Source organism: Stenotrophomonas sp. G4, assembly GCF_003428825.1.
Classification (GTDB): Bacteria; Pseudomonadota; Gammaproteobacteria; order Xanthomonadales; family Xanthomonadaceae; genus Stenotrophomonas; species Stenotrophomonas indicatrix.
Map to the genome: position 1 here is coordinate 3,481,229 of NZ_CP031741.1, position 56,541 is coordinate 3,537,769.

The 56,541-nt window shown below is 65.5% G+C and carries 49 protein-coding genes, 1 tRNA gene and 1 pseudogene (2 of these 51 only partly in view); 27 read left to right on the plus strand and 24 right to left on the minus strand.

Going from position 1 to position 56,541, the window contains the following annotated elements; genetic code table 11:
- Positions 1-660, plus strand: the 3' portion of a protein-coding gene (locus D0Y85_RS16020; protein ID WP_117311202.1) for an ATP-binding protein. It extends 630 nt beyond the left edge of the window; only the last 660 of its 1,290 coding nucleotides appear in the window; its start codon lies beyond the left edge, outside the window; it ends in the stop codon at positions 658-660.
- 141 nt (positions 661-801) lie between these two features.
- Positions 802-1,602: a MipA/OmpV family protein gene (locus D0Y85_RS16025; protein WP_117311204.1), complete on the plus strand. Its 801-nt coding sequence runs from the start codon at positions 802-804 to the stop codon at positions 1,600-1,602.
- Between the two features lie 71 nt (positions 1,603-1,673).
- Here D0Y85_RS16025 and clpB read toward each other — a convergent pair.
- Both clpB and D0Y85_RS16035 read right to left on the minus strand, forming a co-directional pair.
- A pseudogene (gene clpB, locus D0Y85_RS16030) lies at positions 1,674-4,258 on the minus strand (ATP-dependent chaperone ClpB).
- Between the two features lie 180 nt (positions 4,259-4,438).
- Complete coding sequence (locus D0Y85_RS16035) at positions 4,439-5,254, minus strand: DUF3014 domain-containing protein (protein ID WP_117311207.1); 816 nt, start codon at positions 5,252-5,254, stop codon at positions 4,439-4,441.
- A 149-nt stretch (positions 5,255-5,403) separates the two neighbouring features.
- Here D0Y85_RS16035 and D0Y85_RS16040 point away from each other — a divergent pair, with 149 nt between their 5' ends.
- The gene (locus tag D0Y85_RS16040; protein WP_117311209.1) at positions 5,404-6,114 is read left to right on the plus strand and encodes a glutathione S-transferase; all 711 of its coding nucleotides are present in this window, start codon (positions 5,404-5,406) and stop codon (positions 6,112-6,114) included.
- 76 nt (positions 6,115-6,190) lie between these two features.
- On the opposite strand, the gene D0Y85_RS16045 is transcribed toward D0Y85_RS16040, so the two are convergent.
- The 4 genes from D0Y85_RS16045 to D0Y85_RS16060 form a co-directional block, all read right to left on the minus strand.
- The gene (locus D0Y85_RS16045) at positions 6,191-7,795 is read right to left on the minus strand and encodes a hypothetical protein (protein ID WP_117311211.1); all 1,605 of its coding nucleotides are present in this window, start codon (positions 7,793-7,795) and stop codon (positions 6,191-6,193) included.
- A gap of 652 nt (positions 7,796-8,447) precedes the next feature.
- Positions 8,448-10,166: a thiamine pyrophosphate-dependent enzyme gene (locus tag D0Y85_RS16050; RefSeq protein ID WP_025874311.1), complete on the minus strand. Its 1,719-nt coding sequence runs from the start codon at positions 10,164-10,166 to the stop codon at positions 8,448-8,450.
- A 109-nt stretch (positions 10,167-10,275) separates the two neighbouring features.
- A complete protein-coding gene (locus D0Y85_RS16055; RefSeq protein ID WP_117311213.1) occupies positions 10,276-11,136 on the minus strand; it encodes an SH3 domain-containing protein in 861 nt (286 codons plus the stop codon).
- A 36-nt stretch (positions 11,137-11,172) separates the two neighbouring features.
- Positions 11,173-11,649, minus strand: a complete 477-nt coding sequence (locus D0Y85_RS16060; protein ID WP_162887688.1) for a DUF3574 domain-containing protein — start codon at positions 11,647-11,649, stop codon at positions 11,173-11,175.
- Between the two features lie 240 nt (positions 11,650-11,889).
- On the opposite strand from D0Y85_RS16060, the gene D0Y85_RS16065 reads away from it, so the two are divergent.
- The 4 genes from D0Y85_RS16065 to otsA all read left to right on the plus strand — a co-directional run bounded on the left by D0Y85_RS16065 (position 11,890) and on the right by otsA (position 18,405).
- Entirely contained in the window at positions 11,890-14,322 is a 2,433-nt protein-coding gene (locus D0Y85_RS16065) for a TonB-dependent receptor (RefSeq protein WP_117311215.1), read from the plus strand.
- Positions 14,323-14,465: 143 nt separating this feature from the next.
- Positions 14,466-15,224, plus strand: a complete 759-nt coding sequence (gene otsB / locus D0Y85_RS16070) for a trehalose-phosphatase (protein ID WP_117311960.1) — start codon at positions 14,466-14,468, stop codon at positions 15,222-15,224.
- A 38-nt stretch (positions 15,225-15,262) separates the two neighbouring features.
- On the plus strand, positions 15,263-17,044 hold the full coding sequence (locus D0Y85_RS16075; RefSeq protein ID WP_117311961.1) for a glycoside hydrolase family 15 protein: 1,782 nt from the start codon (positions 15,263-15,265) through the stop codon (positions 17,042-17,044).
- Positions 17,041-18,405, plus strand: a complete 1,365-nt coding sequence (gene otsA / locus D0Y85_RS16080) for an alpha,alpha-trehalose-phosphate synthase (UDP-forming) (protein ID WP_117311218.1) — start codon at positions 17,041-17,043, stop codon at positions 18,403-18,405. Before D0Y85_RS16075 ends, otsA begins: the two co-directional genes overlap by 4 nt.
- A gap of 74 nt (positions 18,406-18,479) precedes the next feature.
- Here otsA and D0Y85_RS16085 read toward each other — a convergent pair whose 3' ends face one another.
- The 3 genes from D0Y85_RS16085 to rluD are packed head-to-tail and all read right to left on the minus strand — an operon-like array spanning position 18,480 to position 20,661.
- Complete coding sequence (locus tag D0Y85_RS16085) at positions 18,480-18,905, minus strand: thiol-disulfide oxidoreductase DCC family protein (protein ID WP_117311219.1); 426 nt, start codon at positions 18,903-18,905, stop codon at positions 18,480-18,482.
- Positions 18,905-19,672 (minus strand): peptidoglycan editing factor PgeF, encoded by a 768-nt coding sequence (gene pgeF / locus D0Y85_RS16090; RefSeq protein ID WP_117311221.1) that lies wholly within the window; start codon positions 19,670-19,672, stop codon positions 18,905-18,907. The genes D0Y85_RS16085 and pgeF overlap by 1 nt, the downstream gene beginning before the upstream one ends.
- Complete coding sequence (rluD, locus tag D0Y85_RS16095; protein ID WP_080278287.1) at positions 19,672-20,661, minus strand: 23S rRNA pseudouridine(1911/1915/1917) synthase RluD; 990 nt, start codon at positions 20,659-20,661, stop codon at positions 19,672-19,674. The genes pgeF and rluD overlap by 1 nt, the downstream gene beginning before the upstream one ends.
- Before the next feature lie 113 nt (positions 20,662-20,774).
- Between rluD and D0Y85_RS16100 the strand changes: the two genes are divergently transcribed.
- Positions 20,775-21,659 carry an outer membrane protein assembly factor BamD gene (locus D0Y85_RS16100; protein WP_089236594.1) on the plus strand — a complete coding sequence of 295 codons (885 nt, stop codon included), beginning with the start codon at positions 20,775-20,777 and terminating at the stop codon, positions 21,657-21,659.
- Positions 21,660-21,812: 153 nt separating this feature from the next.
- On the plus strand, positions 21,813-23,012 hold the full coding sequence (locus D0Y85_RS16105; protein ID WP_117311224.1) for a lipase family protein: 1,200 nt from the start codon (positions 21,813-21,815) through the stop codon (positions 23,010-23,012).
- A gap of 105 nt (positions 23,013-23,117) precedes the next feature.
- On the opposite strand, the gene D0Y85_RS16110 is transcribed toward D0Y85_RS16105, so the two are convergent.
- The gene (locus tag D0Y85_RS16110) at positions 23,118-24,752 is read right to left on the minus strand and encodes an NAD+ synthase (RefSeq protein WP_093818794.1); all 1,635 of its coding nucleotides are present in this window, start codon (positions 24,750-24,752) and stop codon (positions 23,118-23,120) included.
- A 346-nt stretch (positions 24,753-25,098) separates the two neighbouring features.
- On the opposite strand from D0Y85_RS16110, the gene D0Y85_RS20640 reads away from it, so the two are divergent.
- The 6 genes from D0Y85_RS20640 (at position 25,099) to D0Y85_RS16135 (ending at position 30,431) form a co-directional block, all read left to right on the plus strand.
- On the plus strand, positions 25,099-25,284 hold the full coding sequence (locus tag D0Y85_RS20640; protein ID WP_146268079.1) for a hypothetical protein: 186 nt from the start codon (positions 25,099-25,101) through the stop codon (positions 25,282-25,284).
- Between the two features lie 58 nt (positions 25,285-25,342).
- The gene (locus D0Y85_RS16115) at positions 25,343-26,017 is read left to right on the plus strand and encodes a hypothetical protein (RefSeq protein WP_117311226.1); all 675 of its coding nucleotides are present in this window, start codon (positions 25,343-25,345) and stop codon (positions 26,015-26,017) included.
- Complete coding sequence (locus D0Y85_RS16120; protein ID WP_117311229.1) at positions 26,011-27,024, plus strand: hypothetical protein; 1,014 nt, start codon at positions 26,011-26,013, stop codon at positions 27,022-27,024. The genes D0Y85_RS16115 and D0Y85_RS16120 overlap by 7 nt, the downstream gene beginning before the upstream one ends.
- Entirely contained in the window at positions 27,018-28,034 is a 1,017-nt protein-coding gene (locus D0Y85_RS16125; RefSeq protein WP_117311231.1) for a TraB/GumN family protein, read from the plus strand. Before D0Y85_RS16120 ends, D0Y85_RS16125 begins: the two co-directional genes overlap by 7 nt.
- 318 nt (positions 28,035-28,352) lie before the next feature.
- Positions 28,353-28,622 (plus strand): hypothetical protein, encoded by a 270-nt coding sequence (locus D0Y85_RS20645; RefSeq protein WP_049447475.1) that lies wholly within the window; start codon positions 28,353-28,355, stop codon positions 28,620-28,622.
- A gap of 51 nt (positions 28,623-28,673) precedes the next feature.
- On the plus strand, positions 28,674-30,431 hold the full coding sequence (locus D0Y85_RS16135) for an ABC transporter transmembrane domain-containing protein (RefSeq protein ID WP_117311235.1): 1,758 nt from the start codon (positions 28,674-28,676) through the stop codon (positions 30,429-30,431).
- Between the two features lie 101 nt (positions 30,432-30,532).
- Here D0Y85_RS16135 and sucD read toward each other — a convergent pair whose 3' ends face one another.
- Together sucD and sucC are read right to left on the minus strand one after the other, a co-directional pair.
- A complete protein-coding gene (sucD, locus tag D0Y85_RS16140; RefSeq protein WP_017356169.1) occupies positions 30,533-31,408 on the minus strand; it encodes a succinate--CoA ligase subunit alpha in 876 nt (291 codons plus the stop codon).
- Between the two features lie 21 nt (positions 31,409-31,429).
- Complete coding sequence (sucC, locus tag D0Y85_RS16145; RefSeq protein ID WP_025874298.1) at positions 31,430-32,599, minus strand: ADP-forming succinate--CoA ligase subunit beta; 1,170 nt, start codon at positions 32,597-32,599, stop codon at positions 31,430-31,432.
- Positions 32,600-32,975: 376 nt separating this feature from the next.
- On the opposite strand from sucC, the gene D0Y85_RS16150 reads away from it, so the two are divergent.
- Positions 32,976-34,589: an ATP-binding protein gene (locus D0Y85_RS16150; RefSeq protein WP_117311237.1), complete on the plus strand. Its 1,614-nt coding sequence runs from the start codon at positions 32,976-32,978 to the stop codon at positions 34,587-34,589.
- A gap of 54 nt (positions 34,590-34,643) precedes the next feature.
- The gene (locus tag D0Y85_RS16155) at positions 34,644-36,017 is read left to right on the plus strand and encodes a sigma-54 dependent transcriptional regulator (RefSeq protein ID WP_117311240.1); all 1,374 of its coding nucleotides are present in this window, start codon (positions 34,644-34,646) and stop codon (positions 36,015-36,017) included.
- A gap of 197 nt (positions 36,018-36,214) precedes the next feature.
- Here D0Y85_RS16155 and pilB read toward each other — a convergent pair whose 3' ends face one another.
- The 3 genes from pilB to D0Y85_RS16170 all read right to left on the minus strand — a co-directional run bounded on the left by pilB (position 36,215) and on the right by D0Y85_RS16170 (position 39,147).
- The gene (pilB, locus tag D0Y85_RS16160) at positions 36,215-37,942 is read right to left on the minus strand and encodes a type IV-A pilus assembly ATPase PilB (RefSeq protein WP_117311242.1); all 1,728 of its coding nucleotides are present in this window, start codon (positions 37,940-37,942) and stop codon (positions 36,215-36,217) included.
- A gap of 221 nt (positions 37,943-38,163) precedes the next feature.
- Positions 38,164-38,574 carry a pilin gene (locus D0Y85_RS16165; protein WP_117311244.1) on the minus strand — a complete coding sequence of 137 codons (411 nt, stop codon included), beginning with the start codon at positions 38,572-38,574 and terminating at the stop codon, positions 38,164-38,166.
- A gap of 129 nt (positions 38,575-38,703) precedes the next feature.
- Entirely contained in the window at positions 38,704-39,147 is a 444-nt protein-coding gene (locus D0Y85_RS16170) for a pilin (protein WP_117311246.1), read from the minus strand.
- Positions 39,148-39,495: 348 nt separating this feature from the next.
- On the opposite strand from D0Y85_RS16170, the gene D0Y85_RS16175 reads away from it, so the two are divergent.
- Genes D0Y85_RS16175 through coaE form a run of 3 tightly spaced genes read left to right on the plus strand, consistent with a single transcriptional unit; the run spans position 39,496 to position 42,250 of the window.
- A complete protein-coding gene (locus D0Y85_RS16175; RefSeq protein ID WP_117311249.1) occupies positions 39,496-40,755 on the plus strand; it encodes a type II secretion system F family protein in 1,260 nt (419 codons plus the stop codon).
- Between the two features lie 8 nt (positions 40,756-40,763).
- Positions 40,764-41,627, plus strand: a complete 864-nt coding sequence (locus tag D0Y85_RS16180; RefSeq protein ID WP_025874291.1) for an A24 family peptidase — start codon at positions 40,764-40,766, stop codon at positions 41,625-41,627.
- Positions 41,628-41,638: 11 nt separating this feature from the next.
- On the plus strand, positions 41,639-42,250 hold the full coding sequence (coaE, locus tag D0Y85_RS16185) for a dephospho-CoA kinase (RefSeq protein WP_117311250.1): 612 nt from the start codon (positions 41,639-41,641) through the stop codon (positions 42,248-42,250).
- Positions 42,251-42,302: 52 nt separating this feature from the next.
- Here coaE and D0Y85_RS16190 read toward each other — a convergent pair whose 3' ends face one another.
- From D0Y85_RS16190 to rimK, 6 genes are all read right to left on the minus strand, one after another.
- On the minus strand, positions 42,303-42,689 hold the full coding sequence (locus tag D0Y85_RS16190; RefSeq protein WP_117311251.1) for a hypothetical protein: 387 nt from the start codon (positions 42,687-42,689) through the stop codon (positions 42,303-42,305).
- A gap of 513 nt (positions 42,690-43,202) precedes the next feature.
- The gene (locus D0Y85_RS16195; RefSeq protein ID WP_032975180.1) at positions 43,203-44,573 is read right to left on the minus strand and encodes a HAMP domain-containing sensor histidine kinase; all 1,371 of its coding nucleotides are present in this window, start codon (positions 44,571-44,573) and stop codon (positions 43,203-43,205) included.
- Entirely contained in the window at positions 44,536-45,213 is a 678-nt protein-coding gene (locus D0Y85_RS16200) for a response regulator transcription factor (RefSeq protein ID WP_025874286.1), read from the minus strand. Before D0Y85_RS16200 ends, D0Y85_RS16195 begins: the two co-directional genes overlap by 38 nt.
- 8 nt (positions 45,214-45,221) lie before the next feature.
- Complete coding sequence (locus tag D0Y85_RS16205; RefSeq protein ID WP_117311252.1) at positions 45,222-45,695, minus strand: hypothetical protein; 474 nt, start codon at positions 45,693-45,695, stop codon at positions 45,222-45,224.
- Positions 45,696-45,784: 89 nt separating this feature from the next.
- Entirely contained in the window at positions 45,785-46,261 is a 477-nt protein-coding gene (locus D0Y85_RS16210) for a hypothetical protein (RefSeq protein ID WP_117311253.1), read from the minus strand.
- 254 nt (positions 46,262-46,515) lie between these two features.
- Positions 46,516-47,394, minus strand: a complete 879-nt coding sequence (gene rimK, locus D0Y85_RS16215) for a 30S ribosomal protein S6--L-glutamate ligase (protein WP_117311962.1) — start codon at positions 47,392-47,394, stop codon at positions 46,516-46,518.
- 250 nt (positions 47,395-47,644) lie between these two features.
- On the opposite strand from rimK, the gene D0Y85_RS16220 reads away from it, so the two are divergent.
- Positions 47,645-48,496: a PoNe immunity protein domain-containing protein gene (locus tag D0Y85_RS16220; RefSeq protein WP_240329264.1), complete on the plus strand. Its 852-nt coding sequence runs from the start codon at positions 47,645-47,647 to the stop codon at positions 48,494-48,496.
- Positions 48,497-48,555: 59 nt separating this feature from the next.
- On the opposite strand, the gene D0Y85_RS16225 is transcribed toward D0Y85_RS16220, so the two are convergent.
- Positions 48,556-48,629 (minus strand) — tRNA-Gly (locus D0Y85_RS16225).
- 106 nt (positions 48,630-48,735) lie between these two features.
- Complete coding sequence (locus tag D0Y85_RS16230; RefSeq protein ID WP_117311254.1) at positions 48,736-50,568, minus strand: autotransporter domain-containing protein; 1,833 nt, start codon at positions 50,566-50,568, stop codon at positions 48,736-48,738.
- 207 nt (positions 50,569-50,775) lie between these two features.
- On the opposite strand from D0Y85_RS16230, the gene thiS reads away from it, so the two are divergent.
- The 4 genes from thiS to D0Y85_RS16250 all read left to right on the plus strand — a co-directional run bounded on the left by thiS (position 50,776) and on the right by D0Y85_RS16250 (position 54,512).
- A complete protein-coding gene (gene thiS, locus D0Y85_RS16235) occupies positions 50,776-50,976 on the plus strand; it encodes a sulfur carrier protein ThiS (RefSeq protein WP_117311255.1) in 201 nt (66 codons plus the stop codon).
- A 132-nt stretch (positions 50,977-51,108) separates the two neighbouring features.
- Positions 51,109-51,903: a thiazole synthase gene (locus tag D0Y85_RS16240; RefSeq protein ID WP_093818770.1), complete on the plus strand. Its 795-nt coding sequence runs from the start codon at positions 51,109-51,111 to the stop codon at positions 51,901-51,903.
- Positions 51,903-52,637 (plus strand): tRNA (guanosine(46)-N7)-methyltransferase TrmB, encoded by a 735-nt coding sequence (gene trmB, locus D0Y85_RS16245; protein WP_117311256.1) that lies wholly within the window; start codon positions 51,903-51,905, stop codon positions 52,635-52,637. The genes D0Y85_RS16240 and trmB overlap by 1 nt, the downstream gene beginning before the upstream one ends.
- A 27-nt stretch (positions 52,638-52,664) precedes the next feature.
- Positions 52,665-54,512: an SLC13 family permease gene (locus tag D0Y85_RS16250; RefSeq protein WP_117311257.1), complete on the plus strand. Its 1,848-nt coding sequence runs from the start codon at positions 52,665-52,667 to the stop codon at positions 54,510-54,512.
- A gap of 470 nt (positions 54,513-54,982) precedes the next feature.
- Here the strand turns inward: D0Y85_RS16250 and D0Y85_RS16255 are convergent, their stop codons facing one another.
- Positions 54,983-55,318: a Rieske (2Fe-2S) protein gene (locus D0Y85_RS16255; protein ID WP_049469607.1), complete on the minus strand. Its 336-nt coding sequence runs from the start codon at positions 55,316-55,318 to the stop codon at positions 54,983-54,985.
- Positions 55,319-55,496: 178 nt separating this feature from the next.
- On the opposite strand from D0Y85_RS16255, the gene D0Y85_RS16260 reads away from it, so the two are divergent.
- Positions 55,497-55,778 (plus strand): hypothetical protein, encoded by a 282-nt coding sequence (locus D0Y85_RS16260; protein ID WP_117311258.1) that lies wholly within the window; start codon positions 55,497-55,499, stop codon positions 55,776-55,778.
- 70 nt (positions 55,779-55,848) lie between these two features.
- Positions 55,849-56,541, plus strand: the 5' portion of a protein-coding gene (locus D0Y85_RS16265; protein WP_117311259.1) for a fumarylacetoacetate hydrolase family protein. Its footprint extends 24 nt past the window's final position; only the first 693 of its 717 coding nucleotides appear in the window; it begins with the start codon at positions 55,849-55,851; its stop codon lies off the right edge, out of view.

Here is a 56,541-nt window from a genome sequence, read left to right on the forward strand (position 1 = left end):
GATCTTACCCATGCCATTTCCCACGAGCTGCGCACGCCGATCGCACGCCTGGCCTTCGGCCTGGACCTGATGCAGGACAGCAACGACCCGGCGCGGCGGGCACACCTCGCTGCCGGCCTGCATGGTGATCTGGCCGAGCTCAACCGGTTGGTCAGCGAACTGCTGGCCTATGAGCGGCTGGAGCATGCCAACGACGCCGAGCCCATGCAGCGGATCGAGGCGAACGACTGGCTGCAGGCCTGCATGGAAGACGCACGGCGCGATGCCGAGCGCGCGGGCCTGGTGCTGCAGGTCTGGCCCAGCGCGCTGCCACGCGTGGATGCCGAGCCACGCCTGCTGCAGCTGGCCCTGAGCAACCTGGTCGGCAACGCGATGCGCTATGCACGCACCCGTGTGGAGGTGTCACTGGTCAGCGTGGCCGGCAAGGCCTGCCTGCGCGTGGATGACGATGGCCCCGGCATTGCCGAAGGCGATCGCGAGAAGGTGTTGCGCCCGTTCACCCGTCTGGATGACAGCCGCAGCCGCGACACCGGCGGCTTTGGTCTTGGCCTGGCCATCGCCGGGCGCATCGCGGTTCGTCACCACGGCGAGCTGCGCGTGGGACGCGCGACCCTGGGCGGTGCACGCCTGGAAATGCACTGGCCACTGGCTGCCAGCTGAACGCCACGGGCCGCGCTTACAGTTGCTTACAACTCCCGCACAACTGCGGACGGATTGGTCGGTGGCATCCCGCCACGCTGTCGACCCAGCAGCACGCGCCGGATGCGCGCACTGCATTTCCTCCCACTGTAGAGAGTTGCCATGTCCCACCGTCGCCGTTTCCCCACCCTGCTCGGCCTGGCCCTGCTGCCCTTGTTCGCAACGTCCACAGCGCATGCCAAGGAGGATCAATGGACCTTCGAGCTGGCCGCCGGTGGCGGCGTTGCCCCGCGCTACAGCGGCAGCGAGGAATTCCAGGCCGCACCGACGCTGTCGTTCGACGTGACTTCGCCGGGCGGCTGGTTTCTGGGTACCAGCGGTGCGGGTTGGGGCACGGCGATCGGCGAACACACCCGCGTGCGTGCCTACGTCGGCGGCAGCGGCAGCCGACGCGAGAAGAACTCGATCCTCGGCGGCTCGGACTTCCTGCGTGGCATGGGCGATATCGATACCCGGCCCCTGGTCGGCCTGGCGGCTGGCTATACGCTGGGTGAGGCGGTGCTGAGTGGTTCCTGGCAGTACACGCTGAAAGACGATGACAAGGGTGACAACGGCCTTGCCACCCAGCAGATCCACCTGAACCTGGAGATGCCGCTGTTCGATCTGGCCGGTGGCGTAGTCAGCGGCAGCGTCTCCACCGACTACGGCAACCGCGGCTATATGCAGACCTGGTACGGCGTCAGCCCCGCCCAGGCCGCACGTACCGGTTTCGCCCAGCACACGCCCAAGGCCGGCTTGGTCAGCGCCGGGTTGGGCATGAAATGGAGCCATCGCGCTGGTCGCAATGGCAACTGGTACATCGCCGTGGAAGGCACCCGCCTGCTCGGCGACGCCGCCGACAGCCCGATCGTGCAGAAGGCCAACCAGTTCGGGTTGATGACCGGGTATACGCACCGGTTCTGAGAAGTCGCCGGGCATGGCCCGGCGCTACCGGAGAAAACGAGGCGCTGCGGTCAGGCAGCGCCCCGATGGACTCACGCCTTGGCGAACACCAGATGGCCGCCGTCGTTGCCCACTTCGATGGTATCGCCGTTGACGAACGCACCGGACAGGATCTTCTGCGCCAGCGGGTTTTCCAGCTGTGCCTGGATCGCACGCTTCAGCGGACGCGCACCGTAGACCGGATCGAAGCCGACGTTGCCGAGCAGGTCGAACGCTGCATCGGACACCACCAGCTTCAGGCCACGCTCGGCCAGGCGCTTTTCCAGGCCACGCATCTGGATGCGCGCGATCTGCTTGATCTGCTGCTTGTCCAGCGGATGGAACACCACGATGTCATCCAACCGGTTGATGAACTCCGGACGGAAGTGCGCCTGCACCACGCCCATCACCGCCGCCTTCATCTGCGTGTAGGCCTCCGGCGTGCCATCGCCACTCATGTCCTGGATCTGGTGCGAGCCCAGGTTGGAGGTCATCACGATGACGGTGTTGCGGAAGTCCACCGTGCGGCCCTGGCCATCGGTCAGGCGACCGTCGTCCAGTACCTGCAGCAGGATGTTGAACACATCCGGATGCGCCTTTTCCACCTCGTCCAGCAGGATCAGCGAATACGGGCGACGGCGCACAGCCTCGGTGAGGTAACCGCCTTCCTCATAGCCCACGTAGCCGGGGGCGCACCGATCAGGCGTGCGACGCTGTGCTTCTCCATGAACTCGCTCATGTCGATGCGGATCATCGCGTCGGCGCTGTCGAACAGGAACTCGGCCAGCGACTTGCACAGTTCGGTCTTGCCCACGCCGGTCGGGCCCAGGAACAGGAACGATCCCCCCGGTCGATTCGGATCGGACAAGCCAGCGCGCGAACGACGCACTGCGTCGGACACCACCTTGATCGCCTCTTCCTGTCCGACCACGCGGTTGTGCAGCACCTCTTCCATGCGCAGCAGCTTGTCACGCTCGCCTTCGAGCATCTTGTTGACCGGGATGCCGGTCCAGCGCGAGACGACCTCGGCGATCTCCTCGTCGGTGACACGGTCCTGCACCAGTTTGAAGTCGTGGTTCTCCACTTCCTGGGCGGCAGCCAGCTGCTTTTCCAGCTGCGGCAGCACGCCATACTGGATCTCGCTCATGCGCGCGAAATCCTGCCGGCGCTGGGCCGACTCCAGTTCAACCTTGGCCTGCTCGACCTGTTCCTTGATCTTGGTCGTGCCCTGCAGCGCGGCCTTCTCCGACTTCCAGACTTCGTTGAGATCGGAGAACTCGCGCTCCAGCGCATCGATATCGCTTTCCAGATCGGCCAGGCGCTGCCGCGAAGCGTCGTCCTTTTCCTTCTTCAGCATCTCGCGCTGGATCTTCAGCTGGATCAGGCGACGTTCCAGCCGGTCCAGTTCCTCTGGCTTGGAATCGATCTCCATGCGCAGCCGTGAAGCGGCCTCGTCCATCAGGTCGATGGCCTTGTCCGGCAGCTGGCGGTCGGTGATGTAGCGGTTGGACAGGGTGGCCGCAGCGACGATGGCCGGGTCGGTGATCTCCACCCCGTGGTGCACCGCGTACTTTTCCTTCAGGCCGCGCAGGATCGCGATGGTGTCCTCCACCGTCGGCTCGCCCACGAAGACCTTCTGGAAGCGGCGCTCCAGCGCGGCATCCTTCTCGATGTACTTGCGGTACTCGTCCAGCGTGGTCGCACCGACGCAATGCAGTTCACCGCGCGCCAGTGCCGGCTTGAGCATGTTGCCGGCATCCATCGCACCGTCGGCCTTGCCCGCGCCAACCATGGTGTGCAGCTCGTCGATGAACAGGATGATCTGCCCTTCGCTCTTGGCCAGGTCGTTGAGCACGCCTTTCAGGCGTTCTTCGAATTCACCGCGGAACTTCGCGCCAGCGATCAGCGCGCCCATGTCCAGCGACAGCACGCGCTTGCCGCGCAGGCCTTCAGGCACTTCGTCATTGATGATGCGCTGGGCCAGGCCTTCGACGATCGCGGTCTTGCCCACGCCGGGTTCGCCGATCAGCACCGGGTTGTTCTTGGTGCGGCGCTGCAGCACCTGGATGGTGCGGCGGATTTCTTCGTCGCGACCGATCACCGGGTCGAGCTTGCCGCTCTCGGCGCGTGCGGTCAGGTCGATGGTGTATTTCTCCAACGCCTGCCGCTGCTCTTCGGCGTTCTCCGACTGCACGTTCTCGCCGCCACGCAGCTTGTCGATGGCGGTCTGCAGGCGGGCCTTGTCGGCACCGGCAGCGCGCATGGCCATGCCCAGCGTGCCGCCGTCTTCCAGCGCGGCCAGCACGAACCACTCGCTGGCGATGAAGGCATCACCGTTCTGCTGGGCCAGCTTGTCGGTGTGGTTGAGCAGGCGGTTGAGGTCGTTGCCGATGGACAGGTTGCCGGCCTGGCCGGACACCTTCGGCAGCGCTTCAAGCGCCTCGTCCAGGCGTTCGCGCAGCACCGGCACGTTGACGCCGGCCTGGGCCAGCAACGGCCGGGTGCTGCCACCCTGCTGGTCCAGCAGGGCACTGAACACGTGCACCGGTTCGATGATGCTGTTGTCGCGGCCTACTGCCAGCGACTGCGCGTCTGCCAGCGCCTGCTGGAAACGCGAGGTGAGCTTGTCCATCCGCATTGCGAAACCTCATCGGTCATCTTGGCCGGCCCGCGCCGGCGATGCTGGAAAGATGCGGTTGCCCCACCCCGTTTCAAGGGTGGCTGCGACTGCATTCGAAGGCCAGTCAGCCTATGGCCAGCATGCCGGAAGCGGTGTTGTCGGCGCGTTGATCCGGATCAGATCCGCACGCTGGAGGGCTCAATGGGTGATCGCGGCCCGGATCGCCCGCAGCTGCTGCTTGACCGCCCGCGCCTGCGCCACGTCCATGCGCAGCAAGGCCTTCTGCCCGATCGAGCGCGACTGCAGGGTGGCATCGGCGAAACGGTAGCGGCCGCGCTCATCGCGCAGTAGCAGTGGCGCCTGGGCCAGCTCCGGGGTGTCCAGCAGGTGGTCGATCACCGTTACCAGGCGATCATTGAAATACCCGTCAGGACGGCCCAGATCGACATACGCCTGCTGGATCAATGGATAGAAGCGCTTGTACGCGTGGGCCGCCGCCGCGGGGTCGAGCGCAGTGAAGGCCTGCACATAGGGCGCATAGCGCGCCGCATTGGCCGCAGCGATGCGTTCGCCGCCCTCGCCCGGCTCAACCTGCAGGCTGCCCGGTAGCGGCCGGAAGGCCAGCGCGGTAGGCGGCACACTGGCCTTGTCCAGGTTGTCCACCTGGGTGACCAGGCGCTGGATCAGGTGATCACGCAGCAGCGCGGTCAACGCGCCCTCGCCCTTGAACAGTTCGCTCAATGCGCTCCAGGCGGCGGCATCGCTGTCGGCCAGTGACGGCAGTGCCGGGTCGGCGGCGGCCTCGGAATCCAGCGGATGCTTGATCGGAGAGGGCGCGGGTTCCTGCGTAGCAGCAGGCTTCGGTACGGCGACTGCCGAGGTCGGTGCGGATTGCTCCGGCACCGCTACGCTATCTGCCAGGTGCTGCAACTGGTCGCGGAACAACCACGTGCCCGCGCCACCCACCACCACCACGCCCAGAACCCAGGGCCAGACCGCTTTTCCACTCTGCATGATGCAGAACCTCGCTTTTCAGCTGCATGGACAAGGTGTGACTGCCCTGATTCGGCGGGGTTCCCCAGCCATTCCGCTGCCGTTGTGGTTCACGCCTGCTTTGCGCGGTACGCGCGACCCTGCTGTTCCTGTTGGGTGGAGAAGCCTTCATGCAGTACGCGCTGTACTACTGGACCGGCATCCAGGGCCGTGGCGAATTCGTGCGGCTGGCGCTGGAAGATGCCGGCGCCGACTACGTGGACATGGCGCGCGTGCACGGCGACGCCGTGATGCAGCCGTTCCTCGACGGCCACAGCGAAGGTGCGCAGCCTTTCGCGCCACCGTTCCTGAAGGCGGGGCGACAGGTCATCGCACAGGTCGCGGCCATTCTCGATTTCCTCGGCCCGACGCTGGACCTGGTTCCGCAGGCCGCCTCGCGGCGCATGCAGGCGCTGCAGTTGCAGCTGACCATCGCCGATCTGGTGGCCGAAGTGCACGACACCCACCATCCGATCGCCGCGTCGAAGTACTACGAAGACCAGAAGACCGAGGCCAGGGCGCGCGCGGCAGCGCTGCGCGATGAGCGCCTGCCGAAATTCCTCGGCTACTTCGAGCAGGTGCTGAAGGCCAATGGCGGTCGCCACCCGCTGCGCGAACACTCCTACGTGGACCTGTCGCTGTTCCAGTTGCTGAGCGGGCTGGACTATATGTTTCCACGCCGCATGCAGGCGCTGTGGCCGACGTTGCCACTGCTGCGCGCGCTGAAGGACCGGGTGCAACAACGGCCCGGCATCGCCGCCTATCTCGCTTCGGAGCGGCGGCTGCCCTTCAACACCAACGGCATCTTCCGGCATTACCCGGAACTGGATTCAGATCGGTAGTGCCGGCCGCTGCCCGGCAACTGCACGATCCAACCGGAGCCTCTGAGGGTGCCGGCCAGGCCGGCACCACCCGTGATCAGTCGTTCCCAGCCAGCGGCTTCACCGCCTGCTTCTGCAGCGACAGCAGCCCCAGCAGGATGGCCAACGCCACGTATGCGCCGGCGAACTGCCAGCTGATGACGCGGGCCAGGCCTTGCAGATCCCACGGCAGGTAGATGCCGCCGCGCGGATCCACCGAATGGATCAGGCCGAACAGGGTGAGCACCGCCGCCACCAGCAGGAAGCCGCAGGCGCGACGCAGACGGCCATCGACCATCGCCGCGACGGTGGCAATCCACAGCATCGAGGTGATGATGAAGCCGTTGCCCAGCGCGAAGATCACCGCCAGCTCCGGCAGGCCATGGCCATCGACGTGGGTCAGCAGCGCGCCCATCTGCTCGGCCGGAATCCAGCCCGGCGCCTTGATCGCCAGCAGGTAGGCCGCCGACGGCAGGAAGCCCAGCACCATCGCACCGGCATGCTGGCGCGGGGTGGCCTGGAACGCCTGGGTGGTGATGTCGATCGACACGTACACGATGATCGGCGCCAGTACCGCCAGCGGCAGCCACTGCACCAGCCCGGAAATGATGCCGAGCATGCCGCCGATGCCGACGAACAGGCCGGTCAGCAGCGTGTAGCCGCTGCGCGCGCCCATGTGCTTGTAGGCCGGCTGGCCGATGTACGGGGTGGTCTGCGCAACGCCACCGCAGACGCCGGCCACCAGCGTGGCCACCGCCTCCACCAGCAGGATGTCGCGGGTGCGGTAGTCATCGCCGGCCGCGCGCGCGCTCTCGGATACGTTGATGCCACCGACCACCATCAGCAGGCCGAACGGCAACAGCAGCGGCAGGTAGGTCATCGCGGTCGGCAGGCCCTCGATGAAGCCCAGCGTCGGCAGCGGCAATACCACCTGCGGCGGCACCCAGGCCGGAATCTGGAAGCCGGGCACACCCAGGCCGGCCAGGCCGAGCCCGTAATACAGCACGGTGCCGAACACGAACGCCAGCAGCACACCGGGGCCGCGCAGCGGCAGCTTGCCCTTGGCGATCAGCACGTACAGCAGCAGGCCGAGCGTGGTGAAGCCCACCAGCGGCGAGCGCAGGGTTTCCAGCAAGGGCAGCAGGCCCATCAGCACCAGTGCAATGCCCGCGATGGAACCCAGCAGCGCAGCGCGCGGCAGCGCGCGGGTCACCGCTTCACCGAAGAAGGACAGGATCAGCTTGAGCACGCCCATGATGACCAGCGAGGCCATGCCCAGCTGCCAGGTGGCGATGGCGGCGGCATGCGGGTCCAGGCCCTGCTGCTTGAAGGCCAGGAAGGCCGGGCCCAGCACCAGCAGTGCCATGCCGATGCTGGTCGGTGCATCCAGGCCCAGCGGCATGGCGGTGACGTCGTCGCGCCCGGTACGCGCGGCCAGGCGCCGTGCCATCAGGGTATACAGCAGGTTGCCGACCAGCACGCCCAGGGCAGTGCCGGGGAACATCCGGCCGAAGACCACGTCGGCGGGGAACTGGAACATCCCGACCAGGGCCATGGCGATGAAGCCGAGGATGGAGAGGTTGTCGACGACCAGGCCGAAGAAGCCATTGAAGTCGCCAGCGACGAACCAGCGGCGCGGCGCGGTGGAAGCGGGAGCGGACATGGAAGGGGCGGTGGGGGTGGGGACCGCCGATGGTAGGCCCAGCGGGGCCGGCGCGCCAATTCCCGAGTGGAATGATGGGTTCCAGCCAACGGCGGAGCCCCTCGTGGCTGGTCGCTGAAAGCGGCCTATCGGAGTGGGTCGTGCGGGGTGGGCTGCGCAGGACACGCCGTAAACCCGTCCATGGGGGCTCGATGGCGCCATCCATGGCGCCAACGGTCCTGCGCAGCCCACCCCGCCCGGCCACGGACAGTTTCCTGCGGGCGCCAACCACGGATGAGAATCAAAAGATCAAAAGCAGAAGCCGGTCGCTGCGCTCTCAAGCGCCGGGTCTCAGGCATCTGCGTGGTTGCCGGCCAGCGGCCGGCACTACCGACAGACATCCACGCATTGCGTGGATTTACCGTGTCGACCAAGGTCGACACCCACCAAGAGCAGGCCATGCCATTCCAACAGATCGCGGAAATCTGTCGAAGGCGGGGTGGGTCCGGTTGCGGGGGCGTGAGCCGCATGGATGCGGCGACCGAGCTTACAGGGACGTACTTGCAGCGTCCCCCGCAACCGGACCCACCCCGCCATCCCACCGATACCCCGCTTTTGTCGTTGACGTTGATTCGGCGGGTGCAGGGCGCAGCCCTGCATCAAAACCCAACCCTCACTTCTTCAGGAAGTTGTCCACCAGCAGATGCTTCACGTCGTCGATGCGACCACTCAGCACTGCCTTGGCCGCATACAACGCCGTGCCCGCCACCTGCTTGGCCTCGATCTGCGGCGGCATCACCAGCTCCGCGCGACTGGTGTGTACATCCAGCAGCGCCGGCCCACGCTGGGCCAGGAAATCCTGCACCGCTTCTTCCAGGTCCTCGCTGCGGGTGACCGTGCGGCCGTGGAAACCGATCACCTCGGCCAACCGGCCGAAATCCGGATTCTTCAGGTCGGTGTAGTTGTCCAGCAGCCCCTCCACCTTCTGCTCCAGCTCGACGAAATTCAGCGAGCCGTTGTTGAACACCACCACCTTGATCGGAAGATTCTCCTGCACCGCGGTCAGCAGGTCGCCCAGCAACATCGCTAACCCGCCATCGCCGGACAACGAAATCACCTGCCGCCCCGGGAAGGCCTTCTGCAGCCCCAGCGCCTGCGGCATCGCGTTGGCCATCGTCCCGTGCAGCAGGCTGGTGAGCGTGCGGCGACGGCCGTTCACCCGGATGTGCCGCAGCACCCACACCATCGGCGAGCCACCATCCGCGGTGAACAGCGCATCGTCGGTAGCGTACTTCGACAGCAGCGCGGTCAGGTGCTGCGGATGGATCAGCTCGCCCTCACCCGGCTGCTCCTCCTGCTCGCGCTTCTTCAGCGCCTTGTCGCGGTGCTCGATGCATTCGTCGAGGAAACTGCTGTCTTCGCGCGGAGGCAGCATCGGCAGCAGCGCGTCCAGCGTCGGTGCGATATCACCGACCACGCCCAGGTTCACCGGATGGCGTCGACCGAGGTGGCTTCCATCGCGGTCGACCTGGATGATCGTAGCCTTGTCCGGATAGAACTGGCCCCAGGCGAAATCCGCGCCGAGCAGCAGCAGCGTGTCGCACTCCATCAACGTGTGGAACCCGGATTCGATGCCGAAGACTCCGGTCATGCCCATGTTGTACGGGTTGTCTGGTTCGACGAAGTCCTTCGCACGCGATGTGTGCGCCACCGGTGCCTGCAGGCGCCGCGCCAGTTCCAGCAGCTGCGCATGTGCCCCTTGGCAGCCGGCGCCGGCATAGATGCCGATACGCTTGCCCTGCCCCAGCAGTTCGGCGATGTGCTGCAGCTCGGCCTCGGAGGGGCGCAGCACCGGCTGGGTGTAATGCACCGAGAACGGCACATCGTGCTTCACTTCCGCTTCGCTGATGTCGGCCGGCAGGATCACCACCGCCACACCGCGGCGGCTGATCGCCGCCTGGCAGGCCAGCGCCACCACGCGCCGTGCCTGGGCCGGGCTGTGCACCTGCTCGCAGAATACGGTGCAGCTGCCGTACACCGCCTTGAAATCCACTTCCTGCGGGAACTCCATGCCCAGTTCGCTGGTGACCACCTGGCTGGCGATAAGCACCATCGGCGCGCGGTTGCGGTTGCTCTCGAAGATGCCGTTAATGAAGTGCAGACCGCCAGGACCGCACGAACCCGCGCAGGCGGTCAGCTGGCCACTGATCAATGAATCGGCACCGGCCGCGAACGCCGCGACCTCTTCATGGCGGACATGCACCCACTCGATCTCACTGCGATGCAGTGCGTCGGTGACATGGTTCAGGGTGTCGCCGACGATGCCATAACAACGGCGGACGCCCGCCTGCTGCAGGGTATCGACGACGATCTCGGCAACGCGCTTGCTCATGGGACTACAGCCTTGCAAGGGGGAACCCCGAGGCTAGTCCCGATGAAGTGATGCTCCCGTGGGCAAGAGGCCGATCGCCTTGTCGTGCAAACTCCGGGCAGGGCTGCCGTCAATCGTTGACGTTGATCCACCCCGTCACCGCGCCGCGCTTCGGGTTGCGGTAGCGCACCTGCAGCCAACCATCCTGCTCATCGAGCATTTCCACCTGATCACCCTGCACCAGGTAGCGCTGCGTGCTGGACGCACCGGGATGATCGAACAGGAACAGGCGCGCAGGCAGCACGCTCGCCATCAGTCCCACCAGCGGCGCACCGCTTGCTGGTGCGCCGAGCCCGTCACCGATGGCGCTTTCCAGCACCTTGCCGGAGGGATCGTAGGTGCGCCACACCGCCAGTGGCCCCTGGTTCTCGGTCGCTTCCCACTGCAGCGCACGGTTCAGCGTATCGCCCAACATCAACACGCTCTCACCTCGGTACAGATAGAGCTGTGGTCCGTTGAAGCGATACACGTCGGTGTACCACATCGGCCCACTGCGGCAACTGGCGGTCAGCGTGCGCGTGGCGGCGTCGGCGGTAAGGCCCATCAGGTCACCGCACTGGTCGTGTCCATGGGTCACCGCCTTCAGTGCGCGGAACTCACCGCTGCCCACGTCGAAGCGATAGACCGCAACGGCCTCATTGACCATGCCCACCGCCGCGCGCGCAACCAGCTCGGGACGCCCGTCGAAATCGAGATCCTCTGCGCCCAGGCGCGAATGTCCCTCGGCGTCCGGCGCGCCAGGCAGGCGCTGCCGCTTCCCTGCCGGCTGCAGGAGCACGGCCAGCATGCCGTCCTCCTGTACCTCTACTGCCGCCTGCACGCCCGCTGCCGGCGAAAACCGCAGCGGGCCCCGGTCCTCGTCCTGCGCCTGTGCCGCCGGCGCCAACAGACCGGCCAGCATCACGGTCATCAGCACATCCCTGGGTGTCATCGTCATTCCCTGCAGCGCCACAGTGGCGCGTCCAGGTCAGAACGATACGTCAACTGCCTGCCGCGACCACAGTACCGACTGGTGCCTGGTCTGCTGCTTCCATGCCAGACGGATCGCTTCGATGTCGGCGCGGCGCTGCGGGCTGTCCTCGTGCAGCACCACCAGCACCTTGGTGCGCAGGCGGTTCGGGGCGGCATCGCCACGGAACAGCCACTGGCCGTAGGCATCGAACACGGTCAGGCCGTCCGGGAAGCGCGGCGTCACTTCCTTGTCCAGGAACGCGCGCCACTGCGCATCGCTGATGGTGTCGGCCTGCGGGCGGTCACCGGCGCCCTGCTCTTCGCCCACGCCGAAATAAAGCTCGCTGCGCACCCAGCCGTGGCCGCTGGACGGACGCGCGGCGTCGCCCTGCAGGTCGGCGGTGGTGGCATAGGCGCTGGGCGCCTTGGAGGACAGGCTGGCACAGCCACTGGTGGCCAGCAGCACGGCGAAGACAAGGCCAAGGTGTTTCATCGGGAACAGCACTCCGGGAAGGGGGAAAAGCACGACGAAGGGGCACGGAGGGTACACCTGCGCCTCGGTTGCGGCTGCAACCAATGCCCTCATGCCGGCAGGGCATGAAGTGATGCGATGGGAGCCGGGACTTGCATCGCACCGCCTCCTCACGCCAAGATAATATATCGCTTCATCCGGATGGATGTAAGTGAAACTATCTGCCTGCCCCTTCCCCACGTCGTTGCTGCTGGAGTCCGCATGTCCCCCCGCCTGTCCGCGTCGCCGCTCGGCCTCGCCATCGCGCTCGCCCTGTCCCCCGCCCTGGCTTCGGCCCAGGACGCCGCCACCAACCTGGACACGGTGATCGTCACCGGCACCCGCGCCGCCGACCGCACCGTGCTTGAATCCACCTCGCCGGTGGACGTGCTGACCGCCGAGGACATCCGCAAGGCCGGCGTGGTCAATGGCGAGCTGGGCAGCGCCCTGCAGGCCCTGCTGCCCTCGTTCAACTTCCCGCGCCAGTCCAACTCCGGCGGCGCCGACCACGTGCGCGCCGCGCAGCTGCGCGGGCTGTCGCCGGACCAGGTGCTGGTGCTGGTCAACGGCAAGCGCCGCCACCACACCGCGCTGGTCAACACCGACAGCAAGATCGGCAAGGGCACCACCCCGGTCGACTTCAACGCAATCCCGGTCAGCGCCATCAAGCGCATCGAAGTACTGCGCGATGGCGCCGGTGCGCTGTATGGCTCCGATGCCGTGGCCGGCGTGATCAACGTGATCCTCGACAACGGCGGCGACGGCGGCGAGATCGAAGCCAGCTACGGTGCCAACCACACCGACCTCAAGCCGATCGGCCGCACCCTCACCGATGGCCAGACGGGCAATCTCAGTGCCAAGGTCGGCACCTCGCTGGGCGAAGACGGCGGCTTCCTGCGCGTCGGCCTGGAATACAAGAAGCGCAACGGCACCAACCGCGCCGGCTTCGACCAGATTCCGCCGTGGGACCAGACCGAGGCCAATCTTGCCCTGCAGGGCAAGCGCAACTACGTGCTCGGCGATGGCGCCAGCAAGGACATCAATCTGTGGCTGAACACCGAGATTCCGGTGGGCAGGACCGCGACGTTCTATGCGTTCGGTACCTTCAACCAGCGTGATACCGAAGGCGCGAACTACTTCCGCTATCCCGATGGCGATGCCAACTGGAAGGAGGTCTACCCCAATGGCTACCGGCCGATCTCCGAAGGCGAGAACCGCGACGTGCAGGCGGTCGCCGGTATCCGTGGGCAGTGGGGTGAATGGAGTTATGACGGCAGCCTGGATTATGGCCAGAACGACTTCACCTATCGTCTGCGCGATTCGCTGAATGCCTCGCTGGGCCCGACCAGCCCGACCCGCTTCAAGACCGCGGACTACGAGTACGCGCAGACTGTGGGCAACGTCGACCTGAGCCGCGTGTTCTCGCAGAGCGACAGCATCAGCCACACCCTGGGCCTGGGCGCCGAAGCCCGCCACGAGCGCTACCAGACCCGTCCAGGCGACCCGGCCAGCTACGCCGCCGGCCCTTACACCGATCGCCCGACCGGCTCGCAGGCAGGCGGTGGCCTGACTCCGCAGGATGCGGCGACCCTGTCACGCGATGTGGCCAGTGCCTACGCCAGCCTGTCCAGCCAGTTCGGCGAAAAATTCTCCACCGACCTGGCCGCGCGCTACGAGCACAGCGATGACTTCGGCGGCGAACTGACCGGCAAGCTCGGACTGCGCTACGAGTTCACCCCGGCATTCGCCCTGCGCGGCGCGATCTCCAACAATTTCCGCGCACCGTCACTGGCGCAGATCGGCTACGAATCCACCTCCACCGGTTACAACGCCGGCGGCCAGCTGGTGCAGGGCCGCCTGCTCTCGGTCAACAACCCCATCGCCCGTGGCCTGGGTGCGCAGGACCTGAAGCTGGAGAAGTCGCTGAACACCTCGCTCGGCTTCACCAGCCGCATCGGCGAGCACTTCGACCTGTCGCTGGACTTCTTCCAGATCGACATCGACGACCGCATCGCGCTGTCCGAGAGCATCACCGGCGATGCGCTGACCGATTACGTGGCCACCAACTACGGCGTCGGCGGCCTGCAGAGCGCCAGCTTCTTCGTCAACGCCGCCGACACGCGCACCCGCGGCGCCGAGCTGGTGAGCAACTGGCGGCAGTCGCTGGGCGATGGCCAGCTGCTGTTGACCGGCACCTACGCCTACACCAAGACCACGCTGAAGAACGTGCTGGCCACGCCCGCGCAGCTGCAGGCGCTGGACCCGGACTACGTGCTGTTCGGCATCGAAGAGACCAATACGCTGACCGACGCCACCCCGCGTACCCGTGGCAGTTTCTCAGCCGCTTGGAGCAACGACCGCTGGTCGCTGAGCAGCCGGGTGAACCGCTACGGCAGCGCCACCCGCGTATTCAACTTCGGTGATGGCTACATTCCGCGCCAGACCTACCAGGCCGAGTGGCAGCTGGATGCGGAAGTGGAATACCGCATCACCCCGCAGTGGAGCGTGGCCATCGGTGGGCAGAACCTGACCGACAACTACCCGGATCGCTCCAACGAGGACATCCACTACTTCGGCAACCTGCCCTACGACGTGCTGTCGCCGATCGGCAGCAACGGTGCGTACTACTACGGTCGCGTGCGCTACACGTTCTGATTGCTGCGAACAACGTGCCGACCAACGGTCGGCACCCACCGGGACGCGATGGATCACTGTGGGTGGGTGCGGACCGTTGGTCCGCACCAGCCGTAGCCTGACCTCGACCCCGCGTACACGCCGCCGCTGGCATGGTGGTCGCCATGGCTGAACCGCTCCCCCTGCGTCCGCCACCTCCATTGCTGGACGACGCCTGCGCGTTGTTCCTCGATGTGGATGGCACCTTGATCGAATTCGCTGCACGCCCCGACGCCGTGCAGCTTCTCCCCGATGTGCGTGAAGCCATCGGCCGCATCAGCGATCGGCTGGAAGGTGCCGTGGCACTGGTCAGTGGTCGCCCGCTTGAACAGCTGGACCAGTTGTTCGCGCCGCTCAAGCTTCCCGCTGCGGGCCTGCATGGCCACGAACTGCGTGCGCAGGACGGGCACGTGATACGCGATGAGCATGCTGACGACACCGCCGACTGGCTGCATGCGCTTCATCAACAAGCCATGCGTTTCGCCCATGGCCACCCCGGCGTACTGGTCGAGAACAAGGGCGTAGGCCTGGCCCTGCACTGGCGTGGCGCGCCGCATGCAGCCAACGATGTGCGCGCCTTCGCCGACCGCCATGTTCGCGGCCGTGCCAGCTATCGCCTGCAGCCGGGCGACCATGTCATCGAATTCGTCCCGGTGGCTACCAACAAAGGCCGAGCCGTACGTCGGCTGATGCAGTACCTGCCGTTCCGTGGGCGTCTGCCGGTGTTCCTCGGCGATGACCTGACCGATGAATTCGGCTTCGATGCGGCCAATGGCCTGCATGGCTGGAGCGTGCTCATCGGCGAACGTGAACCCAGTGCAGCGGTGTTCGCGCTGCCCGACATACGCAGCGTGCACGCCTGGCTGCGTGAGAATGCGTATTGACCCCGGCCCCCACGGCCGCAACCGAGATGTACCGCGTGATGACCCAACCCGATCTTGATCTGGGCGTGGTCGGCAACGGCAGCTTCGGCGCCCTTATCGACAAGCACGCCCGTGTTGTCTGGAGTTGCCTACCGACCTTCGACGGCGACCCGACCTTCTGTGCCCTGCTCAGCCCCACCCAGCAGACCGGCGGCGACTTCGCCATCGAGCTGGAGGACTTCGCCGGCAGCGAACAGGAATACCTCACCAATACCGCGATCCTGCGCACCGTGCTGCGCGATGCGCATGGCGGCGCGCTGGAAATCCTCGATTTCGCCCCGCGCTGGCGCCAGAACGACCGTTTCTACCGGCCGGTCAGCCTCATTCGCCAGGTGCGACCGTTGTCCGGCAGCCCGCGCATCGTGATCCGCGCACGACCACTGGCCGACTGGGGCGCGCGCGTGCCCGAGTCCACCTGGGGCAGCAACCACGTGCGCTGGATCCTGCCCGAGCATGTGCTCCGCCTGACTACCGACGTGCCGGTGCGCTTCGTGCGTGATGGCCTGCCGTTCGTGCTCAACCATCCCATCCACCTGATCCTGGGCGTGGATGAATCGCTCAACCGCTCCATCAGCGGCTACGTGCAGGAAGCCTTCCAGCGCACCCGCGACTACTGGCGCGAATGGGTGCGGTACCTGTCCATCCCGCTGGAATGGCAGGACGCGGTGATCCGCAGTGCGATCACCCTCAAACTCTGCCAGTACGAGGACAGCGGCGCGATCATCGCGGCGATGACCACCTCGATCCCGGAAGCACCCGGCAGCGTGCGCAACTGGGACTACCGCTACTGCTGGCTGCGCGATGCCGCCTTCGTGGTGCGCGCGTTGAACCGTCTGGGCGCCACCCGCACGATGGAGCAGTTCCTCGGCTACATCTTCAACCTGGCCACCACCGACGGCACCCTGCAGCCGCTGTACGGCATCGGCTTCGAAGCCAAGCTGGACGAGGACGAAGTGCCCAGCCTGTCCGGCTACCGCGGCATGGGCCCGGTGCGGCGCGGCAACCTGGCCTGGGTACAGCGCCAGCACGATGTATACGGCAGCGTGGTGCTGGCCTCCACCCAGCTGTTCTTCGACCGTCGCCTGCAGGATCCGGGTGACAGCCACACCTTTGCCCGGCTCGAACCGCTGGGTGAACAGGCGTTCGCACTGCACGACGTGCCTGATGCCGGCCTGTGGGAATTCCGCGGCCGCACCGAAGTGCATACTTACACCAGCGCGATGTGCTGGGCGGCGTGCGATCGCCTGTGCAAGATCGCCGTGCGCCTGAAGCGTGATGACCGTGCACAGTACTGGCGCGAGCGCGCCGATACCATCCACGCACGCATCATGGAAAAAGCCTGGAGCGAGGAGCTCGGCCACTTCACCGATACCTTCGATGGCCACCGCCTGGATGCCTCGTTGCTGCTGCTGGCCGACATCGGCTTCATCGACGCCAACGACGCACGCTTCGTCGCCACCGTCGACGCCATCGGCCGCGACCTCAAGCACGGCAACGCGCTGTACCGCTATATCGCCCCGGATGATTTCGGCGAACCGGAAACCAGCTTCACCATCTGCACGTTCTGGTACATCGATGCACTCGCTGCGATCGGCCGCATGGATGAAGCGCGCGATATGTTCGAGGCGCTGCTGCAGCAACGCAACCATCTGGGCCTGTTGTCGGAGGACCTGGCGTTCGACGGTGGCGAAGCCTGGGGCAACTTCCCGCAGACCTACTCGCATGTCGGCCTGATCACGGCGGCGATGCGCCTGTCGCGGTCCTGGCAGGAGGCCTCATGAGCCGTCTTGTCGTTGTTTCCAACCGCGTTGCCGTCCCGGGCGAGAACCGTGCCGGTGGCCTCGCCGTGGGCCTGCTGGCGGCACTGAAGGAACGCGGCGGATTGTGGTTCGGCTGGAGTGGCAAGAGCGTGCGCGAGGCCAGTGGCGCGCTGCACGAACAGCGCGATGGTGACATCCAGTACGTCACCATGGACCTGGCCAAGCGCGATGTGGACGGTTACTACAACGGCTTCGCCAATCGCACGCTGTGGCCACTGCTGCACTTCCGCCTGGACCTGGTCGACTACGACCGCGGCACCCGCGAGACCTACCACAGGGTCAATGCACTGTTCGCCGACAAGCTGGCGCCGCTGCTGCGCGAAGACGACATCGTCTGGATCCACGACTATCACCTGATTCCGCTCGGCGCGATGCTGCGCGAGCGCGGCATCGGCTGCCGCATCGGCTTCTTCCTGCACATCCCGATGCCCTCGGCCGACCTGCTGCAGGCGATGCCCGATCATCTGCGGCTGTTCTCGGCGCTGTATGCCTATGATCTGGTCGGCTTCCAGACCCAGCGCGATGCTGATCGCTTCCAGACCTACCTGCGCCTGTTCGGCGGTGGCCGGGTACTGGAAAACGGCAAGCTCGAAGCGCCCGGCGGCCGTCACTTCCGTGCCGCGGCGTTCCCGATCGGCATCGACACCGAGTTGATCGCCCGCCAGGCCAGCACCGCAGCCAGCAAGTCGGCCGTGAAGAACCTGCGCAGCAGCCTGCGCGACCGCCAGCTCGCCATCGGCGTGGATCGCCTGGATTATTCCAAGGGCCTGCCCGAGCGGTTCCTCGGCTTCGAACGCTACCTGCAGCGCCATCCCGACCAGCGTGGCTCGCTCACCTACCTGCAGATCGCACCGGTCTCGCGCGGCGATGTCACCGAGTACCGGCAACTGCGCAGCCAGCTGGAGCAGATCGCCGGCCACATCAACGGTGGCCATGCCGAGCCGGATTGGACACCGCTGCGCTACGTCAACCAGAACTTCACCCACGCCACGCTGACCGGCTTCTACCGTGCCGCCGCTGTCGGCCTGGTGACCCCGCTGCGCGATGGCATGAACCTGGTAGCCAAGGAATACGTGGCCTCGCAGGACCCGGAAGATCCCGGCGTGCTGGTGCTCTCCCTGCTGGCCGGCGCCGCCGATGAAATGAAGCAGGCGCTGCTGGTCAATCCGCACGATCTGGACGGCGTGGCCGATGCCATCGCCACCGCGGCGACGATGTCGCTGCACCGGCGCAAGGAACGCTGGCACGCGATGATGGACCACCTGCGCACGTACGACATCAACCACTGGCGCCGCAGCTACCTCGAAGCCCTGGAAGGTTGACCGCCCACGCCGGGCATGGCCCGGCGCTACATTGATCCGGGCACGGGGTAGCGCCGGGCCACGCCCGGCGGCGCCTAATCGAGGAACCGCGCGGCTTGTTCCGGGGTGGGCAGGAAGCAGGCGTCATGGCGCCCGAACCAGCGATAGCGGTTGCGTGCCAATACGCGGTAGGCGCCATCGCGCCAGCGGCGTGGCAGCACGCGCAGTACGGCCGCCAGGCGCCAGCCACCACCCAGTGCTCCCAGAACGCGCAGGATTGCATCGGTATCGGTCCACGCGCCCTGCCCGTCCAACAGCAGGAACGAGGTCGGGTCGTGCGCGTCCAGGCCGTGCGCGCGCAACATCGCGCTGCCCTGCGCGCCCTGCATCGCCGCGAAGCGAAAGCGTTCCTGCCGGTCGAACCGCAGCAGGAAACGCACCCAGCGGCTGCACAACGCGCAGACGCCATCGAAGACGATCACGCCGCCAGGTTCTGCCCCCGCAGCGCGATCCCCCCGCATCAGTCCATCCACACCAGCGTCGCCATCCGGCCGGTGCGGCGGTCGCGACGGTGCGAGTACAGATCCGCATCGGCCATGGTCGAGATCGTGCCGCCGTGGATGTTGCCCAGCGCCATGCCCGCGGCCTGCAGGCGCTGTCGCGCCAGCGCGAACAGATCCACTTTCCAGTGACCGGGGCGGGTCGCCACGAAGGCCGCCGCAGCGGCCGCGTCGTGGCCGACGAAGGCGTGGTACACCTCTTCGCCGATCTCGTAGTCGGCCGGTCCCGCTGCCGGGCCCAGCCACGCGCGCAGCTGCGCCGGTGGCGTCTGCATGGCGGCCACGGTGGCCTCCAGCATGCCGTCGGCCAGGCCACGCCAACCGGCATGGGCGGCGCCCACCTCGCTGCCATCGACAGCGGCGAACACCACCGGCAGGCAGTCCGCGGTGAGGATCGCCAGCACAACGCCGGGCACCGAGGTCACCGCGGCATCGGCCACCGGTTCGCTGGCGCCCTCCACCGGCGGCGCGCCGAAACGCAGCACGGTGCTGCTGTGCACCTGGCGCAGCCAATGCGGCGCCGATGGCAGTGCCAGGCCCTGCTGCAGCAGCTGCCGGTTGTGCTCGACGTTGGCCGGGGTGTCACCGTCGGCCGCGTGCCGGTTGCCCAGGTTGAACTGGGCGAAGGGCGCTGGCGAGATACCCGCGCCATGCCGGCGCGTGGTCAGTGCATGCACGCCCGGGGGCGCCGGCCAATCAGCCTGCAGCAGCGGCAGCGCGGTAGTCATTACCAGCGGTCCCGCTCGCGTTCGGCGAAGGCCGCGCTGTCTTCGCGCAGCACCTTCATCAGATGCAGCATGTCGGCCGGCGCCGGCGCGGTGTTGCGCACCGGCTCACCACTGATCGGATGCACGAACTCCAGGGTCTCTGCATGCAGGGCCTGGCGCTTGAAGCCGCGCAGCGCGGCGACCAGCTCGTCGCTGGCCCCCTTGGGCAGCTTCAGCGCACCGCCGTACAGCTGATCGCCCACGATCGGATGGCGCAGGTGCGCCATGTGCACGCGGATCTGGTGGGTACGCCCGGTTTCCAGGCGGCATTCCAGCGCGGTATGCGCGCGGAAGCGCTCGCGCAGGCGGTAATGGGTCACCGCTTCCTTGCCATCCTCGCGCACGCCCATCTTCAGGCGGTCGCGCGGGTGACGGTCGATCGGCGCATCTGCGGTACCACCGGCCACCAGCGCCCCCATCACCACGGCCAGGTACTGGCGGTGCACGTCACGGGCGGCCAGCTGCTCGACCAGTGCGGTCTGCGCTTCCAGCGTGCGGGCCACGACCATCACGCCGCTGGTGTCCTTGTCCAGGCGATGCACGATGCCCGCGCGCGGCAGCACCGCCACCGACGGGTCGCGGTACAGCAGGGCATTGACCAGGGTGCCGCTGTGGTTGCCGGCACCGGGGTGCACGACCAGGCCGACCGGCTTGTTGATCACCAGCAGGTGCTCGTCCTCGAACAGCACGTCCAGCGGGATGTCTTCCGGCTCGGCGCTGGTCTGGGTTTCCAGCACCACCTGCAGGGTGACCACCTCGCCGCCGCGCAGCGCGTCGCGCGGGCGTGCCTGCGCACCGTCCAGCAGGACGTCGCCGGCCTTTATCCACTCGGTCAGGCGGGAACGGGAATATTCGGGGAACAGCTCGGCCACGACCGCGTCGAAACGGCGGCCGGCGGAGGTGTCGGGGACAACGGCCTGGCGGGCCGATTCGGAGGGTTGTTCAGACATGGCAGGGGGCATCTTTGAAATTTTGGGGTCCCGGCGAGCCGGTTTCAGTCGCTGGACAGGACACTAGGCTATCATCGACCCTTCGTATTCCAGCCGCGTCCCGCATTGACCCCATGATCCGACGCTCCGTCCTGCTCTCCGCGCCCGTCCGCCTGACCGCCCTCCTGCTGGTGCTGGTCATCGTCGCCACAGGCTGCAACCGCGGCACCAAGGGCGACCGCCCTGATGAAGGCACCCCGGTCGAACAGCTCTACGAAAAGAGCCACAAGCTGATGCAAGGCGGCAACTGGAGCGGCGCCGAAGCCAGCTTCCGTCGCCTGGTGGCACAGTATCCCTACGGCCCGTACACCGAGCAGGCGATGATCGAATCGGCCTATGCCCAGTACAAGGCCGGCAAGCATGATGACGCGGTGTCCAGCATCGACCGCTTCATCCGCACCTACCCGACCCATCGCAACATCGCCTATCTGTATTACCTGCGCGGCCTGGCCAACTCCAACCGCAATACGGTTTTCCTACGCCGCGTATGGTCCCTGGACGCCAGCCGCCGCGATCTGTCGACGCCGCATCAGGCCTATTCAGACTTCAACATCGTGGTCGACCGCTATCCCAACAGCCGCTACGCCGCCGATGCGCGCCAGCGCATGCTGGTGCTGCGTGACGTATTCGCCCAGCACGAGCTCGACAACGCCCTGTATTACATGCGCCGTGGCGCCTGGGTCTCGGCCGCCGGGCGCGCCAACTACCTGTTGGAAACCTATCCGCAGAGCGCGTTCCAGAACGACGCCGTGGCGGTGCTGGCCGACTCCTACACCCACTTGGGCAACAAGACCCTGGCCGACGACGCCCGCCGCGTCCTGCAGCTGAACCAGCCGGATCACCCGTGGCTGGAAGGCAAGTGGCCGAAGTACCCGTGGATGATCCGCAAGCTGAACCCGTTTGCCGGCGAAAAGTCCGCCGCCACCGGCCAGCGCAACGCGCGACTGGAAAAGAAGTAAGAAAAAGGCCCCCGCACGGGGCCTTTTTTTTGCCTGGCGTCACCGCTAGGAATGCTACGAACCGGCGATCACTGCGACTTCCATCGCAGTCGGCGCGGAGGACAGCTCCCAGAATGCGGCGCAAAGGTCATCCCGGCCTGCATGGAGCACCACATGTCCTCATCGTCCCTGCGGTTCCGACCGCGCCCGACCCTGCTGGTCACTGCCCTGCTCGCGCTGGCCGCCAGTCCCCTTGTCGCGCTGGCGGCCGAGCCGGGTGACCTGCTCTCGGCCGCGCCCTACCGCGCCAGCTGGGTGCCCTCCAAGGCCGCCCAGGCCTACAAGCTGGCCTACCGCACCCCCGATCATCACGGTCGCCTGGCCGAGGCAACCGGGCTGGTCTACCTGCCCGCCGGGCCTGCGCCGGCAGGTGGCTGGCCGGTCGTGTCCTGGGCGCACGGCACCCAGGGCATCGCCGACCACTGCGCGCCTTCGGTATCCGGCCCCTATCAGCCCGAGCGCGATGGCCGCTTCCTCGACCAGTTCCTGGCACAGGGCCATGCCGTTCTCGCCGCCGATTACCACGGCCTGGGTGGCCCCGGTGACCACGCCTACCTGCACGTGCGTACCTCCGCGCGCAACGCCATCGATCTCATCAAGGCCAGCCGCCACTTCCTCGGCAACGCCACGCTGTCACCGCGCTGGGTATCGGTGGGCCATTCGCAGGGCGGCGCTGCCGCACTCACTGCCGGCCACCTAGCACCGTCCTATGGGCCCTCGCTGCAGTACCGCGGCAGCTTCACCACCGGCACACCCACGGCCGTCGAACTGACCGCGCTGGTGATGAAGCCGGACAACCGCACGCCGAATCCGGGCGCGCTCAATGCCTATCACGCCTACCTGCTCGATGGCCTGCTGCAGGTGGAGCCGCGTATCGCACGCGTACTCAGCGACGAAGGCCATGCACGGGTCGCGCTGGCGCGCCAGCAGTGCCTGGGCCCGCTTGCGGCCACCCTGGAAGGGGCGAACACGGGAGAAATGTTCAGCGCACCGCTGACCACGGTGCCGGGCATCTGGGCGCTGCTGCATGACTATCTGGGCGTGCCACGGCGGGGCTTCAGCCAGCCATTGATGCTGGGCCACGGCAGCGAGGACCGCGACGTGCCCTATCTCACCACCCTGCTGTATGCCGTCGGCCTGGCCCTGCGCGGTGAACCCGTGGCATTCCGCCGATACCCGGTCGACCATCGCGGCACGCTGGACGCAGCGGCGGCCGATGGCCTGGCATTCGTGCGTGCGCGGCTGGGGGGCAGCCAATTTGACGAGGCCGCCGAAACCGCCGGCCTGGAGCAGCTGCTCAACGAAGACCGGTAGATCCACGCCATGCGTGGATGGGCGGCACACCCGGCTGCCGGCCAGCACTACCCCGATGGATCCATCGAACATTGGTAGCGCCGGGCCATGCCCGGCGAGCGGTCCTCAGCTCTTGTAGCCGTTGCTGATCGGGTAGCGGCGCTCACGCCCGAACGCGCGGCGCGAGACCTTCGGGCCCGGCGCGGCCTGGTGACGCTTCCACTCGCTGATCCGCACCAGCCGCAGCACACGATCCACCACCGCCGCGTCATAGCCTGCAGCGACGATCTCCGTGCGCGACTGCTCCTGGTCGATGTAGCGGTACAGGATGCCGTCCAGCACGTCGTAGGCCGGCAGCGAATCCTGGTCGGTCTGGTTCTCGCGCAGTTCGGCCGAGGGCGGGCGGCTGATCACCGCCGGCGGGATCACCGGCGCACCGCCAACGGTGTTGCGCCACTTGGACAGGCCGAACACCTCGGTCTTGTACAGGTCCTTCAGCGGCGCGTAACCCCCGCACATGTCGCCATAGATGGTGGCGTAGCCGACCGCGTACTCGCTCTTGTTGCCGGTGGTCAGCAGCAGGCCACCGAACTTGTTGGCCAGTGCCATCAGGATCACGCCACGGCTGCGCGACTGCAGGTTCTCCTCGGTCACATCCGGCGTGGTGCCCTCGAACATTGGTGCCAGCGCCTGCATCAGGCCCTGGAACGCCGGCTCGATGGAAACGGCTTCCAGCTTCACGCCCAGCGCCTGGCACTGCTCGGCGGCCAGGTCATTGGACATGCCGGCGGTATAGCGCGATGGCAGGCGCACCGCGGTCACGTTCTCCGCGCCCAGTGCATCGACCGCCATGGCCAGCACGATCGCCGAGTCGATGCCACCGGACAGACCCAGCCACACCTTCTTGAAACCGTTCTTGCTGCAATAGTCCTGGATGCCGCGGGTGACCGCGCGCCACGCCAGCGCATCCATGCTCTCGTCGCCGTCGTCCATCCATACCTGCGGCAGGAAGCGGCGGGTAGCGCCGTCGTAGTCCACCACCAGCCACTGGTCGACGAAGGCCGCCGCGGCCGGGTGCACCGTGCCATCGCCATCGGCCACCACCGATGCACCGTCGAACACCAGCGCGTCCTGGCCGCCCACCACGTTGAGGTAGGCGATGGCCGCGCCGCTTTCGCGGGTGCGTGCAGCCAGCACGGCGTCACGCTGGGCATGCTTGCCACGCTCGTACGGCGAGGCATTGGGCACCACCACCAGCTGCGCGCCGGCACGCACCGTATCGGCCAGCGGCTCGGCGAACCACAGGTCCTCGCAGATCAGCAGGCCGACCGGGATGCCGTCGACCTCGAACACGCAGCTGCCACCGTCCGGGTCGACATCGAAGTAGCGGCGCTCGTCGAACACCGCGTAATTGGGCAGTTCGCGCTTGCGGTAGGTCTGCTCCACCAGGCCATCGCGCAGCACGCTGGCCGCGTTGTAGACCACCGCACCGGCCGCCTGCGGCCAACCGACCACGGCGGTGATGCCACGGCACGCAGCAGCAATGCGGGTCATCGCCTGCTCGCACTCATACAGGAAGCCCGGGCGCAGCAGCAGGTCCTCCGGCGGATAGCCGCTGACTGCCAGCTCGGGGAACATCACCAGCCCGGCGCCGTACTCATCGCGCGCCTGGCCGATCATCTCGATGATGCGCTCGGTGTTGCCGGCGACATCGCCGACCGGGAAGTCGAACTGCGCCATCGCGATGCGGATCGAAGCCATGGGAATCCAGCCTGTGGTTGCAATTGCACCATTCTAGGCCTTTGGACACGGACCGGTTAGGACCGATGCATGCGATCGGTCTGCCCCGAGTCGCGCAGACCTGGACCTCGTTTCCCTGCCGCCCAGACCCTGCCATCGCCTCCTCGAATGTCCGCCCTGGGGCTATTGATTTTCGCTTTCATTAGTAGCACCCTCCCATTCACGATAAATTCATGGTGACCACCTTCGACGGCTCAGATCACCGCGCAATCTGGTTCAAAAAAGGAATTTGGACGTTGTGTCCAGATTGGCCGGCTCACTCGGTCCGGCTATTGATCGCTGTATCCAATTGGAATGGAGAATCAGGATGAGTTCTATGGCATTGGATGTCGCAGGCTTTGAAGCTGGGATGCTGCAGAGGGCCGAAGACGCAACGTCGATTGGCACCGCATTTGAAGTGGTTAGGAATGGTGCGGTAGCACTGTTCTGCTCGGACTGTTGCGGCAGCAACGGCAATGACTGCGTGCCGGAAATCGAGCCGGGCATCAACTGACGCAGATCGAGGGCGAAGGCGGTTGCCTTCGCCCTCGTCATTATCGAGAGCACATTCCATGGATGGATTCAACGCACCGGAGGAGTTCGAGCGGAGCCTCCATGCCTATACAGGCAGCGACCACGCTGGCACCAACGCTCTTGCGCTGGTCCTGCCATCTACGCGCGCAGTCTTGACCAGAAGCAGACAGCTCGCAGATGCAGGGCGCCTACGCGTCGTGTGCAACGAGAACAGCCTTGGGTTGAGCGCAAGCGGCATGGTGCGGCTGGCGCAGTCCGGTCAGCGACCAGCACTCGTCATTTTCTCGGACCAGCTTGTCTCAGCACACGAAGCAACCCTGCTGATTCGGACCGCGCGCGATGACATCTACGTTTCGCCGCTCGAAATGATCCTCAATCAACGCTACGGCTACGCACTGTCGTTCTGGGGCATACAGGGCTATTCCACGATCGAGGCCCGTTCTGCCGACAGCAGCGCGATCCTGCACGGGATCATCGACCATCTTCACCAGTGCAGCAGCCTGGGGGATCAATGGTTGCTGCGCGAACAACAGTCACTGCGCAGGCCGGCGATCAGGACATACAACGCGCGCAGAAAGATCAGGATGTTCCGATCCGCACTGCTGGCACAGTACCAACCCGACAGTATCGATGCCGAACTCGACGCCTTGATGGAAGCGATCGATACGCTTGAAGGCGATGTCGTTGATCGACAGGGAAGGCTTGCATGCTGATTCCGCAATTGTTGACTCAACTTGCCCGTCCCTTGCGCCGCCTTGATCGGCGGATTGCCTGGATCGAGTCGATCATCAAGACCCCTCTGACCGACGACGACGAGCACTACCTGCGTGTTGCCTGCGCCGAATCGGGAAACACGAGATTTGGCGAATACTACTACTGGTACCTGCAGAAGCTGTTCGTTGCCAATGTTCTGCGGCGTGGGAACCGGACCGAGTTCCTGTCCCTGCTCAGTCGCGCCGACCGAACGGACTACAGCGCATTCGATGAACTGGCACGCACGCCGCGCGGGCTTCTGATCGCAGTGCCGCACCATGCCCACTACATTCTGTCGATCATCATGCTGGCGGAGCGTTTACGGCACGAGCGGAAAACCTTCCTGTTCTATGGAAACCCGGAAACCCATCCAGGCAACGAAATCTTCGACAGGCTCAACGGCTGGTTCTGGAACGAGGACAACGGTGTTGGTTTCGTCCATGACACCCGCAAAGGCCTGGCAACAGCCATGCGTGAACTGAGGGCAGGCGCAGCCGTCTTCATCCTGCCGGACGTTTTCAAGGACGAGAACGCCACATTCCCCATCAACTTCTGCAAGCGCTCGATGAGCATCATGCTCGGCACCGCCGCATTGTCCCGCAGAACCGATGCGCTGATCGTCCCGATGATCTCCACCCCCGTCACGTCGGGCCTGGGCTTCAGGAGCGTTTTCGCACCGCCGTGCGCTGACCCGGAACCTGCAGCACAGGGCCAGTCCGAACGCAGTCTGCTTGCAGACGATTACCGCGTCATGCGCGGGCTCTTCGCTTTCTATGAACACTACATGCAGCACCAGCTGATCTACTGGCAGAACGTACGTCAACACATCGCCCAGAACGGCCCTCACCTCGAGGTGCCGAGGTCCGATGTGGCGCGCGTGGCCGGGCTGCTGGCCCGCGACCCCGACATGCTCGCCCCTACCGCAGTAATTGACCTGAGAAGAGACGCAACGGCACCCACATGCTGAGACAGAAATCACGTCTTGTGCTCCTCATTGCATTGGCGCTTCCCGCGGCGGGCATCAACTGCGCCGCCGCAGCAGATGCCACCGAGCCTCCATTGCGCACCCTTGATACCGTCGTGGTGTCCGGGGTTGCACCGGGTCCCGGACTCTGGAGAGTCTCACGTGGCGAGCACACACTCTGGATCCTGGGCACGCTCAAGCCCGTGCCATCCTCGATCACATGGGATTCGGCAGCGGTGCGAGAGGTGATTGCCGAGGCTCAGGCCGTGCTGTGGGAGCCATCCTTCACCGTAGACGTCGACACCGGCTGGCTCGGCAAGCTGTCGCTTGGCTACAGCTACATGAAGGCACAGAACAATCCTGACAATGGGCAACTCAAAGATGTCCTGGCACCGGATGTATACGCGCGCTGGCAGAATCTGCGCGACAAGTACCTCGCTGGCCACAGCAACCTCGAAGGCAAGCGCCCGCTTGCGGCCGCGGAGGAGCTGATGTCGGCGGTGATGGCCCAGCGTGGGCTGAGCAGCAAGGGGGTGGTCGCTCCCGTCATCGTCGCCGAAGTGAAGGCGCGCGGCATCGGACTGCACACACCTCGATATATGCTCAAGCTCTCGCGTCAGAACGCCGCGCAGATGCTCAAGGCAGTCAGGTCGACGTCGATCGACGACAGCGCCTGCATGGTGGCAACCATGGATCTTGTCGAATCCGGCATGGATCGCCTGGTAACCAACGCAAATGCATGGTCTACGGGCGAGACCGCCCGGATCGACGTATCCCTGACCTCGAAACGGGATGCACTATGCACGGACTCGCTCAGCAACGCGCCCGCAGCCCGTGCTTTTGGCATGCCCGACATCCGCACGGTCGTAAGGGAGAAATGGCTTGCGGCCGCAGACAATGCACTGCAGACCAACACGACGACGCTCGCGGTGCTTCCCATCGCCGACCTGTCCGGCAACGACGGATACATCAATGCGCTGCGCCAGCGCGGATACGAGGTCGAGTCACCTTGAACGCCCTCCCACAGTGACCGACCGATGTCGCCTCGAGTGGAACGACTAGCGGCGCTTTTCCTGGCATCGGCAGCGCAACTGGCCTTGCTGATCCTGCTGTGCCAGGTCGCCGGCAAGACACCTGGGAACGTCGGGGATGATGAAACGAGGGCATCGCTCGTGTTCATCGAGCGCCCTCTCGCGCGGGCGCCTGTTCCCGCTGCCATGCCCCGGGCATTGGGAGGGCCCGGCAGGACTGCTGGCCCGGCGCTGCCTGTTGCACCTGCGGCGCCCCGCAGGCCCACGCTGGACGTGGTCGATGAAGTACATGGACCTGCGATGGCTGTTGCCCCCGCACCGCTCGACCTTGCCATTCGTCCAGATGATATCTCGTTCAAGCGCCCCTCCCTGACAAGACCGACCCAGGCCGCCTTTCCGGCGCGCGAGCCCACATTGCAGGTGAGCGTCGAAGACAACTCATGGATGGGAAGGTATGCACGCATGGGGCGGAGGATGGCGTGCGCAGAACTGCGGCAGGCGCTTGCATCAAACCCCGGCAGTGCCGAGGCCATCATCAGGACGATGGAGCAGCGCAAGTGCATGAACTAGCCATCGCCATGGTGCTTCGTCCAGCAACTGGAACTGACAGGAGCGAAGGGTGTGAATAAAGCCCTCGAGAAGGCCATGCCGGTGGCACGCACCCTCCGGCTGCTGGCGAGTCTTTCGCGCAACCACCTGCCACTTCTGGCGGGTGCATTGACCAGCATCGTGGTTGCAACCACGTTCGCCCTCGCCGTTCCCATCGCCGCACGGGGCAACCGCGGCCTGGACCTGAACAGCCTGGAGAAGATCGACAACATCTTCCTGACACTTGCCTTGATCTCAGTGGCGATCGGCGTGGCCACGGCAATGCGGGTCTACTTCATCAATCGCCTCGCTGATGAAGTAACCAATGACCTGCGGGGGCAGCTGTTCTCACGATTGCTCGTCCAGCCGCTGGAATTCCATCAGCAGCAGCCTTCAACGGAACTGCTTTCACGATTGACCTCCGATATCGAGCACCTGCGGATAGCCATCGGGGTCAGCTTCTCTGTGGCGATACGCAGCGGAATCATGCTGGCCGGTGCGGTCACCATGTTGTTCATTACCGACCCTGGCCTGGCACTGCTGACGATCGCCGCCATCCCGTTTGCATCGGCTCCCATCGCCGCGGGCTCCAAGCACCTGCGGGCCAGCGCGCGCGACTACAATGATCTGCTTGCACAATCGCGCGTCGTTGCGGCGGAAGCGCTGGGCCATATCAGGGCGGTGAAAGATTTCGCCCGCGAACCCTTCGAGACAGAGCGGCATGCGGCGACGCTCGATGCCAGCGTCAGCGGCGCTCGTCGGCGCACGACCTGGCAGTCTGTACTGACGGCATCGTCATTGATCGTGATGCTGCTGGGCATCACCGCTGTGTTATGGACAGGCACCCACAAGGTCATGGACCGGACGCTCTCGGCGGGCCAGCTGGGACAGTTCGCCATGTACGCCGTGATGTGCGGCATGGCCGCCGCCGCGCTCCTGGACACATGGGGGGCGCTGCAGCGCTCCGCCGGAGCGACTGATCGCATCACCGCATTTGGTGACCTGCCACACCATGAGGCGCAGGAAACCAGGCTGGTGCAGGCTCTGCAGGGATGCATCCGATTCGAGAATGTCGATTTCTGGTATGCCGCTGCGCCCGACAGGCCCGTTCTGCGACGCTTGAACCTGGACATTGCGAAGGGGGAAAAGGTCGCCATCGTGGGCGCATCCGGCGCGGGCAAGAGTACGCTGCTGTCGCTGCTTCTGCGCCTGCATCCCGTGCGCGCCGGCGCCATCTTCATCGACGGCCACGATATCTCCACGTTCCAGCCTGCAAGCATCCGCAACGCTATCGGCACGATCTCGCAGGCGCCGGCAATTTTCGGCCGATCCGTGCTTGAGAACATCCGATACGGCAAGCTCGACGCTACCGACGAGGATGTCAGGAACGCAGCAGTGTCTTCAGGCGCAGATGCTTTCATCAATGAGTTGCCCGCAGGTTACGATGAGCCCTTGGGCGAACGCGGGGCCCGATTGTCAGGCGGCCAGCAGCAACGGGTAGCCATTGCGCGCGCACTGTTGAAGCGAGCCGATATCCTGCTGCTCGACGAGCCGACATCGGCGCTCGATTCGCACGCCGAACAGGCGGTACATGACCATGTTTTCGGAACGGGCACGGGTCCGACCACGCTCATCGTCGCACACCGGTTGCAGACCATTCTTGCCGCCGATCGAATCGTACTCATCGATGAAGGTGCGGTCGCCGCCACCGGGTCGCACGAAGAACTACTGATCCGCAGCGCTCGATACCGCGACCTGATCAGGCCGCAGATGCAGGCCACGGTCGGATAATGTCCACCGTAGTGGACCACCCGCAGAACAGGAAAGGCCGCCCGGAGGCGGCCTTTCTGTTTGAAGCAAGTCGAGCATGGCTCGACTCTACACAAGCGGCCTTATTTGACCAGCTTGGCGATGGCAGCGCCCAGGTCGCCCGGCGAACGCACGGTGACGACGCCAGCAGCTTCCATGGCAGCAAACTTGCCTTCGGCAGTGCCCTTGCCGCCCGATGCGATCGCACCGGCGTGGCCCATGCGCTTGCCGGCCGGAGCCGAAGCACCCGCGATGAAACCGACGACCGGCTTCTTCACGTGGTTCTTGATGTACTCGGCACCGGCTTCTTCAGCGTCGCCGCCGATTTCGCCGACCATGATGATGCCTTCGGTCTGCGGGTCTTCGTTGAACAGCTTCAGGCAGTCGACGAAGTTCAGGCCGTTGATCGGGTCACCACCGATGCCGATGCAGGTGGACTGGCCCAGGCCGACTTCGGTGGTCTGCTTGACCGCTTCATAGGTCAGGGTGCCCGAACGCGACACGATGCCGATCTTGCCCGGCTTGTGGATGTGGCCCGGCATGATGCCGATCTTGCACTCACCCGGGGTGATGACGCCCGGGCAGTTCGGCCCGATCAGCACGGTGTCCGGATGCGAACGGGTCAGCACGTTCTTGACGCGCAGCATGTCCAGCACCGGGATGCCTTCGGTGATGCAGACGATGACCTTGATGCCGGCAGCAGCGGCTTCCAGGATCGCGTCAGCCGCGTACGGCGGCGGCACGTAGATGACCGAAGCGTTGGCGCCGGTGCTCTGCACGGCGTCGGCAACGGTGTTGAAGACCGGCAGGTCGATATGGGTGGTGCCACCCTTGCCCGGGGTCACGCCGCCAACAACCTGGGTGCCGTACTCGATCATCTGAGTGGCGTGGAAGGTGCCCTGCTGGCCGGTGAAGCCCTGCACGATCACCTTGGTGTTCTTGTTGATCAAAACTGACATTGGATTTCCTTCGGTGTCGGATCAGGCGGCGTTCTTGACAGCTTCGACGACCTTCTTGGCACCGTCGTTGATGTTGTCGGCCGGGATGATGGCCATGCCGCTGTCACGCAGCAGCTGCTTGCCTTCTTCCACGTTGGTGCCTTCCAGGCGCACCACGACCGGAACCTTGACGCCCACTTCCTTCACGGCGGCGATGATGCCTTCGGCAATCATGTCGCAGCGGACGATGCCGCCGAAGATGTTGACGAAGATGCCTTCGACCTTGTCCGAGGACAGGATCAGCTTGAACGCTTCGATGACGCGCTGCTTGTTGGCGCCGCCGCCCACGTCCAGGAAGTTCGCCGGCTCGCCGCCGTTGAGCTTGATGACGTCCATGGTGGCCATGGCCAGGCCTGCGCCGTTGACCATGCAGCCGATGTTGCCGTCCATGGTGACGTAGTTGATGTCCAGCTCCGAAGCGATCACTTCGGTCGGATCTTCCTGGGTCTTGTCGCGCATGGCGACCAGGGCCTTCTGGCGGAACGCGGCGTTGTCGTCGCTGTCGAACTTGCCGTCCAGCGCGTACAGGTTGCCGTCGTCCAGGATGGCCAGCGGGTTGATTTCAACCAGCGCCAGGTCCTTTTCGTTGAACAGGCGGTACAGGTTCACCATGATGTTGGCGAACTGGCCGGCCTGCTTGGCGGTCAGGCCCAGCTTGAAGCCGAAATCACGACCGTGGTAACCCTGCACGCCTTCGACGAAGTCGACGTTCAGCGAGTGGATCAGCTCCGGGGTTTCAGCGGCGACCTGCTCGATCTCCACGCCGCCTTCCGAAGAAGCGATGTAGGTGATGGTCTTGGTGCCACGGTCAACCAGCACCGACAGGTACAGTTCCTTGACGATCTCGCCAGCGGTGGTCACCAGCACCAGGTTGACCGGCAGTTCAACGCCAGCGGTCTGGTAGGTGGCCATCTTGGTGCCGAGCATCTTGGCCGCAGCGGCCTTCACGTCGTCGGTGGTCTTGCAGAACTTGACGCCGCCAGCCTTGCCGCGGCCGCCAGCGTGGATCTGCGCCTTGACCATCCAGGGGCCCTGGCCCAGGGAGTTGGCAGCGGCAACAGCTTCGTCCGGGGTCGCAGCGACCTTGCCGGCCGGGACCGGGATGCCGTACTCGGCAAGCAGTTGTTTTGACTGGTATTCGTGGAAATTCATGCGTCACCGTGGGAATAGGAACGACCGCACGCAATTCCTCAGGGCCCCGGCGGGGCGCCGGCATGGACCGCGGCGGGCCCACTATTGTGGCCGAGCCGGCGCCGGGGCGCAAAGACGTATGGACAAAAGGCCCGAACCGGCCAGATTTCCATGGTCATTCAGGCAGTTGCGGCACGGCCTGGATCAGGCACTGCCCCCCCGCCCGGGCCGATTGCGCAGCCCAGCCCGGCACAGGCGCCCTATACTGGCCCCGTAGATTCGACCCACGGTGCCGGCAACCGGGCAGCGAGCAGGTCCGACGATCGGGGGACGTCGGGCAGGTTCGGCCCAGCGCCGTCATGACCCAGTTCCAGGCAGCCAGAAGGGGAGTTCCGGCGTGTCACCCAGTGCTTCATTGATCGACCGCATCGAATCGATACCGCGGCGCGAGCTGTATTTCTTCGCCCTGTACCGGGTGCTGATCGCCTCGGTCATCGCCGCCCTGCTGTACAGCCCGTTGTCGGCCATGGTCGGCGAAGCCCACCACCCACGCCTGGCCTATACGGTCGGCGCCGCCTATCTGCTGCTGTCCTTGTTGTGGCTGGCAATCGGCCGCAACGAACGCTGGCTGCGGCCGATCGTGGTTGGCGGCGTGCTGCTGGACATCGTCGCCGCCAGCCTGCTGGCGCACGCCCTGCCGGGCGCCAGCGCCGGCATCTCGATGTCGCTGCTGTTCAACATCGCCGCCGCCGCCACCCTGCTACCGCTCAGCTGGGGCCTGGTGCTGGCGCTGGCCGCCAGCGTCGCCACCGCCGCCGAATACCTGTGGAAGGTACTGGAAGGCGGCGACCCCACCCGCACCCTGGCCGAACTGGCGATGTTCACCACCAGCTACCTGGCCCTGGCCTTCATCAGCTACCAGGTCGGCAACCGTGCACGCCGCAACCAGCAGCTGGCCAACCAGCGTGGCGACGAAGTGGCCAACCTGTTCCAGATCAACGAACTGATCATCCGCCGCATGCGTACCGGCGTGGTGGTGGTGGACGCCGACAACCGCATCACCCTGGCCAACGAAGCTGCCTCGGTCCTGCTGGGCGACCGCGACGGCAACAGTGATTCGGGCCGCCTCGACCTGGCCAGTGTCGCCCCCGAACTTGCCCGGCGCCTGCAACGCTGGCGCAACGGCTGGGCACAGGATGAAATGCCGCTGCAGCTCAACCCCGACCAGCCGGAAGTGCAGCCACGCTTCGCCCGCCTGCTGGCCGGCAGCGACCTGGTGCTGGTGTTCCTTGACGACTCCAGCGTGGTCTCGCGCCGCGCCGAATCGCTCACCCTGTCGGCGATGGGGCGCTTCTCGGCCAGCCTCGCGCACGAGATCCGCAACCCGCTGGCGGCCATCAACTACGCCGTGCAGCTGCTGGAGGAAGGCACCGGCTTCAACGAAAGCGACCGCCGCCTGCTGCAGATCATCCACCAGCAGTGCCAGCGCACCAACGGCATCGTTGAAAGCGTGCTGGGCCTGGCCCGGCGCGAACGCGCCAACCCGGAGAACGTCGACCTGGCCGCCTTCGTGCGTCGCTTCGTGCTGGAGTACAAGCAGGGGCAGACGCTGGAAACCGACAGCATCGAACCGATCATCAACGACACCTCGGTACCGGCCCAGGTCGACCCGCGCCACCTGTACCAGGTGCTGACCGTGCTTGTGCACAACGCCCTCAAGTACGGCCGCATCGGCGAGCAGCCCGCGCGCGTGCGGCTGCGCGTGGCGCAGCACGAGCGCAGTGCGGTGATCGACGTGATGGACCGTGGCCCGGGCATCCCGGAGACCGTCGCCGCGCAGCTGTTCCGCCCCTTCTTCACCACCTCCGAGCACGGCACCGGCCTGGGCCTGTATATCGCCCGCGAGCTGTGCCGGGCCAACCAGGCGCGGCTGGACTACATCCCCGTCCCCGCCGGCGGCTCCTGCTTCCGCCTGGTACTGCCCGGGCCGCACACCCTGCTTCCGCGCTGATTCCGTGCGTCAAACATTTGTCGCCTTCCACACCCTCGGCTATCTTTCCCACCCATGAACGAAACCCGCAGCGCCCTCGTCGTCGACGACGAACGCGATATCCGCGAACTGCTGGTGTTGACCCTCGGCCGCATGGGCCTGCGCATCAGCACCGCCGCCAACCTCGCCGAAGCCCGCGAACTGCTGGCCAGCAATCCCTATGACCTGTGCATCACCGACATGCGCCTGCCCGACGGCAACGGCATCGAACTGGTCAGCGAGATCGCCCAGCACTACCCGCGCACGCCGGTGGCGATGATCACCGCCTTCGGCAGCATGGACCTGGCCGTGGAAGCACTGAAAGCCGGTGCTTTCGATTTCGTCAGCAAGCCGGTGGACATCACCGTGCTGCGCGGCCTGGTCAAGCATGCGCTGGAACTCAACAACAGCGAACGCCCCGTTGCCGGCCCCGCCGCCGAACAGGCCGCACGCCTGCTGGGCGAATCGCCGGCGATGGACGTGCTGCGCGCCACCATCGGCAAGGTTGCGCGCAGCCAGGCGCCGGTCTACATCCTGGGCGAATCCGGGGTGGGCAAGGAACTGGTTGCACGCACCATCCACGCCCAGGGTGCACGCGCCGCTGGGCCGTTCGTGCCGGTCAACTGTGGCGCCATTCCCACCGAGTTGATGGAGAGCGAGTTCTTCGGCCATCGCAAGGGCAGCTTCACCGGCGCCCATGCCGACAAGCCGGGACTGTTCCAGGCCGCACACGGCGGCACCCTGTTCCTGGATGAAGTGGCCGAGCTGCCGCTGCAGATGCAGGTGAAGCTGCTGCGTGCGATCCAGGAAAAATCGGTGCGCGCCGTCGGCGCCCCCAGCGAAGAACCGGTGGACGTGCGCATCCTCTCGGCCACCCACAAGGATCTGGCCGAGCTGGTCGAAGACGGGCGTTTCCGCCACGACCTCTACTACCGCATCAACGTCATCGAACTGCGCGTACCACCGCTGCGCGAGCGTCGCCAGGACCTGCCCGCACTGGCCGCGTCGATCCTGTCGCGGCTGGCCCGCAGCCACGGCCGCGCCACCCCGCTGCTGGCGCCGTCGGCGCTGGACGCGTTGGCCCAGTACGGCTTCCCCGGCAACGTGCGCGAGCTGGAGAACATCCTGGAACGTGCGCTGGCGCTGGCCGAGGAAGACCGTATCGGTGCCGACGACCTGCGCCTGCCGCAGCATGCGCCGCGCTCACCGGGCAGCGCCGCCCACGCTGAAGCGGTGGTGGATCTGCATCCGGGCAGTGCCGCCCTGCCCTCGTATATCGAACAGCTTGAGCGCAGCGCCATCCAGCGCGCGCTGGAGGAAAACCGCTGGAACAAGACCCGCACTGCCGCGCAGCTGGGCATCACCTTCCGTGCGCTGCGCTACAAGCTGAAGAAGCTGGGGATGGAATAAGGGCCGAACGGCCCTGGTAGATGCCAACCTTGGTTGGCGTTGCGCCCCCGCGCCATCCACGCATGGCGTGGATCAACCGGCCGTTCTGCGTCGAAATGGTAGTGCCGGCCGCTGGCCGGCAATCTCGTGCACCGCGTATCCACGCATGGCGTGGATCTACTGGTTACCCCATCCACGTATGGCGTGGATCTATGGCATCAATCCTTGGTGACGCGGTTGATCTCGGCCAGGCTGGTCACACCCGCAGCCGCCTTCTTCAACGCCGACTGCCGCAGGTCATTCACACCGATCGCCTGCGCGGCCTCGGCAATCTGCAGCGCGTTGCCGCCCGCCAGCACGATGGTCGCGATCTCGTCGGTCATCGGCATCACCTGGTAGAGGCCGGTACGGCCCTTGTAACCCTCGGTGCACTCATCGCAGCCCACCGCCTCATACAGTTCGATGCCTGCATCCAGCTGCGCCTGGGTGAAGCCCTCGGCCAGCAGCGCATGCTCCGGTAGATTGGCCGGGCGCTTGCAGTTCGAACACAGCCGGCGCGCCAGGCGCTGGGCGATCACCAGCGTCACCGAACTGGTGATGTTGTACGGCGCGATACCCATGTTCATCAGGCGCGCGATGGTCTGCGGCGCGTCGTTGGTGTGCAGCGTGGACAGCACCATGTGACCGGTCTGCGCCGCCTTGATCGCGATCTCCGCCGTTTCCAGGTCGCGGATTTCGCCGACCATGATGATGTCCGGATCCTGTCGCAGGAACGAGCGCAGCGCTGCAGCAAAGGTCATGCCGCGCTTGTTGTTCTGCTGCACCTGGTTGACGCCCGGCAGGCGGATTTCCACCGGATCTTCGGCAGTGGAAATGTTGCGGGTCTCGTCGTTGAGGATGCCCAGCGCGGTATACAGCGACACCGTTTTGCCCGAACCGGTCGGACCGGTCACCAGCACCATGCCGTACGGCTTGTGGATCGCATCCAGGAACAGCTTCTGCTGGTCCGGCTCGTAACCCAGCTTGTCGATGCCCAGCTTGGCCGCGCTGCCATCGAGGATACGCAGCACCACCTTCTCACCGAACAGCGTAGGCAGCGTGCTGACGCGGAAGTCGATCTGCCGGGTCTTGGAAAGATTGAGCTTGATACGCCCATCCTGCGGCACGCGCTTTTCGGCGATATCCAGTTGCGCCATCACCTTCAGGCGCGCGGCGATGCGCTGGTTGAGCTTGTTCGGCGCGCGCGCGACCATCTTCAGCAGGCCGTCGATGCGCAGACGCACGCGGTAGTCGTCTTCGTAGGGCTCGAAATGGATGTCCGAGGCGCCCTTGCGGATCGCATCGACCAGCACCTTGTTGACGAACTTGACCACCGGGGTATCGTCGCCCTTGGCGTCGATGCCACTGTCGGTGTTGCCCATCTCATCGTCGCCACCGCCGATGTCGAGGTTCGCCATGCCCTCGTCATCGCCGCCCAAGGCATCACCAATGGTGTCGTGGCTGGACTGCCACTGCTCGAGGGTGCGACGGATCTGGTCTTCATCGACCAGGATCGGCTCCACCACCAGATTGGTGTGGAACTTGATCTCGTCCAGAGAATGGGTGGGGTTGCTGGTGCCGACGAACAGCTTGCCGCCGCGTTTGAACAGCGGCAACACGTTGTGCTTGCGCAGCAGCTCCTCGCTGACGAGGCTCATCGCGTTCTGGCTGCTGTCGAAGGTAGACACGTCGAACAGCGGCATGCCGAACTCAACCGCGTTGGCGGCCGCCAGCTGCGAAGCCCCGACCACCTTGTTCTGCGCGAACCAGGTTGGCAGCGGCTGGCGCGCGGCAGTGGCCTTGGCCATGGCATCGCGGGCGGCAGCCTCATCCAGCGCGCCGTCCTGGACCAGGCGGCGGGCCAAGCCGGTGATGCCGACGAGGTTAGAAGTAGTGAGTGCGTTCATGCGATTCCTAGACGGCAAAGCGATCAATGCTTGTGCGTGGCTCCTGCGTACAAGCTGCCTGAACAATGAGAACGGGTGACTGAGGGCGCGAACGGTACCACAGACTCTCAGCTACCCACCGATGATCACCGCCTGATTCACTGGTGTTGTTGACGTATTGCCATCATCGCTGAATCACACCGCCGCAAAACTGCTTCAGCTCCCCTGCGGCCTCACAGCCCTCAGCGGCACTCGGCCGGAACCTGGCGCGGTGCTCCGATCTGCAACGAGCATGCCCAAGTGATGGTTGCATGATCGCCCAGCGAAGGCGTCAACAGAAGCACGATGGCGCCAGCACGATCGGTCGTGGTGACCTTCAGCACGCCGCTGCCTTCACATTCAATCGAAGCAATGTTATCGGTTGCACCGCCCATGCCTTCCATATTGTTGCAGGCATTCGCATCCAGTGCGGCAACGGTGGCCACATTTTCGGCGACCAAGGACTTGAAAGAGCCCGCGCCGACGAGCCCCTCAGCGACTCGGGCGCGCACGACATTTTCCTGATAGGCCGGCAGTGCGATCGCAGCCAGAATCGCCATGATCGCAATGACGATCATTAGCTCGATCAGCGTGAAACCCTTCCCCTTGATCATTCCCCTTCCCCCTAAGGACGGTTCTGGCACGCACCCTATACGCCATGTAAAAGAAAGGCCCCATTCCTTGCGGCTAGGGGCCCTTCTTCATTCCGCACGCGCCTCACACGGCGCACAACACACAAGTATTTAGATGCGGCACTCGGCCGGCACATACTTGTTGTTCGCGGCGGAAGCCACTTCGCACTTCCAAGTGATGACATCACCCGGCACGGTGCCTGCTACGAGCGCAGCGCCGCCGCTTTCCGGGGTCAGGGTAAATGCAACGGCCTTGGCGTTGTCCTTCATCGCAACCGAGATCACGCCACTGCCATCATCAACAGCGATCGTATCGACGTTTTTGGTGCCAGCAGTAGCGGCGTCGAAGGTGTAGCCTTGGCCGAGAGTGGCAGAGCCGTTGCTGGCGTTTTCAGCCACGATGGTCTTGGCGGCCGAAGCCAGGGTCAGACCTTCAGACACGCGAGCGCGGACGGTGTAGTCCTGATAAGCCGGCAGCGCGATGGCAGCCAGAATGGCGATGATCGCGACAACGATCATCAGTTCGATAAGGGTGAAGCCCTTCTGGTTCTTCATAGTGATACATCCCCAAGATAGTGGTGGTTGAGTCAGTGCGCAGGATCGATCCGGCCATCGGCCGGCTGAGCGGGTCCTGCACCCTGCGGGTGGATCAACGCAGGTTGCGTGCCAACCCCGGCACGCCTCCCCCTGGATTTCCCCGGGCCCATGATGGCAGCAATTTCTACGATGTGAACCCCCCAGTCATCATTCTGCGACGGACACGGCAATGTGACGCAGTGCGTCACCTTTGGCCGGCCGCCGGCACGAATTCGCATTCCGGCCCGTCCCGGATCTGCCAAGTCGGCGATGAACCCGCTACCATCGGCAGATGCCCGTCTGGGGATGGCGGGCCGGGGAGCCAACATGTCTGTCAGTCGCAGTGCGATCAAGAAAGAGCCAGTGGCGCGTGCCACCATGGAGTTGCAGCCGTTTGTCTGGCAGGGGACCGACAAGCGTGGCGTGAAGATGAAGGGCGAGCAGTTGGCTAAGAATGCCAATTTGGTACGCGCCGAGCTTCGCCGGCAGGGGATCAACCCTGGTCAGGTCAAGCCCAAGCCGAAACCGCTGTTCGGCCAGGCCGGCAAAGCGGTCAGCCCAAAGGACATCGCGTTCTTCAGCCGACAGATGGCCACCATGATGAAGTCCGGCGTGCCGATCGTCTCGGCGCTGGAGATCATTGGCAGCGGGCACAAGAACCCGCGCATGAAGAAGATGGTGGAAGGCATCCGCACCGATATCGAGGGCGGTTCCTCCCTGTACGAGGCGGTCAGCAAGCACCCGGTGCAGTTCGATGAGCTCTACCGCAACCTCGTGCGCGCCGGTGAAGGTGCCGGTGTGCTGGAAACTGTGCTGGACACAGTGGCCACCTACAAGGAAAACATCGAAGGCCTGAAGGGCAAGATCAAGAAGGCCCTGTTCTACCCGGCGATGGTGGTGGTGGTGGCCCTGCTGGTAAGCGCCATCCTGCTGATCTTTGTCGTGCCGCAGTTCGAAGACGTGTTCAAAAGTTTCGGCGCGGAACTGCCGGCCTTTACCCAACTGATCGTCAACCTATCCCGGTTCATGGTGTCGTGGTGGTGGTTAATTGCCATTGTCATGTGTGGCACCGGTGTGGGCTTCGTCATGGCCTACAAGCGATCACTGAAGATGCAGCACACCATGGATCGTCTGATCCTGAAGGTCCCGGTGATCGGACAGATCATGAACAACAGTGCGATCGCCCGCTTTGCCCGCACCACGGCGGTGACCTTCAAGGCCGGCGTCCCCCTTGTGGAAGCCCTCGGCATCGTGGCCGGCGCCACCGGCAACAAGGTCTACGAGGAAGCCGTGCTGCGCATGCGCGATGACGTATCGGTGGGCTACCCGGTCAACATGGCGATGAAACAAACCGCCCTGTTCCCGCACATGGTCATCCAGATGACCGGCATCGGCGAAGAGGCCGGCGCGCTGGATACCATGCTGTTCAAGGTAGCCGAGTACTATGAGCAGGAAGTCAACAATGCAGTGGATGCCCTGAGCAGCCTGCTCGAACCGATGATCATGGTCTTCATCGGCGTAGTCGTAGGCGGTATGGTCATCGGCATGTACCTGCCCATCTTCAAACTCGGCGCCGTCGTCGGCTAAAGGTAACAATGGCATTTCTCGACCAGCATCCCGGCCTTGGCTATCCCGCTGCGGCCGGCCTGGGACTGCTTCTGGGCAGCTTCCTGAACGTCGTCATCCTGCGCCTGCCCAAGCGGCTGGAGTGGCAGTGGAAGCGCGATGCGCGCGAGGTGCTGGAGGAGCCGGACTTCTACGAGCCGCCCCCGCCGGGCATCGTCGTTGAGCCGTCGCACTGCCCGCACTGCAAGCACAAGCTGGCCTGGTACGAGAACATCCCGCTGTTCAGCTGGATGATCCAGGGCGGCAAGTGCCGCCACTGCAAGGCGCCCATCTCCATCCAGTACCCGCTGGTGGAGGCGCTGACCGCGGTGATGGTGCTGGCCTGCGTGTGGCAGTTCGGCTTCGGCTGGCAGGGCTTTGGCGCCATCGTGCTGACCTGCTTCCTGATCGCCCTGTCCGGCATCGACCTGCGCACCCAGCTACTACCGGACCAATTGACCCTGCCGCTGATGTGGCTCGGGTTGATCGGCAGCATCGACAACCTGTACATGCCGGCCAAGCCTGCCCTGCTGGGGGCTCTGCTGGGCTACCTGTCGCTGTGGTCGGTGTGGTGGTTGTTCAAGCAGCTGACCGGCAAGGAAGGCATGGGCCACGGCGACTTCAAGCTGCTGGCCGCGCTGGGGGCCTGGTGCGGGATGAAGGGCATCCTGCCGATCATCCTGATGTCGTCGGTGCTGGGCGCCCTCATCGGTTCGATCTGGCTGTACAGCCGTGGCCGTGACCGGGCGACGCCGATCCCGTTCGGCCCCTATCTGGCACTGGCCGGCTGGCTGTTCTTCATGTGGGGCGAGCCGCTGTTGAACCAGTATCTGGTGATGAGCGGGCTGCGCTGAGGGGAGTCCCCATGAGCCAGTATGTGGTGGGCCTGACCGGCGGCATCGCCTCGGGCAAGAGTGAGGTGACCCGGCGCTTCGAGGCGCTGGGAATTGTCGTGGCCGACGCCGACCTGGCCGCGCGCGCCGTGGTGGCGGTGGGCAGCCCTGCCCTCGCCTTGATTGCAGAGCGCTTCGGTGCAGACATGCTGCTCGCCGATGGCGCCCTGGACCGGGCGCGCCTGCGTGCCCACATCTTTGCCGACCCGGCCGAGCGGACTGCGCTGGAAGCGATCACCCACCCGGCCATCCGCCGGCTGATGCAGCAGCAGTGCGCGCAGGCCGCCAGCCCCTATGCGCTGGCGGCAATCCCGTTGTTGACCGAAGTGGGCGGCCGCCAGGCCTATCCCTGGCTGGACCGAGTGCTGCTGGTGGATGCCCCGGAAGCCGTGCAGCACGCCCGGCTGATGCAGCGCGACGGCATCGACGCCGCGCTGGCCGACCAGATGATCGCCGCCCAGGCCACCCGCGCACAGCGCCTGGCGCTGGCCGATGACGTGGTGGTCAATGATGGGCACCCGGATGAGCTGCAGGCGCAGGTCGAGCGGTTGCACGCGCGGTACCTGGTGTTGGCGGCAGGGTAATCCTGCAGGTCCATCGGTACCGCGCGAACGCGCACCCACGCATGGCGTGGATCTACTCCAGCTGCTGGCGGGCGTAGCGGGCGAGCTCACGGGTGGCGAGCAACAGACCTTCCACCACGTCCGGCGGCAACTGCTGGCCTGCACTGCCCTGCACCCGTGCCGCTTCGGCGGCGTGCAGCATCTGGATCAGCGCATTGAGACCGGCCAGGGTACGGCTGAGGCTGGCCAGGGTTACCACCTGCGAGGGCGTGAGACCGGTGCCCTGCCGGGTCTGGCCATCGGCATTGTCGCGGCCATCCATGCGTGCCATCAGCGCGGGCAGCAGGTCACTGGGTTCGGACAGTACGTCTTCGATGCGTTCGGCAATGTCGGCCGACAACTGATCGGCGGATTCGCCGACCAGGCGGCGCAGGTTCGGATAGGTGGTGCGTGCAGACATGGCAATGCTCCTCGCAGACGGCAAGGCCACCCACGAATGCGGGGTGGCGGACGGTGCGGGTTGGCGTACCGGAGACCCAACAATTCAACAGCAAGGAAAAAGACTCCAGCGGATTCTGGTGAATCCCCACGCACCGCCCGCCGAAGCAAGAGCATGCGGTGCATTTTCCATGATGGCCTGAGCGCATCAGGAGCTGTTGAATTGTCGGGTTTATTCGGGACGCCAATCCCGGCCGGGGCGATGACCCCGACCGTGCCATCTCGCCAGCTGCATGCATTGCGGTCATGAGGCGAAAACGCCATGTGGGCCAACCGTCTGCGGAATCGTGCGGTGTGACACGCGCAGGGCGCGGAGTGCATCACGCAGGTGTCGTACTGGACCAGATACGCCGCACCTTCGCGGAAGCTGCATTGGCGTTGCATGCGACATTTCGCGCCGAGCGGGAGATTTTTGGCAACGGGAGGATTTGTGCCGACCAAGGTCGGCACCCACCAAAGCAGCAGCCAGAATGGGTTACAGCGGCTTCGGCGAGAACGTCAACGTGGCGATCACGCCACGGGCGCCGCCCGGGCGCACGCTCACCTGCCAGCCGTACAGATCGCACAGGCGGCTGACGATCGACAGGCCAATGCCGCCGCCCTGCGAGTGACCGGCATGGGTACCGCGGTAGCCGCGCTGGAACAGCTTGGCGGCATCTTCCTCGCTCAGGCCCGGCCCGCTGTCGGTCACCGACACGGCGTTGGCACCCACATGCACGCGCACCTCGCCATCCTGCGAATACTTCACCGCATTGCCGATCAGGTTGCCCAGCGCCACCGACAGCGCCGCTTCGGGGGCATCGATGACCAGATCGCGTTCACCATCCAGGTGCAGCTCCAGCGGCTTGCCACCCAACTGGGCGCGGTGCGCATCCAGCAGCTGTTCGGCCACCCGGGCCACATTGCTGCTGCCCTGCCCGCGTTCATTGCGCGACAGCAGCAGCAGCGCGCCGATCAGATCGCTGCACTGTTGTTCGGCACGCTGGATGCGCTGCAGGCGCTGCAATACCTTCTCGTCCAGGCCCGGGCGGGTCAGCAGAAGCTCGGTGGCGCCACGGATCACCGCCAACGGCGTTCGCAGCTCGTGGCTCACATCGGCATTGAACTCACGGTCGCGCTGCACCACTTCGGTCAGCCGCGAGGAATAGTCATCCAGCGCCTGTGCCAGCTGCCCCACTTCGTCATCCGGGAAGCGCGGTGCCAACGGCTCGGGCTCACTGGTACCGCCACGGTACGCACGCAGGCGTGCAGCCAGATCCGAGACCGGCTTCATCACCTTGGAGGCCGACCACCAGCCCAGAACCAGCGACAGCAGGCTGAATACCAGCACCGACAGGAACAGCGCGCGGTTGAGCTGCTGCCCACCGCGAACGCTGTCGGTCATGTCGTAGGCCAGGAACGCCCAGGCATCGGGAGTCTTGCGCACGGCCAGCTTGTAGGAATAGCGCTCGCCGCGCTCGTCCACACCGCCCATGTTGTACAGGCCGTCCTTGAACTCGTACCAGTCCGGCTCCTCCTCGCGCAGGGCTTCGAACTTGTCCGGCTTGATCAGGCGCGCGCGCATCTGCTGCACCGGCAGGTCGGGGTTGCGGTCCGGGCTTTCGTAATAACGCCGCACGTACTCGCTGATGTTGCGGTTCATCACGTCTTCCACCAGCTGGTTTTCCACCCGCATGCGGGCCCAGTTGGTGGCGAACGCGAACAGTGTCGTCAGACAGAAGCCCAACAACACGAACGAAACGATGATGCGACTGCGCAGGCGCCGCCGATAAGGCGTGCGCCGGCGTTCCCCCTTGCTTGCCACAGAATCAGGCTTCCGGCGTAGCGATGCGGTATCCGATGCCATGGCGGGTCTGGATCATCGGCACTTCAAAGGGCTTGTCCACCACGGCGCGCAGGCCATGGATGTGCACGCGCAGCGAATCGGAGTCCGGCAACTCTTCGCCCCAGACACGGGTTTCCAGCTCCTGCCGGGTGACCACGGCCGGGGCCGCTTCCATCAGCGCCTGCAGGATCTTCAATGCGGTCGGGTTGAGCTGCAGCAGCTTGCCCTGGCGGCGCACTTCCAGCGTGTCCAGGTTGTATTCCAGGTCACCGGTTTCCAGCACGCGGGTCTGCACGCCCTTGCCGCGACGCGACAGGGCGTTCAGACGCACTTCCACTTCCTGCAGCGCGAACGGCTTGATCAGGTAGTCGTCAGCACCGGAATCGAAGCCGGCCAGCTTGTTGTCCAGCGAATCGCGCGCGGTCAGCATCAGCACCGGAGTCTGCTTGCGCGCTTCATTGCGAAGCTTGCGGCAGACTTCGATGCCGTCCATGCCGGGCAGGTTGAGGTCCAGGACAATCGCGTCGAACTCGTGCACGACAGCCAGATGCAACCCGGTCACTCCGTCGGCAGCGAAGTCCACGGTGTGGCCCCGGTCCTCCAGGTAGTCGCCCAGATTGGCCGCAATGTCGCTGTTGTCTTCGATTACCAGGATTCTCACTGTCACCTCTAATTGACGAATTTACCGACGCGCTGGGCCTGGCCCATGTCGCGCTGCGCCTTGTCCTTCTGCCGAGCACGCTCGGCGACGGTCAAGCACTGCGTGGACGACATGTTGGAACCAATGGCCTTCTCACGTCGGCATATTAGACGACTATCTTCACGCGCCCGTGTCAAAACGGTGTTCACGACCTGCTGATCGTTGAAGACCTCGGTTCGTACCGATTCAGGCATCGCGTCCTTGGTCGGGTACTGCTCGGCGGCGGCGCGGATCCGAACCAGGGTCTCGCGGACCTTGCCGCGCTCTTCCTGACGCAGCTCGGAATAGGTTTCGCCATCGTTGAGCTCGATCTCGATGCGCTCTACCTGCTGCAGCAGCGGCTTGCCCGGCAGGAATACCTCTTCGGCACTCTTGGCCCCTGCCGAGGCAGCGACCAGGGCCAACGCCGAAACCAGAACCACTGATATCACTGGATGCTTCATGACAAACGAATCCCTGTCTGAGGTGAACGCCGACTGTATGCGGATGCCCGCTCTGCCAGCAAGTGCTGGCCGGCAGGGTGCAGGTGGCCCTAAAGCTTGGAGTCCGGGTTCAAGTTGCTGTAGGTGCGCTGGTCGTTGAGCAGGGCCTTGCCCTTCTCTTCGATGCGGCGCCGTTCGGCGACGGTCAGGCAGCGGCTCTTGGGCATGTTGCTGCCCGTGGTGCGCTGGTAGGAGCAGATCTGGCGGCTGTCGTCATGGGCGCGCGTCAGGATGCTGTTGATCCGCTCCTGATCGTTGAATACCTCGTTCTGCACCTGCGGTGGCAGCTCCTGGACGGTCTGCCGGTCGCCCATCCGCTGGGTGATCCGCGCCAATGCCTGCTGGACCTGACTGCGGTCCTCGGCGGAAATTTCGCTGTAGTCGCCCTGCTGCAGGGCTCTTTCGACCTGGCGGACCTGCTCGGCCACCGGGGTCTGGCGGTCCATCTGCACAGCGGCCTTTTCCTGCTTGGCCAGTGCAACGCCAGGCAGGCACAGCAACAGCACGATCATCGTGGTGCGGTACATCGCCAACCTCCCGATCCTTCGGAACGAAGACCCAACTCTACGAGTGTCCCCGCGCGCCCACAAGGGACCCGTGGCAGGGGGCATTGGACATAAAAAAGACCCAGGCGGTGCACCCGCCTGGGCCTGAAGTTGTATCCCGATACCGATCCTGCTGAGAGGCAGAGCTGCGGTTCGTTGAAGGCTACGCCCGGGGCGATTAAAGCGGTGTTAAACCCGCAAACACCGCCTGAATTTAATTTCAAGCCACTGAAATATCAGGATTTTTTTATCTTCTCGACGTGTTCGATGATGCGTGCGGCCACATCCACCCCGCAGGCGGCCTCGATCCCTTCCAGACCCGGGGTTGAGTTCACCTCCAGCACCAGCGGGCCGCGCGCGGAGCGGATCAGGTCCACCCCGCAGACGCCAAGCCCCAGCGCCTTGGCCGAACGCACCGCCAACTGCTGCTCGGCCCGGCTGGCCTTGGACGCCACCGCTGTTCCACCGGCATGCAGGTTCGAACGGAAATCCCCCTCCGGCGCCTGGCGCTGCATCGACGCCACCACCTGGTCGCCGACCACGAAGCAACGCAGGTCGGCGCCCTTGGCCTCGCCGATGAACTCCTGCATCAGGAAGTTGGCATACAGGCCACGCAGGGCTTCAACGATGCCGCGCGAGGCGCTGGCCTTTTCGGTGAGGATTACGCCACGGCCCTGGGTGCCTTCATTGAGCTTCACCACATGCGGCGGTGGGCCGAGCATGGACAACAGGTCGACAGTGTCATCCGGGTTGTCACCAAAGACGGTGACCGGCATGTCGATGCCCTTGGCCGCCAGCAGCTGGTGCGCCCGCAGCTTGTCGCGCGAGCGCAGGATCGCGTCGGAAGGATTGGGCGTGCGTGCGCCCATCAGTTCGAACTGGCGCAGCACGGCGGTGCCATAGCGGGTGACCGAAGCGCCGATGCGCGGGATGACCGCATCCACGCCGGTCATCGGCCGGCCCTTGTAGTGCATGGAAAAGCCGTCCGCGGCGATGCGCATGTAGCAGCGCAGCGGATCCAGGATGCGCACGGTATGGCCGCGCGCGCGCGCGGCCTCGACCAGCCGACGGGTGGAGTACAGCCGGGTGTTGCGGGACAGGATGGCGAGCTTCATCGCAGTGGGATCGGTCGGCAGGCGCGCAGCATAGCGTGGCAGCGTTGCGCCTGGATGATGCTGTGCCACGACCCCGACCACGTGCGCCGCTTCGCCCCGCAGGCCAATGCAGGCCACCTGCAGGGCCGGGCCGCTGAAGGCTTCACGGTTGCCGCTTGCGCAGTACGCCTGCTTCCGGACGAATGATGGATGGCAGCGCTGCGGCTAGAATTGCACCCCGCTCTCTCTCTCCCTGCGGCGTAGCGTGTCGTTGAAAAGCCAGCTGATCGATTGCCTGCCCCAGTGGAAGGCGCTGTCCAGAACCAATGCCAAGCCCCGGCGCTCGCTGCGGCTAGCCGACTGGCAGGCAGACTGGGAAGGGAACCTCGCCCTGCTGTCCCGTCACGCGCGTCGCGATGATCGGCTCGACGTGCTGCAGGCCGACGGCCATCTGGCGCTGGAGCACGCATTGGGGTGGGAGGCGGCCGCACAGGCCGCCAGCAATCTGCTGTTGAAGGGTATCGATCGCGGATTTGATGGGTCGGTACTGCGCCAGATCCATATCGAGGCGGCGGCGCTGTGGCTGGATCATGCGCAGTTGCTGGCAGCGGCCCAACACAATCTGCAACAGCAAGGGCATGCCATTGCCGTGGGTGCTTCACTACAGCCGCGAACGGCGCAGCACTACGAATACGCGCTGCAGCTGCTTGCCCTGGGCCCGGTGCTGGGCACTGAGAACCTGCTGCCCGCGCTGGTGCAAAAAGTGCTCTGCTTCGATACCGACCGCGTACTCGACTACGTCAGCGCCCCCGCTCTGGGCCTGGCCGAGGCCAGCGACGAGATCTTTCACCCTCGGCCATTTGCGAGCCTGTTCACGCCCTTGCGCGAGGGCGAAGCATTCGATCCTTCCCTGCTGGCCGGCTATCTGCAGACGCAGTACCGCGACTTTTTCCAGCTGGCACCGAAGGCGCAGAAGCGGACCCGCCGACTCGTGGGTCCAAACGCCTGGGGCTACTGGGCATTGGAGGTGGCCGCGATGGCGGTCGTTTATGGTGGCGACGACGCGGTGCTGCGCACCTGCCCGCACTACCCATCCGATCTGGTCGACTACGCCCGGCGCTGATGCACGCAATCTGATGCGTTGAACAAGGAACAACCGTCGGCGTACCGAGACCGGAAACATGGAGCGGGCGAAGGGAATCGAACCCTCGTCAGTAGCTTGGGAAGCTACAGCTCTACCATTGAGCTACGCCCGCGTTGCCCGACAAGTCTATGCGGGGCACGTGTTCAAACGCAACGGGCAGGCCCTTGCAGCCTGCCCGTGGTGGTGACGGCAGGCCCGCAGGCCTGCCGTCGGGTGCATCAGAAGCTGCCGCTGAAGCTGGCAAACAGCGTCGCGTCCTGCGCACGCTTCTGCAGGGTGGTGGCGCTCAGGCCGATGTTGCTCTGCAGGCCGAACAGTTCCATGCGCGCACCCAGGATGGCGGTTGCATAGTTCTTGTCGAAGTCCATGCCCGGCACGCGGTACATGCCGACGTCCGGCAGGCTCTGCACCCAGGCGCTGGCCTGCTTGGTGTCTTCGAACTCGTGGTCGTAGGTCACCTGCACGTACGGCTTGACGGTGCCGCCGTCGAAGCGGGCCTGCCAACCGATTCGGCCGACGGTGGAATCGACATCCTGCTTGCCGTAGCCCAGCGCGGTGGCCAGCGTGCCGGCATCGGCGCTTTCGGTGTAACCGTCGATCTTGACCTGCTGCCAGATCACCGAGGCGATCGGGCCGTGGCGGAAGCCGCCTTCGGTGCCGAATTCGTAACCGGCGTTCAGGGCGGCGGTCAGGTTGCTGCCGTCCGGCGAGCCGCTGTGCTCACGGGTTGCCGGGCCGAGCTGGACCTTGCGGTTCACGTCATAGGACAGCCAGGTGTAGCTGACCTGGCCATTGACCCAGATGCGGTCGCCGTACCAGCCGGCGAACAGACCGGCGGTGGTGTCCTTCTGGGTGAAGTCGCCGCGGCTGTTGCCGAAGTCGGCATTCAGGCGGCCAAAGCCGGCGAAGCCACCGAAGACCATGCCGTCACGTGCCCAGTCGACACCGAACAGGCCGGCCGGGGCCAGGCCGTCGTACAGATCGGCGTGGTCGTAGCGCTGCATGTCACCGCGCACACCGCCCCACCACGACATCCCGTCGGCCGGGCGGCCGGCCTGGTGCAGGCTGACCTGGTCGGCGCGCGAACGTCCGATGGTCTGTGCCGAATGGCTCAGCACCTGCTGCAGGCGCGGGCCTTCCAGGATCGAGATGGCGTACTGGCCCAGCATCTGGTGCGCGCCCGAGGTCGGGTGCACATCATCGGCGAACAGGTAGCTGCTGGCGGCATCCGGGCGCGCGTAGGCCAGCGGGCTGCAGGTCAGCGACGACGCGGTCAGGCAGGCGCGGCCGGTGACGTTGCTGAAACCATACATGCCCGGGTTGGCGATGATTTCGTGCAGGAGGGTATAGGTGTCGAGCGGGATGAAGTCGATGCCGGCCTGCTTCAGGCCACCGTACAGCGCCTTGTTGTACGCGGTGGACAGGGCGGTACCCTGCGCCTGGCCCGCTGCGCCGCGGTCGATGAACCCGGGGGTGATGCCGACGTCGGGCAGGTTCGGCACCAGCACATACTGCGCGCCGGCCTGCTTGAGGCTGGCGACGATGCCGATCTGGTCGGTCACCGCCGCGCCGATGACGGCTGGCGCCTGGGCCGGGGCGGTAATGGAGAACAGGTCGTTGGCGCCGCCCCACACGGTGTACAGCGCATCCGGGTCGGCCTTGCCACCGTTGGCGGCGAGGTACTTGGCCATCTGCGTCTTCAGCGACGGCACCGGCACGTTGCCGAAGGCCGGCTGGGTCAGGTCGGTACCCACACGGGCGCCGCCGACAGCGTAGTTGTCACCGGTCTGGCCGTTGCCGTTCGGCGTGGCATCGGTACCGTAGTAGTCGGCGACGAACTGCGCCCATTCCAGGCCGGGGTTGGTGGTGAACTGGCCGGTGACCGGACGCGCCTCCGCCGGCAGCAGGGGGCGGTAGTAGCCGCTGTCGGTGAGGCTGTCACCGAAGAACACGGTACGGCTGAACGGGGATTCGCCTGCCATGGCCGGCAGCGCGGCCAGCGCGATCGCGGCCGCCATGAGGGAGCGGATCGGGCGTTTGCTGAGCAGCATGTAAAAACTCCTGTGGGGGATATCGTTGAGGATCCGACGCACGTACGCCGGCGCACGGTGAATGGTTTCACTGCGCCGCCAATTGCTCACGCTGCGCCGCCGCATGGATTGTCGCCCGAGCCAGGCCCGGCGGGCTTTGCCGGTGCGGGCGTAGCGCACAACTTGCAACGGTTCCGATGCGAACCGGCGATCAGCGACAATGGCCCCATGAACATCCAGCTCAATGGCGAACTCCGCCCCCTGCCCGCTTCGGCGACCCTCCTGGACCTGCTCGCGGCCGAGCAGTTGCTGCAACGCCGGGTGGCGGTGGAGGTGAACGGCGAGATCGTCAGCCGCAGCCGTCATGCCGAGCATGTGCTGGCCGAGGGCGATGTGGTGGAGATCGTGCACGCTCTGGGCGGTGGCTGAGGCATCCCGCGCTCCGCGCTCGCCGGGCATGGCCCGGCGCTACCCTGCGCATCCGTTGCGGTAGCGCCGGGCCATGCCCGGCGGCGTCGAAGTGACGACCCCATCTTCAGGCGGATAAGCGATAATCGCGTCATGAACGCTCATGTCTCCCCCGATTCGCTGGTGATCGCCGGCAAGGCCTACAGCTCGCGGCTGCTCACCGGCACCGGCAAGTTCAAGGATCTGGAAGAAACCCGCCTGGCCACCGAGGCCGCAGGCGCCCGGATCGTCACCGTGGCCATCCGCCGCACCAACATCGGCCAGAACCCGGGCGAACCGAACCTGCTCGACGTGCTGCCGCCGGACCGTTACACCATCCTGCCCAACACCGCCGGCTGCTACACCGCCGAGGATGCCGTGCGCACCTGCCGCCTGGCCCGCGAACTGCTGGACGGCCACAACCTGACCAAGCTGGAAGTACTGGGCGACCAGAAGTCGCTGTACCCGGACGTCGTGCAGACCCTGAAGGCCGCCGAACAGCTGGTCAAGGACGGTTTCGAGGTGATGGTCTATACCTCCGACGACCCTATCCTGGCCAAGCGCCTGGAAGAGATCGGCTGCGCTGCGGTGATGCCGCTGGCCGCGCCGATCGGCTCGGGCCTGGGCATCCAGAACAAGTACAACCTGCTGCAGATCATCGAAGACGCCAAGGTGCCGATCATCGTCGACGCCGGCGTGGGCACCGCTTCAGATGCGGCGATCGCGATGGAGCTGGGCTGCGACGGCGTGCTGATGAACACCGCCATCGCCGGCGCGCGCAACCCGGTGTTGATGGCCAGCGCCATGCGCAAGGCCGTGGAAGCCGGCCGCGAGGCGTTCCTGGCCGGCCGCATTCCGCGCAAGCGCTACGCCAGTGCGTCCTCGCCGATCGATGGGTTGATCGGCTGATGACCAATCCATTCGACAGCGCCGGTTCGAAGGCACCGCCCAAGCCGTTCACGGTCAATGAAGGCCGCCGTGAAGTGCGCAGCTTCGTGCTGCGCCAGGGCCGTTTCACCCCGGCCCAGCAGCGCGCGTTCGACGAGCGCTGGCCGCGTTTCGGCCTGGATTTCAGCGGCGAACCGCGTGATCTGGATGCCACCTTCGGCCGCGATGCGCGCAAGGTGCTGGAAATCGGCTTCGGCAACGGCGCCGCACTGCGCTTCGCCGCACAGCAGGACCCCAGCCGCGACTACATCGGCCTGGAAGTGCACGCACCTGGTGTAGGCCGCCTGCTGAACGCGCTGGCCGAAGACAACGCCGACCACGTGCGCCTGTACCACCACGACGCGGTGGAAGTGCTGGAAAAGGAAATCGCCGATGGCGCGCTGGACGAAGTGCGCATCTACTTCCCCGACCCGTGGCACAAGAAGCGCCACAACAAGCGTCGCCTGATCCAGCCGGGTTTTGCCGAGCTGCTGGTGCGCAAGCTGCGCCCCGGTGGCCGCCTGCACTGTGCCACCGACTGGGAGGATTACGCCGAGCAGATGTGGGACGTGCTCGATGCCACCCCCGGCCTGGTCAACCGTGCCGGCCCGCGTGGCAGCGTGCCGCGCCCGGACTGGCGCCCGCAGACCCACTTCGAGACCCGCGGCCAGAAGCTTGGCCACGGCGTCTGGGACCTGTTGTACGACCGTACCTGATGAACGCCTGAGGACGCCGCGCCCCACATGGATACCGCGCTGACGCTGACCAACGACATGAAGCTCGTGCTCGGGCTGGTCGGCTTCACAATGGCGATGTTCCTGTTCGAGCGCATCCGCGCCGACGTGGTCGCGCTGGTGGTGCTGGTGGTGCTGGGCGTGACCGGCCTGATCGCGCCGGAGGAGATCTTCGGCGGCTTCTCCGGCAACGCGGTGATGAGCATCATCGCCACCACCATCCTTGGCGCAGGCCTGGACCGCACCGGTGCGTTGAACCGGCTCGCGGCCTGGCTGCTGCGGCGTGGCCATGGCGTGGAGCAGCGGCTGCTGATGATGACCACGGCCATCGCTGGCCTGAACTCGTCCTTCATGCAGAACCCGTCGGTGATGGCGTTGTACCTGCCGGTCGCCTCGCGCCTGGCCGCGCGCACCGGGCTGACCATGCAGCGCCTGCTGCTGCCGATCTCGGCGGCGATCGTGATGGGCGGCGCGCTGACCATGGTCGGCAACTCACCGCTGATCCTGCTGAACGATCTGCTGGCCTCGGCCAACAACAACCTGCCCTCCGGCCTGGCCACCATCGAGCCGCTGCGCATGTTCGCGCCGCTGCCGATCGGCATCGCCCTGCTGATTGCCTCGCTGCTGTACTTCCGCTACTACGGCGACCGCAAGCTGGTGGAAGAGGAAAGCCTGGTCAACGACGGCACCACGCCGGCCCGCACCGAGAGCTACTTCGCCAAGACCTACGGCATCGAAGGCGACGTGTTCGAGCTGGTGGTCACCGCCGAGAGCCCGCTGGTCGGCATGACCCTGGGCGAGGCCGAGAACCTGCATGACGCGCCGCTGCTGCTGGCACTGAAGACCGGCAATGACACCCGCCTGGCACCGCCGGCGGAAATGCGCATCTGGGTGGGCAGCGTGCTCGGCGCGATGGGCCCGCGCCAGCAGATCCACGATTTCGCGCAGAACCAGTTCCTGCGCATGTCCTCGCGCCTGAAACACCTCGGTGACCTGTTCAATCCCAGCCGCGCCGGCATTTCCGAGGCGGTGGTGCCGCCGACCTCCGGCGTCATCGGCAAGACCGCAGGCGAGCTGCGCCTGCGCAAGGAACGCGGCATCAGCCTGCTGGCGATCAACCGCGACAAGCAGGTGATCCGCGAGGATGTACGCGACGTGCAGCTGCGCGCCGGCGACATGCTGGTCTTCCACAGCATCTGGACCGACCTGGCGCAGGCCGCCAAGAGCCGCGACTTCGTGGTGGTCACCGACTACCCCACCGGCGAGCAGCGCCCGCACAAGTTCAAGATCGCCATGGCGATCTTCGCCCTGACCATCCTGATCGCGCTGACCAGCAAACTGCCGGTGGCGCTGACGCTGATGACCGGCGTGGCCGGGATGCTGTTGACCGGCGTGCTGCGCATGGACGAGGCCTATGCTTCGATCAACTGGAAGACGGTGTTCATGATGGCCGGGCTGATTCCGCTCGGCTGGGCGATGGATTCCAGCGGCGCAGCGGCATGGGTGGCTGGCCACACCATCGACAAGCTGCCCACCGGTATTCCGATCTGGGTGCTGGAACTGGCGCTGGCGCTGCTGACCACGGTGTTCTCGCTGGTGATCAGCCATGTGGGCGCGACCATCGTGATGGTGCCGATCGCGGTGAACCTGGCGCTTGCGGCCGGCGGCAATCCCACGGCGTTCGCACTGATCGTGGCGCTGTCGGCGTCCAACAACCTGATGACGGCGTCGAACCCGGTGATTTCGATGATCACCGGCCCGGCCAACTACACCCCGCGCGAGATGTGGCGGGTCGGCGGCCCGCTGTCGCTGATCTACACCTGCGTGGTGGTGGTGATGATCAACCTGATGTTCTGAGGGTTGGGTTTGTTGGCAGGGCTGCGCCCTGCACCCGCAGAGGCAACGACAACGGCACGGCAACGGCAACGGCAACGGCAATGGCAATGGCAATGGCAATGGCAATGGCAACAGCCTGCATTCCTTGGGATGGCGGGGTGGGTCCGGTTGCGGGGGACGCTGCAAGTACATCCATGTAAGCTCGGTCGCCGCATCCATGCGGCTCACGCCCCCGCAACCGGACCCACCCCGCCTTCGACAGATTTCCGCGCGCTGTGGAAACGGCGTTCTGTGCTGCTGTTGGTAGGTGTCGACCTTGGTCGGCACGGTAGATCCACGCCATGCGTGGATGGATTCCTGGATGTTTCGCTGATGTGGTGGGTTCTGAACTTGGTGGGTTCTGAACTTGGTGGGTTCTGAACTTGGTGGGTTCTGAACTTGGTGGGTTCTGAACTCGGTGGGTGCGGACCGTTGGTCCGCACAGCGATGCCTCAGGCCAGGTAGACCTGTCCATCCCGCACATCCACCGGCACTGCGCGCAGGCGGTCGCCCTTGCAGGGGCCGGCGATGCAGTCGCCACTGTCCAGCGCGAACGAGGCGCCGTGGGCGGCGCAGACCAGGTGGCCTTCGCGGCTCTTCAGGAACTGGCCGGGCGCCCAATCCAAGCGTCGGCCCGCGTGCGGGCAGATGTTCAGGAACGCCCGCACCTGCTCACCGTCGCGGTACAGCAGCAGCGACTCGGCATCGCCATCGACCACCGCTTCAACCTCGGCAAACGCACCATCGGCAATGGCATCCAGGGTGATCAGGGCAACAGCGGCAGTCATGGCGAAGGCTCGGACGGAATCGCGCATTGTCGCATGCCTGGTCATGTGGCTAGCTGTGACATGAACACAAGTCATTGATCCGTAATAAGCCAAGGCTATATTTAACGAGTTTTTCACTCAATGACAGTGGCAGCTGCCGATACTCATGGCTCGCTGATTTCCAGCCTATCGAGCCACCATGTTCAATCGCGACTTCGCCTTCAACCAGTTCCGCACCCTGTTTGCCCCGCGCAAGCCGCGCCATCCGCTGGTGCGCGTTGCCGTCGGCCTGCTCGGCTTGGCGATCCTGGCCGCGATGGTGTTCATCGGCGTGTTCGTCGGTGCCGCCATGATCCTGGTGGGCCTGGCGTGGAAGCTGCTGGCTTCGCGCAAGCCCGGCCCGAACCGCCCGGCCGACCCGAACGTGGTCGAAGGCGAGTACCACGTGGTGCGCAAATCGGCGCTGCCGGCGTCGCGTTGATCGACGCTGCCCGCTGACGGCGGGCCTTGCTGCGTTCTAGACTGCGGGCACTCCCTTCCTGGATGCCCGCATGTCCGATGTCTCCGATGTGATCCCTGCTGCAGCCACGCCGCGTGTACCGGTTGTTGGCGGCGGCAGTTTTCCCGTGCACCGCATCTACTGCGTTGGCCGCAACTTCGCCGACCATGCGCGTGAGATGGGCGCCGCCGTGCCCGCCGCAGATGACCGCGGCCGCCCGATGTTCTTCACCAAGCCGGCCGACGCCATCGTGGTCGGCCACGACGATGTGATCCCCTACCCGCCTGCCACCCGCAACCTGCATCACGAGGTGGAACTGGTGGTGGCAATCGGCCGTGACGCGCCCACCGGTGAGCTGGCAGTGGCCGATGCCGAGGCCCTGGTCTATGGCTATGCCGTGGGCCTGGACCTGACCCGCCGCGATCTGCAGGCTGCCGCCAAGGAGAAGGGCCACCCGTGGGATTCGGCCAAGGGTTTCGATGCCTCTGCACCGATCAGCGAGATCGTGCACGCCGGTGAAGTCGGCGATCTGGCCGCGCTCAATCTGTCGCTGGAGATCAATGGCGAGGTACGCCAGCAGTCCCTGCTCGACCAGATGATCTGGAACGTGCCGGAGATCCTGCACGAGTTGTCCAAACTGTGGCAGCTGCGCGCAGGCGATCTGGTGTTCATGGGTACGCCGTCCGGCGTGGCCGCGTTGCAGCCGGGCGATCGCTTCAGCGCACGCCTTGAGAACGTCGCCGAG

Excerpts from the sequence above, each read along its gene's own strand:
- rluD (WP_080278287.1), bottom strand. The coding sequence starts at position 20,661 with ATGTCTGAACAACCCTCCGAATCGGCCCGCCAGGCCGTTGTCCCCGAC.
- D0Y85_RS16255 (WP_049469607.1), bottom strand. The coding sequence starts at position 55,318 with ATGACTGCCGCTGTTGCCCTGATCACCCTGGATGCCATTGCCGATGGT.
- D0Y85_RS16085 (WP_117311219.1), bottom strand. The coding sequence starts at position 18,905 with ATGCGGGGGGATCGCGCTGCGGGGGCAGAACCTGGCGGCGTGATCGTC.
- D0Y85_RS20645 (WP_049447475.1), top strand. The coding sequence starts at position 28,353 with ATGGCTGTTGCCCCCGCACCGCTCGACCTTGCCATTCGTCCAGATGAT.
- otsA (WP_117311218.1), top strand. The coding sequence starts at position 17,041 with ATGAGCCGTCTTGTCGTTGTTTCCAACCGCGTTGCCGTCCCGGGCGAG.
- D0Y85_RS16240 (WP_093818770.1), top strand. The coding sequence starts at position 51,109 with ATGAACGCTCATGTCTCCCCCGATTCGCTGGTGATCGCCGGCAAGGCC.
- D0Y85_RS16120 (WP_117311229.1), top strand. The coding sequence starts at position 26,011 with ATGCTGATTCCGCAATTGTTGACTCAACTTGCCCGTCCCTTGCGCCGC.
- D0Y85_RS16110 (WP_093818794.1), bottom strand. The coding sequence starts at position 24,752 with ATGGCTTCGATCCGCATCGCGATGGCGCAGTTCGACTTCCCGGTCGGC.
- D0Y85_RS16175 (WP_117311249.1), top strand. The coding sequence starts at position 39,496 with ATGTCTGTCAGTCGCAGTGCGATCAAGAAAGAGCCAGTGGCGCGTGCC.
- otsB (WP_117311960.1), top strand. The coding sequence starts at position 14,466 with ATGGCTGAACCGCTCCCCCTGCGTCCGCCACCTCCATTGCTGGACGAC.
- rimK (WP_117311962.1), bottom strand. The coding sequence starts at position 47,394 with ATGAAGCTCGCCATCCTGTCCCGCAACACCCGGCTGTACTCCACCCGT.
- D0Y85_RS16035 (WP_117311207.1), bottom strand. The coding sequence starts at position 5,254 with ATGCAGAGTGGAAAAGCGGTCTGGCCCTGGGTTCTGGGCGTGGTGGTG.
- pgeF (WP_117311221.1), bottom strand. The coding sequence starts at position 19,672 with ATGACTACCGCGCTGCCGCTGCTGCAGGCTGATTGGCCGGCGCCCCCG.
- D0Y85_RS16260 (WP_117311258.1), top strand. The coding sequence starts at position 55,497 with ATGTTCAATCGCGACTTCGCCTTCAACCAGTTCCGCACCCTGTTTGCC.
- D0Y85_RS16180 (WP_025874291.1), top strand. The coding sequence starts at position 40,764 with ATGGCATTTCTCGACCAGCATCCCGGCCTTGGCTATCCCGCTGCGGCC.
- D0Y85_RS16125 (WP_117311231.1), top strand. The coding sequence starts at position 27,018 with ATGCTGAGACAGAAATCACGTCTTGTGCTCCTCATTGCATTGGCGCTT.
- D0Y85_RS16045 (WP_117311211.1), bottom strand. The coding sequence starts at position 7,795 with ATGTCCGCTCCCGCTTCCACCGCGCCGCGCCGCTGGTTCGTCGCTGGC.
- D0Y85_RS16115 (WP_117311226.1), top strand. The coding sequence starts at position 25,343 with ATGGATGGATTCAACGCACCGGAGGAGTTCGAGCGGAGCCTCCATGCC.
- pilB (WP_117311242.1), bottom strand. The coding sequence starts at position 37,942 with ATGAACGCACTCACTACTTCTAACCTCGTCGGCATCACCGGCTTGGCC.
- D0Y85_RS16105 (WP_117311224.1), top strand. The coding sequence starts at position 21,813 with ATGTCCTCATCGTCCCTGCGGTTCCGACCGCGCCCGACCCTGCTGGTC.
- D0Y85_RS16205 (WP_117311252.1), bottom strand. The coding sequence starts at position 45,695 with ATGAAGCATCCAGTGATATCAGTGGTTCTGGTTTCGGCGTTGGCCCTG.
- sucD (WP_017356169.1), bottom strand. The coding sequence starts at position 31,408 with ATGTCAGTTTTGATCAACAAGAACACCAAGGTGATCGTGCAGGGCTTC.
- D0Y85_RS16250 (WP_117311257.1), top strand. The coding sequence starts at position 52,665 with ATGGATACCGCGCTGACGCTGACCAACGACATGAAGCTCGTGCTCGGG.
- D0Y85_RS16165 (WP_117311244.1), bottom strand. The coding sequence starts at position 38,574 with ATGATCAAGGGGAAGGGTTTCACGCTGATCGAGCTAATGATCGTCATT.
- D0Y85_RS16050 (WP_025874311.1), bottom strand. The coding sequence starts at position 10,166 with ATGAGCAAGCGCGTTGCCGAGATCGTCGTCGATACCCTGCAGCAGGCG.
- D0Y85_RS20640 (WP_146268079.1), top strand. The coding sequence starts at position 25,099 with ATGAGTTCTATGGCATTGGATGTCGCAGGCTTTGAAGCTGGGATGCTG.
- thiS (WP_117311255.1), top strand. The coding sequence starts at position 50,776 with ATGAACATCCAGCTCAATGGCGAACTCCGCCCCCTGCCCGCTTCGGCG.
- D0Y85_RS16190 (WP_117311251.1), bottom strand. The coding sequence starts at position 42,689 with ATGTCTGCACGCACCACCTATCCGAACCTGCGCCGCCTGGTCGGCGAA.
- D0Y85_RS16195 (WP_032975180.1), bottom strand. The coding sequence starts at position 44,573 with ATGGCATCGGATACCGCATCGCTACGCCGGAAGCCTGATTCTGTGGCA.
- D0Y85_RS16100 (WP_089236594.1), top strand. The coding sequence starts at position 20,775 with ATGATCCGACGCTCCGTCCTGCTCTCCGCGCCCGTCCGCCTGACCGCC.
- D0Y85_RS16065 (WP_117311215.1), top strand. The coding sequence starts at position 11,890 with ATGTCCCCCCGCCTGTCCGCGTCGCCGCTCGGCCTCGCCATCGCGCTC.
- D0Y85_RS16210 (WP_117311253.1), bottom strand. The coding sequence starts at position 46,261 with ATGTACCGCACCACGATGATCGTGCTGTTGCTGTGCCTGCCTGGCGTT.
- D0Y85_RS16230 (WP_117311254.1), bottom strand. The coding sequence starts at position 50,568 with ATGCTGCTCAGCAAACGCCCGATCCGCTCCCTCATGGCGGCCGCGATC.
- D0Y85_RS16075 (WP_117311961.1), top strand. The coding sequence starts at position 15,263 with ATGACCCAACCCGATCTTGATCTGGGCGTGGTCGGCAACGGCAGCTTC.
- D0Y85_RS16170 (WP_117311246.1), bottom strand. The coding sequence starts at position 39,147 with ATGAAGAACCAGAAGGGCTTCACCCTTATCGAACTGATGATCGTTGTC.
- D0Y85_RS16040 (WP_117311209.1), top strand. The coding sequence starts at position 5,404 with ATGCAGTACGCGCTGTACTACTGGACCGGCATCCAGGGCCGTGGCGAA.
- D0Y85_RS16025 (WP_117311204.1), top strand. The coding sequence starts at position 802 with ATGTCCCACCGTCGCCGTTTCCCCACCCTGCTCGGCCTGGCCCTGCTG.
- sucC (WP_025874298.1), bottom strand. The coding sequence starts at position 32,599 with ATGAATTTCCACGAATACCAGTCAAAACAACTGCTTGCCGAGTACGGC.
- D0Y85_RS16155 (WP_117311240.1), top strand. The coding sequence starts at position 34,644 with ATGAACGAAACCCGCAGCGCCCTCGTCGTCGACGACGAACGCGATATC.
- trmB (WP_117311256.1), top strand. The coding sequence starts at position 51,903 with ATGACCAATCCATTCGACAGCGCCGGTTCGAAGGCACCGCCCAAGCCG.
- D0Y85_RS16055 (WP_117311213.1), bottom strand. The coding sequence starts at position 11,136 with ATGACACCCAGGGATGTGCTGATGACCGTGATGCTGGCCGGTCTGTTG.
- coaE (WP_117311250.1), top strand. The coding sequence starts at position 41,639 with ATGAGCCAGTATGTGGTGGGCCTGACCGGCGGCATCGCCTCGGGCAAG.
- D0Y85_RS16060 (WP_162887688.1), bottom strand. The coding sequence starts at position 11,649 with ATGAAACACCTTGGCCTTGTCTTCGCCGTGCTGCTGGCCACCAGTGGC.